This is a genomic window from Shewanella litoralis (genome assembly GCF_009828585.1).
Classification (GTDB): Bacteria; Pseudomonadota; Gammaproteobacteria; order Enterobacterales; family Shewanellaceae; genus Shewanella; species Shewanella litoralis.
Window position 1 is genome coordinate 57672 of the sequence record NZ_WSRZ01000015.1, and the last position, 57671, is coordinate 115342.

At 43.3% G+C, this 57671-nt stretch carries 41 protein-coding genes (2 of these 41 cut by a window edge); 19 read left to right on the top strand and 22 right to left on the bottom strand.

Features of this window, described 5'->3' with window-relative positions:
* Positions 1-1081: the 3' end of a TonB-dependent receptor gene (locus GQA99_RS13030; RefSeq protein WP_160054318.1), read on the top strand. It extends 1370 nt beyond the left edge of the window; the window shows 1081 of its 2451 coding nt (coding positions 1371-2451); its start codon lies off the left edge, out of view; its stop codon occupies positions 1079-1081.
* A gap of 162 nt (positions 1082-1243) precedes the next feature.
* Positions 1244-2482 carry an NADH:flavin oxidoreductase/NADH oxidase family protein gene (locus GQA99_RS13035; RefSeq protein ID WP_160054319.1) on the top strand — a complete coding sequence of 413 codons (1239 nt, stop codon included), beginning with the start codon at positions 1244-1246 and terminating at the stop codon, positions 2480-2482.
* Here the strand turns inward: GQA99_RS13035 and nrdG are convergent.
* The 3 genes from nrdG to rssA all read right to left on the bottom strand — a co-directional run bounded on the left by nrdG (position 2469) and on the right by rssA (position 6231).
* Positions 2469-2939, bottom strand: a complete 471-nt coding sequence (gene nrdG / locus GQA99_RS13040) for an anaerobic ribonucleoside-triphosphate reductase-activating protein (RefSeq protein WP_160054320.1) — start codon at positions 2937-2939, stop codon at positions 2469-2471. The two genes, GQA99_RS13035 and nrdG, sit on opposite strands and share 14 nt — an antisense overlap.
* The gene (gene nrdD / locus GQA99_RS13045) at positions 2939-5056 is read right to left on the bottom strand and encodes an anaerobic ribonucleoside-triphosphate reductase (protein WP_160054372.1); all 2118 of its coding nucleotides are present in this window, start codon (positions 5054-5056) and stop codon (positions 2939-2941) included. Before nrdD ends, nrdG begins: the two co-directional genes overlap by 1 nt.
* A 230-nt stretch (positions 5057-5286) precedes the next feature.
* Positions 5287-6231, bottom strand: coding sequence for a patatin-like phospholipase RssA (rssA, locus tag GQA99_RS13050; RefSeq protein ID WP_160054321.1), 945 nt, complete (start codon positions 6229-6231; stop codon positions 5287-5289).
* A 189-nt stretch (positions 6232-6420) separates the two neighbouring features.
* On the opposite strand from rssA, the gene GQA99_RS13055 reads away from it, so the two are divergent.
* The 3 genes from GQA99_RS13055 to GQA99_RS13065 all read left to right on the top strand — a co-directional run bounded on the left by GQA99_RS13055 (position 6421) and on the right by GQA99_RS13065 (position 9079).
* On the top strand, positions 6421-7776 hold the full coding sequence (locus GQA99_RS13055) for a DEAD/DEAH box helicase (protein WP_160054322.1): 1356 nt from the start codon (positions 6421-6423) through the stop codon (positions 7774-7776).
* A gap of 134 nt (positions 7777-7910) precedes the next feature.
* On the top strand, positions 7911-8348 hold the full coding sequence (locus GQA99_RS13060; protein WP_160054323.1) for a DUF3010 family protein: 438 nt from the start codon (positions 7911-7913) through the stop codon (positions 8346-8348).
* A 176-nt stretch (positions 8349-8524) separates the two neighbouring features.
* Positions 8525-9079 (top strand): M48 metallopeptidase family protein, encoded by a 555-nt coding sequence (locus tag GQA99_RS13065; protein ID WP_170293542.1) that lies wholly within the window; start codon positions 8525-8527, stop codon positions 9077-9079.
* 67 nt (positions 9080-9146) lie between these two features.
* Here GQA99_RS13065 and GQA99_RS13070 read toward each other — a convergent pair whose 3' ends face one another.
* The gene (locus GQA99_RS13070) at positions 9147-9521 is read right to left on the bottom strand and encodes a VOC family protein (protein ID WP_160054324.1); all 375 of its coding nucleotides are present in this window, start codon (positions 9519-9521) and stop codon (positions 9147-9149) included.
* 373 nt (positions 9522-9894) lie between these two features.
* On the opposite strand from GQA99_RS13070, the gene GQA99_RS13075 reads away from it, so the two are divergent.
* The gene (locus GQA99_RS13075) at positions 9895-11160 is read left to right on the top strand and encodes an MFS transporter (RefSeq protein WP_160054325.1); all 1266 of its coding nucleotides are present in this window, start codon (positions 9895-9897) and stop codon (positions 11158-11160) included.
* A gap of 95 nt (positions 11161-11255) precedes the next feature.
* Here the strand turns inward: GQA99_RS13075 and GQA99_RS13080 are convergent, their stop codons facing one another.
* The 5 genes from GQA99_RS13080 to GQA99_RS13100 all read right to left on the bottom strand — a co-directional run bounded on the left by GQA99_RS13080 (position 11256) and on the right by GQA99_RS13100 (position 19452).
* The gene (locus tag GQA99_RS13080) at positions 11256-11672 is read right to left on the bottom strand and encodes a VOC family protein (RefSeq protein WP_160054326.1); all 417 of its coding nucleotides are present in this window, start codon (positions 11670-11672) and stop codon (positions 11256-11258) included.
* 317 nt (positions 11673-11989) lie between these two features.
* Entirely contained in the window at positions 11990-13264 is a 1275-nt protein-coding gene (locus GQA99_RS13085; protein ID WP_160054327.1) for a peptidoglycan DD-metalloendopeptidase family protein, read from the bottom strand.
* 323 nt (positions 13265-13587) lie between these two features.
* Positions 13588-17286 carry an AAA family ATPase gene (locus GQA99_RS13090; protein ID WP_160054328.1) on the bottom strand — a complete coding sequence of 1233 codons (3699 nt, stop codon included), beginning with the start codon at positions 17284-17286 and terminating at the stop codon, positions 13588-13590.
* Positions 17283-18626 (bottom strand): exonuclease subunit SbcD, encoded by a 1344-nt coding sequence (gene sbcD / locus GQA99_RS13095; protein ID WP_160054329.1) that lies wholly within the window; start codon positions 18624-18626, stop codon positions 17283-17285. Before sbcD ends, GQA99_RS13090 begins: the two co-directional genes overlap by 4 nt.
* Before the next feature lie 64 nt (positions 18627-18690).
* Positions 18691-19452, bottom strand: a complete 762-nt coding sequence (locus GQA99_RS13100) for a TSUP family transporter (protein ID WP_160054330.1) — start codon at positions 19450-19452, stop codon at positions 18691-18693.
* Between the two features lie 183 nt (positions 19453-19635).
* On the opposite strand from GQA99_RS13100, the gene GQA99_RS13105 reads away from it, so the two are divergent.
* Positions 19636-20313: an SDR family NAD(P)-dependent oxidoreductase gene (locus GQA99_RS13105; RefSeq protein ID WP_160054331.1), complete on the top strand. Its 678-nt coding sequence runs from the start codon at positions 19636-19638 to the stop codon at positions 20311-20313.
* Between the two features lie 119 nt (positions 20314-20432).
* Here GQA99_RS13105 and GQA99_RS13110 read toward each other — a convergent pair whose 3' ends face one another.
* Entirely contained in the window at positions 20433-20639 is a 207-nt protein-coding gene (locus GQA99_RS13110) for a hypothetical protein (protein WP_160054332.1), read from the bottom strand.
* A gap of 94 nt (positions 20640-20733) precedes the next feature.
* On the opposite strand from GQA99_RS13110, the gene GQA99_RS13115 reads away from it, so the two are divergent.
* Positions 20734-20931, top strand: a complete 198-nt coding sequence (locus GQA99_RS13115) for a hypothetical protein (RefSeq protein WP_160054333.1) — start codon at positions 20734-20736, stop codon at positions 20929-20931.
* Positions 20932-21026: 95 nt separating this feature from the next.
* On the opposite strand, the gene GQA99_RS13120 is transcribed toward GQA99_RS13115, so the two are convergent.
* From GQA99_RS13120 to smc, 8 genes are all read right to left on the bottom strand, one after another.
* Positions 21027-21419 (bottom strand): ribonuclease E inhibitor RraB, encoded by a 393-nt coding sequence (locus tag GQA99_RS13120; RefSeq protein WP_160054334.1) that lies wholly within the window; start codon positions 21417-21419, stop codon positions 21027-21029.
* Between the two features lie 11 nt (positions 21420-21430).
* Positions 21431-21664 carry an RNA-binding S4 domain-containing protein gene (locus GQA99_RS13125; protein ID WP_160054335.1) on the bottom strand — a complete coding sequence of 78 codons (234 nt, stop codon included), beginning with the start codon at positions 21662-21664 and terminating at the stop codon, positions 21431-21433.
* A 50-nt stretch (positions 21665-21714) separates the two neighbouring features.
* Entirely contained in the window at positions 21715-22521 is an 807-nt protein-coding gene (locus GQA99_RS13130; protein WP_160054336.1) for a Rossmann-fold NAD(P)-binding domain-containing protein, read from the bottom strand.
* Positions 22522-22537: 16 nt separating this feature from the next.
* Positions 22538-23737, bottom strand: coding sequence for an HD-GYP domain-containing protein (locus GQA99_RS13135; protein ID WP_160054337.1), 1200 nt, complete (start codon positions 23735-23737; stop codon positions 22538-22540).
* Between the two features lie 139 nt (positions 23738-23876).
* Positions 23877-24395, bottom strand: coding sequence for a DUF2919 domain-containing protein (locus GQA99_RS13140; protein WP_160054338.1), 519 nt, complete (start codon positions 24393-24395; stop codon positions 23877-23879).
* A gap of 50 nt (positions 24396-24445) precedes the next feature.
* Complete coding sequence (gene ligA, locus GQA99_RS13145; RefSeq protein WP_373291434.1) at positions 24446-26461, bottom strand: NAD-dependent DNA ligase LigA; 2016 nt, start codon at positions 26459-26461, stop codon at positions 24446-24448.
* A gap of 137 nt (positions 26462-26598) precedes the next feature.
* Entirely contained in the window at positions 26599-27669 is a 1071-nt protein-coding gene (zipA, locus tag GQA99_RS13150; RefSeq protein ID WP_160054340.1) for a cell division protein ZipA, read from the bottom strand.
* 21 nt (positions 27670-27690) lie between these two features.
* Positions 27691-31113 carry a chromosome segregation protein SMC gene (gene smc, locus GQA99_RS13155; RefSeq protein ID WP_160054341.1) on the bottom strand — a complete coding sequence of 1141 codons (3423 nt, stop codon included), beginning with the start codon at positions 31111-31113 and terminating at the stop codon, positions 27691-27693.
* A gap of 160 nt (positions 31114-31273) precedes the next feature.
* Between smc and cysZ the strand changes: the two genes are divergently transcribed.
* Positions 31274-32047 carry a sulfate transporter CysZ gene (gene cysZ / locus GQA99_RS13160; RefSeq protein WP_160054342.1) on the top strand — a complete coding sequence of 258 codons (774 nt, stop codon included), beginning with the start codon at positions 31274-31276 and terminating at the stop codon, positions 32045-32047.
* 189 nt (positions 32048-32236) lie between these two features.
* Positions 32237-34582, top strand: coding sequence for a DUF5916 domain-containing protein (locus tag GQA99_RS13165; RefSeq protein ID WP_229785891.1), 2346 nt, complete (start codon positions 32237-32239; stop codon positions 34580-34582).
* 158 nt (positions 34583-34740) lie between these two features.
* Here GQA99_RS13165 and GQA99_RS13170 read toward each other — a convergent pair whose 3' ends face one another.
* On the bottom strand, positions 34741-35970 hold the full coding sequence (locus tag GQA99_RS13170) for a response regulator (protein ID WP_160054343.1): 1230 nt from the start codon (positions 35968-35970) through the stop codon (positions 34741-34743).
* A 36-nt stretch (positions 35971-36006) separates the two neighbouring features.
* On the bottom strand, positions 36007-37128 hold the full coding sequence (locus GQA99_RS13175) for a beta-ketoacyl-ACP synthase III (protein ID WP_160054344.1): 1122 nt from the start codon (positions 37126-37128) through the stop codon (positions 36007-36009).
* A gap of 388 nt (positions 37129-37516) precedes the next feature.
* Here GQA99_RS13175 and cysK point away from each other — a divergent pair, with 388 nt between their 5' ends.
* The 6 genes from cysK (at position 37517) to pflA (ending at position 49064) form a co-directional block, all read left to right on the top strand.
* Complete coding sequence (gene cysK / locus GQA99_RS13180; RefSeq protein ID WP_160054345.1) at positions 37517-38482, top strand: cysteine synthase A; 966 nt, start codon at positions 37517-37519, stop codon at positions 38480-38482.
* A gap of 671 nt (positions 38483-39153) precedes the next feature.
* A complete protein-coding gene (locus GQA99_RS13185) occupies positions 39154-41994 on the top strand; it encodes a TonB-dependent receptor domain-containing protein (RefSeq protein WP_160054346.1) in 2841 nt (946 codons plus the stop codon).
* 218 nt (positions 41995-42212) lie between these two features.
* Complete coding sequence (locus tag GQA99_RS13190) at positions 42213-43100, top strand: LysR substrate-binding domain-containing protein (protein ID WP_160054347.1); 888 nt, start codon at positions 42213-42215, stop codon at positions 43098-43100.
* A gap of 945 nt (positions 43101-44045) precedes the next feature.
* The gene (locus GQA99_RS13195) at positions 44046-45578 is read left to right on the top strand and encodes a DUF3360 family protein (protein WP_160054348.1); all 1533 of its coding nucleotides are present in this window, start codon (positions 44046-44048) and stop codon (positions 45576-45578) included.
* Positions 45579-45965: 387 nt separating this feature from the next.
* The gene (pflB, locus tag GQA99_RS13200) at positions 45966-48248 is read left to right on the top strand and encodes a formate C-acetyltransferase (protein ID WP_160054349.1); all 2283 of its coding nucleotides are present in this window, start codon (positions 45966-45968) and stop codon (positions 48246-48248) included.
* A gap of 78 nt (positions 48249-48326) precedes the next feature.
* Entirely contained in the window at positions 48327-49064 is a 738-nt protein-coding gene (gene pflA, locus GQA99_RS13205; protein WP_160054350.1) for a pyruvate formate lyase 1-activating protein, read from the top strand.
* A 53-nt stretch (positions 49065-49117) separates the two neighbouring features.
* Here the strand turns inward: pflA and yfbV are convergent, their stop codons facing one another.
* A complete protein-coding gene (yfbV, locus tag GQA99_RS13210) occupies positions 49118-49555 on the bottom strand; it encodes a terminus macrodomain insulation protein YfbV (protein ID WP_170293539.1) in 438 nt (145 codons plus the stop codon).
* A gap of 212 nt (positions 49556-49767) precedes the next feature.
* Here yfbV and ackA point away from each other — a divergent pair, with 212 nt between their 5' ends.
* The 3 genes from ackA to GQA99_RS13225 all read left to right on the top strand — a co-directional run bounded on the left by ackA (position 49768) and on the right by GQA99_RS13225 (position 54559).
* Entirely contained in the window at positions 49768-50970 is a 1203-nt protein-coding gene (gene ackA / locus GQA99_RS13215; protein WP_160054352.1) for an acetate kinase, read from the top strand.
* A gap of 44 nt (positions 50971-51014) precedes the next feature.
* The gene (gene pta / locus GQA99_RS13220) at positions 51015-53162 is read left to right on the top strand and encodes a phosphate acetyltransferase (protein ID WP_160054353.1); all 2148 of its coding nucleotides are present in this window, start codon (positions 51015-51017) and stop codon (positions 53160-53162) included.
* A 941-nt stretch (positions 53163-54103) separates the two neighbouring features.
* Positions 54104-54559, top strand: coding sequence for a hypothetical protein (locus GQA99_RS13225; protein WP_160054354.1), 456 nt, complete (start codon positions 54104-54106; stop codon positions 54557-54559).
* A 575-nt stretch (positions 54560-55134) separates the two neighbouring features.
* Here GQA99_RS13225 and hrpA read toward each other — a convergent pair.
* Positions 55135-57671 carry the 3' portion of an ATP-dependent RNA helicase HrpA gene (gene hrpA, locus GQA99_RS13235; protein WP_160054356.1) on the bottom strand. It continues 1339 nt past the right edge of the window, so only the last 2537 of its 3876 coding nucleotides appear in the window; its start codon lies beyond the right edge, outside the window — the gene reads right to left on this strand; it ends in the stop codon at positions 55135-55137.

Below are 57671 nucleotides of genomic sequence, written 5' to 3' on the forward strand. Positions count from 1 at the left end.
TTGGGATGCCGATTACGTATTAAAAGACAGCAATGGCGATGTATCTTACCAAGGTACCCTGCCGTACATTTACGATATTCGTAACCCCAACTGGGCCGAAGGCGAATTTGAAGATTACGATCCATTACTGACCAGTAATTACAATAAAACCGTCACCGCATGGGGGTTAGGCGTACAACATGTCGGATACCTTGGTGCTGGCTTTACCAGCCGTATTGGGGTGGCATTTAATGAAATTAAGCAAACCTATGAACATCTCGGTGTTGATTCCCGTTACAGCTCAAGCTTAGCTGAGCCACAACCAGAAGCGGACACAACAGATAACGGAATTACCTTCAATCTTGGCTTAACGTATATGCCAACGGATGATGTTTCAATTTTCGTTAATCACTCTAAAGGTCGTACAGCCTACAGTGTGTTGGGCGATGTTACCGGCAATGAAGCCGACCGCGAAGACTCAGAATCGGTCAGTAATGACTTAGGCGTGCGTTTCAAAGCGTTTGATGATCAACTATTAGCCTCATTAGTCTTTTTTAAATCATCACGAACCAATATTGCCTACAGTAACCCTGACTACGACAGCAGTGCGGTAACCTCTACAATAGACCCTTATTTTTACGACGGCAGTGAAGATACTAAAGGCGTCGAGCTCGATTTAAATGCCAATTTAAATGAACAGTGGAAAGTGAACGTTAATGGCGTTTACCAAGATGCTCGCGACAATCAAAATCCTAATAGCAGTGATTATGGTCAACACCAAAAAGGCGTGCCATACCTTACGGCAAGTGCCTGGGTGACTTATGCAGCAGAACTGAGTTTACCCGCGCCAGTATCGGTAAGCTTAGGGGCTGAATATGTCGGTGAACGCAGCACCAACTCAAGCTCATTTGGTATTCCAGACGGTTATGTGCCAAGTTACACCGTATTTGATACGGCCATCAGCTATGATGTTGAACAGTATAAAATTCAGCTAAATATTAATAACTTACTTAATAAGTCATACTACGATAAAGCCATGTTCCTAGGCGGTTTACCAGGCGAAGAACGTAACGCTAAGTTAACGGTAACCTACCGTATCTAATCAACACCACTTAACATAAAACACTGCCAAGCACGTGACCGTGCTTGGCAGTGTTTTTGTTTGCGGAGGTATTACTTTATGATGACAGGCATTAATCAACCTGAGCTCAGGTTAATCAATAAAGAGGGATAATCTACTCCCCTTCATTAAGGATAATATTTAATGGCCGACAGTTTAGTTAACTCATATACCTTGCCTAACGGTGGCATCATCCCTAATCGTGTAGCCAAAGCCGCCATGGAAGAAAATCTCGCCAATGCAAAACAACAACCTGATAGCGCGCTGTTTGCACTTTACGATGCGTGGGCAAAAGGGGGCGTAGGTTTAATGATTACCGGTAATGTCATGGTTGACCGTTATGCCATGACAGGTCCAGGTGGCGTCGCGTTAGAGGCCGATAGTGATATAGCGCCATTTAGACAATGGGCCAGCATTGCTAAGCAAAAACAGGCCCGAGTGTGGATGCAGATAAACCACCCTGGCAGACAAGTATTTAAAGCCATGGGCGGTAAAAATTTAGCGCCTTCGGCTATCGCACTTGATTTAGGCAAGCATTCGTCGATGTTTTCACAGCCTAAAGCCATGACTCATGAACAAATTATCGATGTCATTAACCGCTTTGTGACCACCGCAAGCTTAGCCCAGCAAGCCGGCTTTGATGGCGTGCAAATCCATGCTGCCCACGGATATCTATTAGCGCAATTTTTATCACCGCTCACTAACAAGCGCAGCGATGAATGGGGCGGCAGTCTTGAAAATAGATCAAAGTTACTGCTTGAAGTAGTTAAGCAAGTCAGGCTGCGCTGCGGAGATAAATTTGATATCGCAGTTAAGCTTAATTCAGCTGACTTTCAACGTGGCGGCTTTGATATTGACGATGCCGAAAAAGTCATTGCTATGCTGGCGCAACATCAAGTTGATATGGTCGAATTATCTGGCGGCAGTTACGAAGCACCGGCCATGCAAGGTCGCAGCGCCGATGAACGCACCCTCGCCCGCGAAGCTTATTTTCTCAGTTTAACCAGCCAATTAGTGGCAAGTTCGCCCATTCCATTAATGTTAACCGGGGGCATTCGGCGTAAAGCGGTTGCCGAGCAAGTGCTCGATGCAGGCTTTGCGATATGCGGCATTGCCAGTGCACTGGCATTTTACCCTAACTTAGTAAACACATGGCAAACTCAGCCCGACTTTACACCAGAGTTACCCAGAGTCGACTGGCAAAGTAAGCCGTTGGCGGGATTAGCGACGATGGCTATCATTAAACGTCAATTAAGACGTATGAGCCAGGGACACACACCACAAACAGATGATTCACCAATGTGGAGTTTATTGGTCGATCAATTTAAAACCAAACAACGGACAAAGCGTTATCGCAAGATGCTCGGGATCACTCACGGGTAAATCGATGAACAATCTGATTACTGCTTCCGCGCCACAATAGCGCGGGATCAGCTTTTTCTTGCTCAAACTTACCGTCAATCAATACATCAACCAGTGCAACCACAGCGTGTTGCGCCTCGCTTAACTCATTGAGCTGATAACCACTCCACAACCAAATGTCTTTGTCGGGACATTCATCCCTAACCCGTTTAACTAGTTGGAGTATGGTTTCAACATTAACAGGATGCAGTGGATCGCCACCGCTTAACGTTAAACCTCGACGCTTTATGCGCTTATCATTTAAGTCCGCAATGATTTGATCTTCAAGCGCTTGAATATATAGATGACCAGAATCAGCTCGCCAGGTGCTTTGGTTATAACACCCTTTACACGCATGCTCACACCCGCTGACAAATAACGTACAGCGGGTGCCCTCGCCATTGACTACATCAACACTATGATAAGCACTGTAATGCATTACAAATGTTTCACTCTGCGTTTAACTTCTTCTTGTTTACCAAAATTAAATGGTCTTGCATCTGGGCTGCCTAAATAGCCACATACTCGGCGAGTCACCGAGACACGGCTAGGCTCATGGTTGCCACATTTAGGGCACACAAAACCTTTGCTGGTACAATTAAACTCACCAATAAAGCCGCAATCATAACATTCATCAATGGGAGTATTGGTGCCGTAATAAGGCACTCGGCTGTAGCTGTAATCCCACACGTTTTCTAATGCTTCAATGTTATGTTGCATATTGGGGTATTCGCCGTAGCAAATAAATCCACCATTAGCGATAGCTGGATAAGGCTGTTCAAAATCAATTTTATCGAACGGGTTAACTTTTTTCTCAACATCTAAATGGAAGCTATTAGTGTAATAGCCTTTATCGGTCACGCCCGCAACGACGCCAAATTGAGCCGTATCAAGCTGACAAAAACGGCTGCATAGATTTTCGCTTGGGGTGCTGTATAGGCTAAAACCATAACCGGTTTCTTGTTTCCAGGATTCGGTAGCTTGCTTGAGCTTACTGATAATCGCCACCGCTTTATCGCGAAGTGCAGCATCATCAAACACATGTTTATCAGCACCATAAATGGCATTGATGGTTTCGTGCAAACCAATAAAGCCTAATGAAATCGACGCACGGCCATTTTTAAAGATTTCGCTGATATCATCATCCGCTTTTAAGCGCACGCCACACGCACCTTCCATATATAAAATCGGTGCAACACGGGCTTTAACGCCTTCTAAACGGGCAATGCGGGTATCGAGCGCTTTACGGGCAATTAATAAACGTTTTTCAAGTAACTGATAAAAACGTTGCTCATCGTTACCGGCCTCTAAGGCAATACGCGGTAAGTTTAAACTCACCACGCCTAAATTATTACGCCCTTCATGCACCAGCTGGCCGTTTTCTTCATAGGCGCCTAAAAATGAGCGACACCCCATTGGAGTTTTAAACGAACCAGTCACTTTGACCACTTGCTCATAATTTAAAATATCGGGGTACATGCGCATACTTGAACACGTTAACGCCATTTTTTTAATGTCGTAATTAATGTCAGTTGCTTTATGGTTAACGCCATCTTTAATCGCAAACACCAATTTAGGGAATACCGCAGTTTTGCGGTTTTTACCCAGGCCAGCCATGCGCACGGTAAGCATCGATTGTTGGATTAATCGTGACTCCCATGAGGTCCCTAGTCCAAAACCAAAGGTCACAAAGGGTGTTTGCCCGTTAGCGGTATGTAAGGTGTTGACCTCATACTCTAAAGACTGAAAGGCATCGTGACATTCTTTCTCGGTTTGCGTCATCGCAAACCCTTCTTCGTCGGCTACTTGCCACTTTTTCGCCACAGCAAGGTGTTTTTGATAACTTTTTTGCACAAACTCAGCTAACACTTCATCGATGCGATTAATGGTTGTGCCACCATAAATATGGCTCGCCACCTGGGCAATAATCTGGGCCGTAACTGCTGTTGCAGTCGAAATGGATTTAGGCGTGTCAATTTCAGCATTACCCATTTTAAAGCCATGAGTTAACATGCCTGCTAAATCAATCAACATGCAGTTAAACATCGGGAAAAATGGCGCGTAGTCTAAATCGTGGTAATGGATTTCGCCCTTTTCGTGGGCTGCGACCACATCTTTAGGTAATAAATGCGTTTTAGCATAGTGCTTAGCCACAATGCCGGCTAACAAGTCGCGTTGAGTGGGAATAACCTTGGCGTCTTTATTGGCATTTTCGTTTAAAATGGCACTGTCAGACTGTTCAACTAAGCCCCGAATAGCGCAATTTAATTTACTTTGTGCTTCACGGTGTTTGTCACGGTCGTGGCGGTATTCAATATAATGACGTGCGACTGATTTAAATGGACCCGACATTAACAAGACTTCAACGGCATCTTGTAAGTCATGAATATCTACCTGGGCTTTATCAGCCATTTGCGCTTGTACCGTTTGAGCCAATTCAAGTGCATATTGGTGATCTGCTTGCCCCGCAGAATCCATTGCAGCCACTACCGCATCTTTAATACGACTTGCGTCAAACGCAGTACGGCATCCGTCCCTTTTCACCACAACAAGCATACAATCCACCTTTTTCTGACTGCCGTATAAAACACCATATATCGGCGCAGCAGTATCAATTAACACTATATGCTGTGTATTAGGCGCTATATCGAGATAAGCTTCTTTGATCCAGATCATAAGAAAGCAGACTGGTGGGAATAACAGTAATGCTGCATTTAAGCGAAGTAGATAAACACTAAATTGGCGAGAGGCAGGCCACCTCGCTACCCGTGGCCTGCTATAAAAAATTAATGTCCTGCTAGCGTTGCTTTAAGTAAATGGGCAATGTCGTGTACCGCGGCCTCACCTGCTTTAATGGCTTCTTTAGCACGATGAAACTCCATCGTACCGATATCAAACACCTCAGGCACAATGCAAATATCAGGCGGCTCCCCCATTAAACGAGACCGTTTATGGCGCTGCTCTAAAATGTCCATTGATTGCGACATCACCGCGATCATTCCTGGATGAGACTTACTGCCGCCAAGTGAAAATTTATCGGTTAAACCGCTCATGTAATCTTTGCCTTTGCCCCACAAATCCATAAAGCCTGATTCTAACTGTTTTTTCTCGGCTATCGGCTCAGAAGGTTTAGGCACGCGGCTTTTTACCTGCTCAGGCAACATGTGCATATGGCCGCGGCGATGACCATTTAAGTCAACTGCAATAACAACATCGACCCCCATGGCGCGGCACAAAGACACCGGCACAGGATTAACCACTGCACCGTCGACTAACCAGCGGTTGTCTTGTTGTACTGGCGGTAAAAAACCCGGCATCGAGCACGATGCTCGCACGGCATGGCGTAAATCACCTTCTCTAAACCAAATTTCCTGGCCAGAATATAAATCAGTCGCCACCGCGGCAAAGGGCCGCTTGAGCTGTTCAATATTAAGATCGCCAATACGGCCAGCTAAAACATCAAACACTTTTTCGCCGCTAATTAAGCCGCCTTTACGCCAACCTAAATCCATTAAGCCGAGCACATCCCAGCTAGAAAAACCGCTCACCCAGGTTTCAAGTTCAGCTAAATGATCATTTGCATATGCCGCGCCCACTAATGCGCCCACAGAGCAACCGGCAATTTTATCAGGATAAATATCTAATGCGGCTAAGCCTTTTAAGACCCCAATATGCGCCCACCCTTTTGCGGCGCCGCTGCCTAATGCTAATCCTACAGTCAGCTTTGTCATCGTTAATCCTTTCAAGCGAGGAATTTATTCACACGTCATCATTCATTGAATCAGTTGTTGATGTTCAAAATCAAAGTTTCAACCTAAATGAATGATGTCAAAAAATAGCATAACTAAAGCGACTCTTGTTGGCTATAGCACAGTGAAACCGCTATAATCCGTGGCTATCATTTTTTAGGGGATTTACCTTTGCAATTTACCGATTTTCAATTGGACAAGCGCCTGCTTGACAGTTTAAAGCACCTTGGCATTACCACGCCGACCGATGTTCAAGCGCAAGCACTGCCCATTGCCTTATCTGGTAAAGATTTAATGGCCTCGTCTAAAACGGGTTCAGGTAAAACCTTAGCGTTTTTATTACCCGCTATGCAACGCGTTATTTCGACTCGCGCCTTGTCTAAAAAAGACCCACGCGTATTGGTATTGCTACCCACTCGCGAATTAGCTCAACAAGTATATGGTCAACTGCGTTTATTGGTGGCCAACACCCAATACAAAGCGATCAGTGTATTAGGCGGCGAAAACTTTAACGACCAAGCTAAAGCATTGGCTCGCGATCCGCATTTTATTGTCGCTACGCCAGGTCGTATTGCCGATCATTTACAGCAACGTCACCTCTTTTTAAATGGGCTTGAGCTGCTGGTACTTGATGAAGCAGACCGTATGCTCGACTTAGGGTTTGCCCCGCAATTAAAAGCCATTAACGATGCTGCCGATCATAAGCGTCGTCAAACGCTGATGTTCTCTGCCACGTTAGATCACGACAGCATTAACGAAATTGCAGCCACCTTGCTTAAAACCCCAAGCCATGTGGCCATTGGTGAGTCGTACTCTGAGCATAAAGATATTGTCCAGCGTATCATTCTTGCTGATCATTTAGATCACAAACAAGCGCTGTTGCAACACATTCTTAAGCAAGAACAGCACAAACAGGTCATCATCTTTACCGCTACACGCTCTGATACCGACCGTTTAGCGACATTATTAGCAGCTGAAGGTTTTGCCACCTCAGCATTGAGCGGCGACTTAAAACAATCTGCACGTAATCAAATTATGGACAAGTTTGCGCGGGGACAGTCGCAAATACTGGTTACCACCGATGTGGCATCCCGCGGTCTTGATTTAGTTAACGTGTCATTAGTGATTAACTTTGACATGCCAAAATTTGCTGAAGAATACGTACACCGTATCGGCCGTACTGGCCGTGCTGGCGCTAAAGGTGATGCTATCTCATTTGTTGGCCCTAAAGATTGGGACAGCTTTAAGAAAGTGCAGCTGTTTTTACGTAAAAACTTTGACCTCACAGTTATTGAGGGCATGAAAGCTAAATTCAGTGGCCTAAAAGATAAACCTACCACCGGTAAAGCGGGCAGCGCGCAGCCTCGTGACGCGGTGAGCGGTAAAGCAAAAGTGGCGAAAAAGGCCAAAGCGGCACCTAAACGTGATAAACGCTTTATTACCGGTGTTGACGTTGGTGACGCGCCAATGCGCCGTAAGGTCAAACCTATTCAGATTATTGAAGAAGACAACAGCTCAGAAGACTAACTATCTTAAACTTGGGATAATAAACGTCTTTTAAGTAAACAATATAAAGGGTTGTGCACCATCATTTGCGCAACTCAATGAATAACGACACGTCAGTAAAACTGATGTGCAGTAACAAAACAGTAAGGATTAACATGAAAATTTGTGGTGTAGAATTAAAAGGTGGCGAAGCCATTATCAGCATGCTGACTTATGAAGGCGAAACTTATAACGTACCAGCATGCCGTAAAGTGTCTTTTAGCATATCAAACTCAAATGAAACCGAGAGTATTCGTGAGTTTCACTTCGCCTTTCACAAACTGATGGAAGATTATAAAGTCGATCAAATTGTCATTATTGAACGTGAACAAAAAGGTAAATTAGCCGGCAGTGCCACCAGTTTTAAACTCGAAGCGGCGATTCAAATTACCGACCTTCCGGTCAATCTTATCTCACCTGTTGCAATCAAAGAGCAGTTAAAGCGTAACCCACCGCAGGTTGATTTTGAATCGTTAGATCTTAAGCGTGTGCAACAAAACGCATTTGATGTGGCCTATGTACAACATAACCGCATTATTTTTGGTAAAGCGTAAACTGCCACATTATGGCGTTACAGCAATAGTCAGTAACGCCGTTATCATGCCTTTATCACTCACTTCACATTTGCACGCAAGTTACCAACATGTCAGACAGTAAACCCAAAAGCCGCCAAGCTCCGCCCAAAATGCCACTTAAATCGGCAAGCCAGGCATTAAAACCCAAAACAGATATGAGTAAGCTCATTACCAGCGCCGACATTAAACAGCGTCAGAGTGAGCTCAGTGCATTACGTTATTTAAGCGGTTACCGACCTGAAGTTGTCGCGCAAATTGGTCAGCTTGTTGATAGCAACGCATTAGGTGCACACTTTTTAAGTCGCTACCCGCGCGTGCACGATATCCGTACTGACAAAGCCTTGTATGATATGACCATCGAATTGAAAAACACCTATATGCGCCAATCAGATCCATTAGCAAAAGTGATTTTTGATGAAAAAATTAATGTCAGCCACCACGCACTTGGGTTGCATTCTTATGTGAATCGTCGCCAGGGCAGCAAAGTGAAAGCTAAAAATGAAATTCGTATCTCTTCACGCTTAAAGCAAATCCCGTTTGAACTGCTACAAATGGTGGTGGTACATGAACTCGCCCACCTTCGTGAAAAAGACCACAACAAGGCCTTTTATCAATTGTGCACTTTTATGCTGCCAGATTATCACCAGTATGAGTTTGATATGCGAGTATGGCTGGTCGCCGAAGAAGTGGGACAATCGCCTTACGCTTAAGTTTTTTTAAATAACCACAAGTTAATTATTTACAAGAATGATTAAAAATATATTACAAATCATGAACTCAAGTTTTTATTCGCCAGGGTGGATTTAAGCGATTCTCCCCTGCCCAGTAAAGCTTTAGCTTATTACCACTCGGGTCAAATAATATCGCCTCACGCCATAAATAGGCTTCATCTGTGGGTAACTGAGCAAACTCAATCCCTTTTGTTAGCAAGTCATCTACCCAGCGGTCTAACTCAGCATGCTCAAAGTAAATCACCGCGCCATTCATTGTCGGCTCAGGCTCTAGTGATAACGAAAAAGTACTCTGGCCCATCGGGCATTCAAAGCGAGCATAATGTGGCGTATCAACGATTAAGGTAAACCCCAAAACTTGATAAAACGCCACCGCCTTATCCATATTCGACACAGGTAATGTCACTTGATTGAGATTCATCGCTTCCCCTAATTGTTTGGCACTTTGTGATATTCAAGTTTGTTCAATATAAGTGCAACATTGATTAAATGCCTACCGAGTTGGTGCTATTAAATTAACCTCATCGTAACACGCTAAAACTAATCATCTGATAATATTCAATAAAAAAACAATCCCAATAGTTGGCATAAATCTTCCAACCTTAATGATGCTGATAAGCTCATCTAACAGTAGCAGTCGCTTATTAGCACGCTAGTCATAGTCGAGTTGCACAACAATAGCATCAACATCGCAACCTACAGGATTAAAATCCGCTTAGAAAATCTGAATTTCATACTACAAATATTGGCTCACCATATACCTGTGTATATGCCATAGCAGCCTTTGGAGTAACATGTTAAACGCGTTAATCCCAATTTCAGCCTTACTTATATCGAATGCCTTCCTATTACTGGGCCATGGTTTATTACTTACTTTACTGCCCATTGCAGCGAGTGAATTAGGGTTCAGCGACACGCAAGTGGCATTAACTGGTTCAGCTTACTTTCTAGGTTTTGTCTCAGGTTGCTTAGCAACACCGTACATGCTGAAGCGAGTGGGCCATATACGTAGCTTTGCCGTGCTCGCAACGTGCTACTCCGTGGTCATATTAGTATTCCCTTTATTACCAGAGTTTTATAGTTGGATGTTGTTACGATTCCTGATTGGAGTGGTCATTTCAGGCTTGTATATGATTATCGAAAGTTGGTTAAACGGTACATCTACAGCAAGTAATCGAGGTTCAATACTGTCTATTTACACCACATTAAATTTAGTCATGGTGATGTGTGGTCAGCAGCTATTTAACTTAGGTAGCGCCCGTGAATCCATGCTGTTCGGTTTAGCGGCTATATTCATATCTATTGCGATCATCCCAGTGTCATTGACTCGTTCATCTGCGCCCGCAGTCGTTAAACAAGTGACATTAAATATGGCCAAAGTGTGGAAACACTCTCATGTCGCACTGATTGGCGCCGTAGTAGCGGGGTTTGTTACTGGTGCATTTTGGGCTTTGGCCCCTATTTATGCGAAAGATAATGGTTTTGATAGTATCCAATTAGGCGCATTTTTATCCGCTACCGTGCTTGGTGGAGCTTGTTTTCAGGTGCCTTTAGGTAAGTTTTCTGACCGTTTTGATCGACGAAGTGTGCTGATGTTTACCGCGCTAGCCGGTGCTTTGGTGTCAATGTTATTTATCGGTCTTCCCTATGTTGTCAGTACCTTTGGCGGTTGGCCGGCCGCTATTTCGGCCTTTTTTTGGGGAGGAACTTGTATGACGTTGTACGCGATATGCTTAGCTCACGCTAACGACAACGCGACCTCAGAAGACTTTGTTGAAATAAGCAGTGCCATGCTCATCACACTTGGCTTATCGTCTGCCATCGGGGCACCAATCGCATCACTTGCTATGGGGCTAATCGGTGCTCAAGGGTTATACGCCTTTACCAGTATATGCCTTGCCACCTTTTTTGTTATCGTTTTATTGAGACGCCGTAGTCACACCATCCCATCAACGCTCGAAACCAAAGAAAGCTTTCGCGCTGTGACAGATATGGCCAGCCCAACGGCTTATGAAATGGACCCCAGAACAGAAACGGATACCGATAATGTTAGGCAATAAATGCAGCGGATAAACCCGCAAGCTGAGTTAAATGACAATGTATGAATAGTATTGTAGCAAGAACAATAAATTAGCAGGTAGATATCAGCTAATATCTACCTTTTTGCCATTGGATGGTTGGGATTTAGCTGAAGTAAATCCCATAAGTTGCCGTATAAATCTTCAAATACAGCAACGGTGCCGTAGTCTTGTTCTTGTGGCTCACGTACAAAGTGAATACCTATCGATTTCATCCGCTTGTAATCGCGCCAAAAGTCATCGGTATTCAAAAAGATGAACACGCGCCCGCCCGTTTGATTACCTATAAAATCGTGCTGTTCAGGCTTGGAAGCCTTAGCCAGTAATACCGCCGTACCGTGTGAGTTTGGCGGCGCGACAACCACCCAACGTTTATCTTGTTCGGGCTGATAAGTGTCTTCGATAAGCTCAAAATTTAATTTTTTTACGTAAAAATCGATTGCGTCATCGTAATCTTTTACCACGAGGGCAATATGAACAATATTTTGCTTCATTGAATTGGTATTACCTAACGTTGCCCTTTAGGGACGAGTATTGAAATATTCACACTAGAACAGTTCTGCTAATGCGACAATTTTAGCCCACAAGGGTTACCGCTATATTTGGGGTCTGCTTTTGCTTTGTTCTTTGTTCTTTGTTCTTTGTTCTTTGTTCTTTGTGCACTAACATAAATCGCACTCTGGCTTTTGTCGATACCAATACCGAGCTGATGGCGGCAGTGTCACAAACAGTCATAAAAAATGCAGCACTTAGGCTGCATTTTTATATTATTTTCATCATGCTAATAAACAGCAGAGTTATTGAGAATTCATTAACCCAGGTCCATCATCATAGTTCGGCTACGCACTAGCGCCTGAAACTCTTGTAATTGCTTTTTAGGCAACACCTTAGCTTCGGCAATATTGGCTTTCATGGCATCAACTGGGCGACCGTTTACAATGAATTCATAATGTAAATGTGGTCCTGTCGATGCGCCGGTGTTACCCGACAAAGCAATCACTTGACCGCGAGTGACTCGCTGGCCTTTTTTGACTAAAAACTTCGACAAATGCAGGTAGCGAGTACGTACCTTGTTGTCATGTTCAATCACAATGTAGTTACCGGCGAACGCATGCTTGGTGACCATAGTGACAACACCCTCACCTGGTGCAACAACTTTGGTGCCTATCGGTGTCGCAAAGTCAGTACCATTATGAGGACGAATTCGGCCGGTAATAGGATGTTTACGTGTTGGATTAAAGCGCGAACTTAAGCGCACTTTGCGATCTAAAGGAATACGTTGGAATGCAGGGGCTAGGCTTTGGCCATTGATATCGTAAAAATTACCATCAATATTTTGAAACGCAGTAATGTCTCGACGGCCCGTATTGATGCGAATGCCTTCAATAGAGGTCACGCCCGTGGGTTCGCCTTCTACAAACTGATCATTAACCAGTACCGAAAACGTGTCACCAGCACGAAGCTCTCGAGAAAAATTCAACTTGGCTTTTAAGAGTGATTCGACCTTTTGGATTTCGCCGGCACTTAGGCCTGCATTTTTTGCCGAAACATAAAAAGAGCCGTTGATCTCACCACCGACGATACGATTTTGCCAAATGCCATCAATGTTGATGTCTTTAACTTCAAAGCTACCGTCGTCAAAACGGGTAAACACCACTTGATGAGCGGGGTTGAAATACAGCTCTAACTTTTCTAACTCGCCGTTGGCATTATCCCAAAACTGGATGCGGTTACCTGGCAATAATGTATCTAACGCTAATACTTCTAAATCGGCCTCAAGCACTTTATACATGGTGCGCTGGTCGATACCGGCAAGCTCAAACAAATGGCTTAGGGTGTCACCCGTTTCAATAACACGGTCTAAAATGGGAGTCACTTGATGTACAGTAACTGGGGTTTGGTCTTGTAGTGCGATGTGTGGCAATAACGAATCGATATCGATTGCCACTGGAATACGTTGTGATGAAAACTCTTGTTGGGTTGGCCATAATAATGCAGCACCAACAACAAACACACTTGCAAGCAATAGTTTCTTGTGCAAGTTAGGTAAGTTCAACGAACTTACATCGGGCCTTTGAAAGCCCATAATTTTACTCGTTAGCAATGTCTAATCCACCCTAAAAGATGACGCTTTATATTTATTGTTTTTCTTTTACTGCAAATTGTTATTGCGAGACATAGACAACAACAGGTTAACACTATGTCTTCACGTTATTTTTTATGGTTAATATGACCCAATATTTGATACTACGGCGTCCGGTAAAACTGCGTAAAACACGAACTTTTGCACTCAAATTGCATATCAACGCTCTTTTATATCAAAAAAAAATCATATTACAAATATAAAATGACATTTATTTAATAATTTGTTTGAACTCGATTGCAGTAATCACGGGAGCTTGAAGCAGATCAAACTCCAGTAACGGCAAATTCATTCGGTAATTTACTAATGCCGAGCCCGTTCATTTTATTCACTTTTATCTGCACGCTAATCCGCTCTTTCATCGCTTCGATATGGCTAATCACACCAATCATTTTGCCCGATGCATTTAAGTTATCGAGTGCATCTAATGCGGTATCTAACGTTTGGCTGTCCAAGGTACCAAAGCCTTCATCTAAAAACAGTGAGTCAATGCTCGTTTTATGACTAACAAGGTCAGACAGTGCCAAGGCAAGGGCTAGGCTGACTAAAAAGCTTTCGCCACCCGATAAGGTTCTGGTGTCGCGTACCGCATCGCCTTGCCATGTGTCGAGCACTTGTAGCTCTAATGCATCGGACTCTTTGCGCTCTAATAAATATCGGCCTTGTAACCTATCTAACTGGCGGTTGGCTAAAGCAACCAAATGGTCCAAAGTAAGCCCTTGGGCAAATTTGCGGAACTTATCGCCTTTTTGTGAACCAATTAACGAATGTAAGTAAGCTAAATCATCGTAATCTTGTTGCATTTTAGCCTGTTCAATCAGCAGTTGTTGCTGCCCTGCTCTTTTACTCTTATCTTGTTCGAGCTCGTGCGTTAAGCGCCACAGTGTTTGCTTGTGTTGTTGCATCTCAACGTCAAGCGTTTGGTGCTTGTTCGCAATAACCTCATGTTGACTCGCATCATAATCATGTTGCTCACCAATTTGAGTCAACTCAGTTTGCCTTGATAAAGCTTGCTCAACCAAGGTATTTGCTTTGACGATATCATTATCGAGTTGCTGCTTAAGCAGTTGTAGTTTTTCACGTTCTTGTGGTGTCAGTAACGCTGCATTAAATGCTGCCTCATCAAAAAATGGACTGTGTTGTAACGCATCTTGCCACTGTGTTTGCAGATGTTGTAACTCTTGCTCTGCATCTGCTTTTTGATTAGTCACACCTTGCTGCTGAACCTGGAGCGCAGCGCACTTTTTGTCTGCCGCTTGTAACTGCTGTAGTGCTAGTGCTAGTTGTTGTTGAGCTTGCTCTAAAGCGTGTAGGCTTAATTTTTTTTCATCGTCGACCACTTTGTCTGCAAACAGGCTTTGACGCCTAGCTTGCAAGCTTTCAAGTTGGCTTTGAACTTGCTCAACCTGTTGCTGCTGCGACGTTAACTGTTCATTAAGCTCGGTTAACTGCTGCTGGTTACTGGTGATTTTTTCGCGGGTTAAGGTTAATTGCTGTTGGTTGTCTATGGCCAGTTGTTGCGCGTTGGTCCAATCCGTTAACTGTTGTTGTAATGCCGCTAACCACTGCGGGGCTTCTTGAAGCGTTGGCACGTTCAACCCACTGGCGGTAATTTGCGTAGACAACAGATTAACCATGTCTGTTTGTTGCTGAGTTATGGTGTCAATTCGCTGCTGCTGTGCCACAGTACTGTGTTTGGCACTTTCAAGTTGCTGTGTTAGCAAACCTTGTTGATTAATTAGCTGACTCACCGCTTGCTCAGCTTGAATGCATTGCTGCTGATGTTGATGCAAGTTTTTTTGGCATTGGCTGAGCTGAGTGAGCGTGGTAGCTAATTGTTGCTGCTGAGCTTCTGCGGCGGCAATATACTCATCTAACGCTGCTTGCTGTTGAGTGTCTAGAGATAAACCCACCGACAAGGCATGAGTTTGCTGCTGCCATTGTTGCTCAATACTGTGCAATTCAGTTTGTGCTTGAGTGAGCTGTGCAGTGCTGTTATCCAATTTGACTTGCAGTGCAGTTTGCTGGTTTTTAAGCTGCTCACCCTGGTTTTTAATGGTGTCGAGTTCGGTTTGTAATTGCTGCACCCGTAGCTCTGTTGCAGATACATTAAGCGCCTCGTATCGCTCAACTAAAGGATGCTCTGTCGAACCACATAATGCACAAGGTTCGCCCGCTTTTAATTTAGCTCGCTCTAAGGTTAAGTTTGCGATTTGTTGCTCTTGCAGCAATAAGGTTTGCACATCTTTAACTTGCTGATTTTTATCACTCCACTGAGTACGAAACGCTGTTAATGATTGCGCGATAGCGTTTAACTCACTGCCAAACTGGGCCGACTGTTGACTCAGTTGCTGGCATTGCTGCTGCGAGCGGGCAAATTGAGTAAACAGTTGAGTCAGTTGATAACGCCCAGATTGTTGATCAACACACTGTTGATACTGCGCACTGATTTGCGCCTCATCTTCACCGGCTAATACATTATCCAGAGCTTGCTGACTGTTTGCTTGCTGCACGTTTGCTTGAGTTAATACCAATTGAGCTTGAGTGATTTGCGGGGTCAATTGGTTTAAAGAAGCCTGGGTTTGCTCAGTATTGAGTTTATCTTGCTTGCCTTGCTGTTCAAGCTGCGTCAGTTGCTCAGTTAATTGCTGCACCTGGGCATATTGCGATTGCCACGCGCCGAAGGCTTTAGCAACATCCTGACCTTGTGGCAGCGCATTAAGCTGTTGTTCAATCTTTTGTTTATCAGCACTAAACGATTGTTGTTGGGTTAATAATTGCTGCTGTTGTTGCTGCACTTTTTGTTGTTGCGACTGAGTTTGCTTAAAACTAGATGTCACTTGCGATAGCTGATAATTGACCTGATGGATCTGTTGCTCAAGTGGCAATACTTGTTGATCAATCAAGCTCAATAAGGCTTTGTGCGCTTGGCTAATGTGTTCAAGCTGTTGCTGATGTTGTTCATGTTGCTGCTGATGAGTTTGTAGCTCAGATTGGGTCAACTGCGCCTGTTCATCAAGCTGAGTGATTTGCATAGCCAAGGCCGTGACTTTTTGGTGTGCTTTTTGTTGTTGATCAAACAAGGGAGCAATAAGCTGAGCGGGCTCACTGTGCGCCAATTGTGTCAGTTCAGAGTGATGCTGTTGCTGGCGTTCAAGCGCTTGCTGTTGCTGCTCATTGGCGCTGCTTAACGCTGTTTGAGTTTGTTGGGCATTATCCGCCCAGGTTAAATACGCGGCTAATTGAGTTAATTGTTGTTGCTGCGCGTCTAATGCCTGATTAAGTTGTTGTATTTGCAGTTCCTGAGCCGCGCGTTGATTGTCATCTAATAGTTCAACGCTGCCTAATTTGACCTCTAACACTTTTAAGTTGGTTTTAGCCTCACTAAAGTGCTGGTGCACTCGCGCCGAAATTAAGCCATAAATTTCGGTGCCGGTCAGCTCTTCTAATAACTCGGCTCGATCATTGGCATCGGCATTTAAAAACGCCGCAAATTGCCCTTGAGAGAGCATCATTGATTTAGTAAAGCGGGCAAAATCAAGGCCAGTGATTTCTTCGACTAATTCGGTTTTACGTTTAATTTGGCTGGCGAGGATTTTACCGTCGCTTAATAATGCCAACTCAACTTGTGCATCTTGCAAATTACCGTCGGCTTTATCACGCGAGCGGCGTTGGCTCCAAAAAGCACGATAAGCCACACCTTTCACTTCAAACTCGACTTCAGCTAAACATTCTGCCGTGCCGCGTGTCATCAGCTCGTTGGTGGTTTTAGAGATATTATTTAATCTCGGTGTGCGATGATACAGCGCTAAACAAATGGCATCTAAAATGGTGGTTTTACCTGAACCTGTGGGGCCAGTAATCGCAAATAAGCCATTTTCAGCAAAAGGAGATTGGGTAAAATCAATTTTCCACTCATTTTTAAGCGAATTAATGTTTTTAAAACGAAGGCTTAAAATCTTCATGCTTGTTCACCATCTTGCGCGTTATCTATTGTCTTCTCAGTCAGTTTGGATGTGTGAGTAGACTCTTGCAGTACATGGCTTGCGGCGGTTTCCTGAGAATTACGATCTGACTCTACCTCGGCGACCACTTGCTCAAAACATTGCTTAATCCTACTGAGCTGAGCCTGTTGTGCGTCGGTTTCAAATTGTTCTTGAGCTAATCTACGGGCAAACACCTGGCTGACACTAAGCTCAGATAAGGTTTCATTATCAAGTTGTTTAATATGTTGCTGACGTTGGCTACGGGCACGTTTTAACTGCAATACCTCAACGGCTTTATCTTGAGTGAGTTCGGCAATGCGCGATTGCAGATCAGATAAATAGTCTTGCTGAGATATCTCAATGCTTAACCAGGTTGTTTGCTCGCCAGTAAGCTTGTCATCAAACACTGATAACTGCTGCTCAATACTAGCCAAATCACCTTTTAATACTTGCATGGGCTGAAACAGCGGCACCATTAGAGGCGTAACAGAATGGAGTTTGCCCTCAGTAAATTCGACTAAAAACACTGATTTATTGCCTTGATGTTGGCTTGATAACTCATCGAAACTCAAAGGGATGGGTGAACCGCTATAACGAATATGTTCAGACTTAGCCACCACTTGTGGGCGATGAATATGGCCAAGGGCAATATAATCCGCTGGCGGAAAGTGTGAGGCGTTAAAAGCGTCTAAACTGCCGATGTAAATGTCGCGTACCGACTCAGATGTACTGGCACCGACTGTGGTTAAGTGGCCAGTTGCCACTATCGCAACCGGCGCTGCTAACGTTGCATTTAATGCGCAGGCTTGCTCAAAACACTGCTGATATAAATCACTAATGGCGTCACCTAGCTTGCGCTGCTTATCAGTAGACGATTCTCCTGATTCACTGAGCACCATGTCGCGCGGCCTTAAAAAAGGCAGCCCACATAAGATAGCGCCCACTTCACCTTGACGGTTTTTAAGTGGAATTACATGCTCACTTATGCTGTCAAATGCTCCCGGGATAACGGTGGTGTTGAGGCAGGCTAACAGGTGCCTTGACTCATTGAGGGTCGACACTGAATCATGATTGCCCCCCAAAATAATCAGCTGACAACCGCTTTGTTGAATTTGCACAATAAATTGATTGTAGAGCGCACGGGCATAGCTTGGTGGTGTGCCAGTATCAAAAATATCACCCGCAATAATCAGCGCATCGACCTGATGCTGCTCAATTTGGCTAAGGAGCCAGTGCATAAATGCTTGATGCTCTGCAGCGCGGCTTTTGCCGTAAAAATATTGGCCTAGGTGCCAATCAGATGTGTGAATAATGCGCATAGCATCCCTTTAATTTGAAGTATTGCTTATGTTAAATAGATTGACGCTTACCGCTTACAACCGCTTACATATATTGCGTCCATAACAACTTGATGCTCATGCCCAATGACATAATCACTACCAGCGGCTTAATAATTTTAACACCTTTGGTGACCACTAAACGTGAGCCCAGTGTTGCGCCAATAGATTGCCCTACCAACATAATTAACCCTAAAACGATGACGACTTGGCCGCCAATTAAGAAGAAAATAAGTGAAGCAATATTGGTGGCAAAGTTTAATAGTTTGGCGTGAGCGGTTGCTTTAGCAAGTCCAAAACCGGCGAGTGATACAAAGGCTAAAGCAAAAAAACTGCCGGTACCTGGGCCAAAGAAACCATCATAAAAACCAACACCGAGTGCGGCGGTAAAAGCAAATAAAGTGGGCGTGAACACTTGCTGACGGTCATCTTCACTGATTTTTTTAGAAAATAAAAAGTAGCAGCCGATTGCTAAGATTAAAAATGGCAAGACTAACTCAAGGAGCTTTGCATCAATCATTTGCACAAGAATGGTACCAATGGCAGCCCCCACAAAAGCACATGCCAGCGACAACTTTATGCTGCGTAAATCAACCATGCCTTTACGGACAAAGTATAAACTGGCAAAAAAACTGCCACCACAGGCTTGTAATTTATTAGTACCTAACGCAGCTGCAGGAGGTAAGCCCGCCCACATTAAAGCGGGAATGGTAAGTAATCCGCCCCCACCTGCGATTGAATCAATAAATCCCGCAATTAAAGCAACAGCAAATAAAATAAGCGCAAGTTGGAGTGTGAGTTCAAACATTAAGATTCTCGATATTAGCGAGTCAAAAAGACAATGAGCGAGGCAGTATTAGACAATTTTTAACGTCAAAATACAAAGCGTTCCGGTAATTTATTCTCGTTGGCTTAACTCATTACATGATTGCGGTTTAGCACTGCATTGGTATAGTGACCAGCTTAGTGAATATTTGCCATAAGGTTTATTATGATTGTGATTACTGGCGCCAGCAGTGGCCTAGGTGCAGCCCTTACCCAACAATATGCAGCAGACGCATGCCAATTGCTCATTAGCGGTCGTAGCGAACAAAAGTTGGCTGCGGTTATGGCTAAGCTCAGCACGGCCGAACAAGCCAATATTTCGGTTCAAGCTGCTGATTTATGTGTTGCTGAAGAGGTTAGCCAATTGTTTTCTCAGTTATCTGCGCCGCCAACCACGGTGATTCATTGCGCGGGTAGTGGTTACTTTGGCCCGCTTGAGCAACAAAACCCGCAAGCAATTGAGCAACTCATTAGCAATAATCTAACCTCAAGTATTTTGGTTTTACGCGAACTGGTGAGCCGTTATCGTGATCATAAGGTTAATGTGGTTGTGGTCATGTCTACTGCAGCACAAGCGGGCAAAGCCAATGAGTCAACGTACTGCGCTGTAAAATGGGCTGTAAAAGGTTTAGTTGAATCATTGAGATTAGAGCTAAAAGGTAGCCCAATGAAGTTGATTGCGGTTTATCCTGGCGGCATGGCAACCGACTTTTGGTCGACTAGCGGCAAAGACATCGACACATCAAGTTTTATGACGGCCGATGAAGCAGCGATAATGCTGAAAAATGCTTTAGTCGCAACTCAGCACGGCTATGTATCTGATTTAACCATTAACCGTGGTTAACGACATTTATACCTAATCAACTTGGAGATTAGTGTTTCAGAGCATCTTCAGGTTATTTGGGTATCTATATTAACCTCATGCTGATATTGCACAATAATAGTTTGCGATATTGGCAGAAGTTACTTTTTAGGTAACTGTGGCTTTGTTGACCAGTACCAGCAATATATCCAACCTGCTGGCGCAAAAATAACATTGAGCAAAATGGCATAAAAACCAATCAAGGGTAAATTTGTCGTTTTACCTTTGGCAAATTTTAAGGTAAAAAACACCACTACTATTGTGAGTACAAAGATAATTTGGCCTATTTTTGTGGCATTAACATCCATAATATTCCCTTATTTGACTCGCTCATCATAGAGCGGCTTCTCTTTCAATAAGCTGATGATATGGTTAACATTCACTGATTAACAGGTTACTACAATGCAACAGAAAGTCATCTTAATATTGCCGTTGAGTATTATGTTGTGCTTATCAGCATGCGCGGAATTAAAACAAACGGGCAGAGAAATAGGTCACACAACAAAGAAAGTCACTACCGCCATTGGCCACGGCACACGCGACACGGTAAAAGCCATTGGCCGAGAAACCAAAGAAGTGGTTGAAGAAATCAAAGAATAGCGTGTTGAATTATTGCCAACCCTTACTTTTTTGGCAATAAAAAAGCCGAGAATGCTCAGCATTAACGGCTTAACTCACCATAAACTTAAACTGGTTTAGTGGTGGCAATGCTCACTACACTGGTGATCATCATCTTCGTCAGCAAACTCATCGTCGCCATGTTGATGTTGCATAACACCCCAACCGTCTGAAATACCATCAAACTCTTGTGCAAAGGTATTCAACTCAGTTTCTTTAGCAACAAGTGCATCATACTCTGGCACCATATGTAGGCAGACAATCACTTCCCACTTGGTACTTTCTTCGTCAAAGTTAAGTTCTAGCTCACCGTTCATGTCGGTTTGGCTTAATGCTTCGATAGCCGATTCAGCATCACGCTGATCGTCAAATACCAAGAAGAAGTCCACTTCAAGAGGCTGAGTTAAATCAATACCGGCGTCTGCCATCGCAGCCAGCATTTGGCCGTTATCATCATCTGGGAATTGCATAAATTTGTCCTTTATTGAGCCGCAACAATTTCAATGTTTGCACCGTTAAACGAAATAATATCGCCAACAACGCATTTTTTACGTTTACGCGTATCAACTTCACCGTTTACGGTCACCTGGCCTTCAGTAATAACGTGCTTTGCATCGCCGCCGCCATTCACTAAGCCTTGTACTTTTAATACTTTGTACAGTTCTACGAATTCATCACCTGGAAGTAATGCAAACGCTTGAGTTTGAGTCGTCACAATAATTGCCTTTTATTCAAAATATGCCGGCCATTATAGCCTAAGCTCGTTTAGCAAGCATCAAGCATTTTGAGCGGATTTGGATGACGATATACATAACCTAAATCACGACAAATTAACTGGCCATCTATCACTTTACTCGGTTGTGATTGATGATTAAATTCTGGCGCGGTTAGCCCAAGATGCTCAGCGGCTTTTACATAAAACTCACCACGAGTAGGATGAATTGGCGCCGCAAGATTATAAATCGGTAATGTATCCTGTTTTGATAAAATTAAGCTCACAGCAGCGATACAATCTTCAAGATGCACTAAATTAACCGCAACATTCGCACCACTGACATCAGATTTACCGGCAAAGAAACGTCCTGGGTGACGCTTAGGCCCAATCAGGCCAGAGAATCGAACAATACAACTGTTGGCCATGGAAGCAAACATTGTCTCTGCCTGTAATAAAGTCGCACTGGTGTCATTAAATGCGCAAGCATCGGCTTCAGTGGCTGTCTGGTCAAGCGATGGGTAAACTCCGGTAGTGCTAATAAAAATCACCTTTTGATACTGCCTCGTACCTATTAGCGATTTTAGCTCTGTTAAATAAGTAATGTAGTCTGATTCTCCACGGCGAAGCCCGGGAGGAATATTAATCACAATGGCGTCAGCATCAAATAATGACAAGGCTTTTACATCATGGGTGATATTGGCTAAATCGAGTTGGTAGGCTTCAATGCCAAATTGTGGCAACGAGACTAAATCATCAACATGACGTTTTGATGCTTTAACCTGAAACCCCTGCTGTATAAGGTGTTTTGCCAAAGGAAGTCCAAACCAGCCACATCCAATTAGGGTAATGGTATTCATTGTTTCTCGCGAGGTTTTAGTGATTAAAATGATTAAAATAAAAGCTAATTGAATTATTGGCTTGCAATGTTTTAACGGCGCCTTCCGATAATTCATCTAACTTAATGACTTCTTTAACCTGTACATCTTCGCTAATTAAAAATCGAAAACTGGGCTCGCCGCCACTGGTGTCACAAGACCATACATGCGGCTGTTTAACGTCAGCGGTGGTCATCATGACCTTGGCAATAGAATCATCCGTTAAACGCACAATGGTACCCGGTGGATAAATACCTAATATTTTAACCAATACAGAAATCAACTTATCACTGTGTTTACTGCTGTGATTTTTAAATAATATCCCCAGCGCGATTTGCGGAGTGTGGTATTTAGACAATAAGGTTTCATAATCATTGGCTAATGACACGACTTGAGTAGTGATTAGCAATTTGGCTTCGTTTAAGCCATCAGGAAAGCCGCTGCCATCAATAAACTCATGGTGGTGCAGCACAATATCGAGCATGGCATCAGGAAATAACCCGCTTCGCTTTAGCATATCAAAGCCAAAATTAGGGTGTTTTTTGAGAAAGTTAGCTTCGACATCCGTTAGCTCACCGCGCTTGCGTCTAATGTCTTCTGGCACTTTAAGCTTACCAATATCGTGAAATAAACTGCCTAATGCAATATCGCGCACTTCGGTTTTTGAGAGCTGCAGAGTATGGGCAATCATCATGGCAAGCACCGCCACAGAAATACCATGCTGTGTAACACTTTTATCGGCATCGCCACTGCCTACCAGAGTTAAGTGCGGGGTTTCACTCTCGTATAAATGCCCAACTAAGTCTTCAACTAAGGTGGCGGCTTCACGATAAGTGCCTTCAGGATCGCTCACCACTTTTCCAAACACTGTGCGACTGTCATTAACCGATTTAACAAAACGTTGTTGGCTTAGCCGCATACTTTTTTTAGCCAGTGGACGGTAATCCACTTCTTGAACGAGTTCTTCTTGCGGTTGTTCTATTTCGATAGGGGCTTCGATAACAGGTAATAAGTCATGGCCATCAATGACATAAACAAAATCTACATCAAGACCTTTTATCATCTCGATTTGCACTTGCTGTTCTAATTTTACTTTACTGCGGAAAAAAGGATGGCTGGTCCACGACAAAGGCAGCTTCACGGTTAAGCCAATAACCATTTGAGAAACAGGTATTTGTGTTAATTCTGCTTTAGCCAAAGTCGTGATCCTTTCACATTCGCCTATTCGGGCTTGAGTGATAATGTCATTATTACGCTAACATTGTCGTTTGATATCTCGTTATGTATTTCATTATTAAGCCGTTACAGCATTACTTCAGTCAATGTAACACGATCAATTACAGCGGTTTGTTTGCCTGAGTGTCTGTTTTCGATGCATTAGCCATATCACTATCTTCTAAGGTCCAATCTGCAAAGTAATAATGCAACCGCTTTGATTTTAGTACATAAATCACCGACCAAAATAAAAAAAGTGCATCAAGCGAGTAACCCACTTTAAATAAGTAATCGTCATGGACGATTCGTTGCAATAAAAACACCGCATCGAGAATGAGTAAAGCCCATAATAACCAAATACTTCGACTAAATAAGGGTCTTAACAGCAACCAACTACGCTTACGCTCAGCGATGACTAATCCATAGAGTAATACTGCACCGACACCGGCAATCAATGCCAAAATAAAATCGCTTTTTTCTGGGTAAAACAAGCGCACCAGGGCCGAACGGTCATTAAATTGAGTCAGTGACGCAACAAAGATACACCAACCTCGTGCTAAAAAGACCAAAATTAAATACAAAAATAATGGCGGCTTAATATGGCCGCGCTCATCGAGCCAGGTTATATGACTAAAATTCACAGTAGACTCTTATCGGCGGCCAAAGACATTAATACAGTGATCATTGTGCATCAACGAATTGCTGCGTTGAGCAAGTCTAATAAACCTTGCTCATCAATCACTTTAACACCTAGTTCCTGCGCTTTCGCCAATTTTGAACCTGCCGCCTCTCCTGCCACTACGCAATCGGTATTTTTAGACACACTGCCGGCCACTTTCGCTCCCAAAGCTTGTAGTTGTGCTTTAGCATCATTGCGGTTAAGTTGCGTTAGCGTGCCTGTTAATACCCACGTTTGACCTTTAAGGCTTAATTGCGACTCGTCAGCTTGTTTTATTGCTGGCCAGGTAATACCTGCGCCGAGCAGTTGTTCTATGACTTCAATGTTATGCGGTTGCGCAAAAAATTGGTTGATGTGTTTTGCCACGATAGCGCCAACATCGCTCACTTCTAGTAGCTGCTCGACACTCGCGCTGCGTATGCGTTCAAAGTCAGCAAAATGTTGCGCTAAGTTTGCCGCGGTGGCCTCACCAACCTCACGAATACCCAAACTGTATAAAAATCTCGCCAGTGTGGTGGTTTTGGCTTCTTTAATGGCGGCAACAATGTTAGTGGCCGATTTCATGGCCATGCGATCAAGCATGGTGATGGCCGATGCGGTGAGCGAAAATAAATCTGCAGGGGTTTTGACAAGTTCTTTATCAATCAGTTGCTCAACAATCTTATCGCCCATGCCATCAATATTAAGCGCTTTACGCGATGCAAAATGTTTGATGGCTTCTTTGCGCTGCGCTTCACAGAATAAACCGCCACTGCAACGCGCAACCGCTTCACCTTCTAAACGTTCAACCACACTCTGGCACACTGGGCAATGCAGCGGAAACACAATCTCTTTGGCATCATCGGGTCGCTGTTCTGCAACAATGGCGACAATTTGTGGGATAACATCACCCGCGCGGCGAATAATGACAGTGTCGCCAATTTTGACCCCAAGACGGGCAATTTCATCTGCGTTGTGTAATGTTGCATTTGACACGGTTACGCCACCGACAAACACCGGTTTTAACCGTGCAACCGGTGTCACAGCGCCTGTTCGACCTACTTGAAAATCAACTGATTCAAGCAAGGTCATTTCTTCTTGTGCAGGGAATTTATAGGCAATTGCCCAACGCGGTGCTTTAGCAACAAACCCTAATGACTGTTGCTTTGTGATGTCATTAACCTTAATGACGACGCCGTCGATTTCATAACCAAGCTGACTACGACGAGTCATAATATCCTGATAATAGACAAAGACTTTTTCAACACTGTCACAAACTTTCACTTCTGAGCTCATCGGTAAGCCCCACTGTTTAAGCTGGGTTAACTGGCCAAAGTGAGTCATTTGCATTTTCTGCGATTCACCTTCAACAACGCCCAGAGCATAAGCATAAAACCCTAGTGCTCGAGACGCGGTGATTTTACTGTCTAATTGGCGCAAACTGCCCGCAGCAGCATTGCGTGGATTAACAAACACTTTATCACCTTTGCTCATTTGGCGTTGATTGAGCGCCTCAAATGCAGCTTTTGGCATAAACACTTCGCCGCGCACTTCGACTAATTCAGGAAAGCCTTCGCCACGTAGTTTTAATGGGATAGAACGAATAGTACGCACGTTTTCGGTAATATCTTCACCAATTAAACCATCGCCTCGAGTAGCGGCACGTTCAAGCATACCGTTTCGATAGGTAATCGATACCGCTAAGCCATCTAGTTTAGGTTCGCAAACATAGTCAACCTGGTCGACTTTATCGGTAATACGTTTATTAAAAGCGTCGAAATCGCTTTGTTCAAAGGCATTATCTAAACTTAGCATGGGTTTTAAATGGGTGATTTGCGCAAATTTTTGCAGTGCTACACCGCCCACTCGTTGGCTAGGCGAGTCTGGCAAGGTTAATTGCGGATATTCACGTTCAAGCGTGATCAAACGTTGCATTAATCTGTCGTATTCAGCGTCGGGGATCGAGGGAGCATCATCAACGTAATAGCGAATATTGTGCTGATTGATGGTCTGAGTCAGTTGATCCATTTCGGTTTGAATTGCGTGCATTTGGGTATCCGTCATACAAGGGTTAACTTAAATTTTCATCAAATAACATAGACCGCTATTGCCGATGGGAATAAAACAATTAAGGCCGCTGCTGCGGCCTTAAAGCGGTAATGTTCAATACTATATTGAGTGTCTTCTTACGCAGCGTGAACACGTCTTATATAGTCTTTTTTAATCGCATCAGACCAGGGCTGACGTTGGCCATCAAGTAATTCTGCATCGAGATCAGCAGCTATTTGGTAAGCCGAGTTAAGCATAATGGTGAAGTTCATTAATGGGTCGCCAAAAGCGGGTAATGTCATAAATAACACCACTCCCTGGGTGACAAATTGCTCCATGTTGTCAGGGTCAAATACACCGGGCTTTAACATGTTGGCTAATGAAAATAACACCTTACCGGTACCTGCATTGTCGATATGACGATGGAAGATATCCATGTCGCCAAACTTAAAGTTAAGTGACAACAGACTAGGCAATAGTTCTGCACCGTGTATTTGCTCACCCGGCTTTGCCACAATGTGCAGCACTAATACATCGGTAGGTTCAATCGGCTCATCTGCTGCAACCGCTTTAGGCTGAGCTTTTATCTGTTCAGGCTGTGGCTCAACGCGAGGAGCTGGCGCTGCTTGCTGTACCTCAGGTTGAATAGACGGCTTAGTGGGCTCAGCTTGAATCGGAGCAGTTTTCAGCGGCTCAGTTTTTGTTGGTAATGGTTTACCCGTATAGCTTTCTAATTTTGCTGTACTGGTTGAGGTATTAAAAATCTTTTTCGGTAAGCTCATGGCTGAACTTACACTTTGTGCCAAGCTATGAGATGCTGGTGTTGGCGTATCATTTTCAACATTCAACGTTGGCTGAACGGGTTGTTTTACTACAGGCTCTGGTTGGCGTAACGCATCCTGTAATGGAGTGTTACTTTGAGTCATTTGTGATGAATTAAGCGGTTTTTGGCTCAAGTTAGTTTTAAGGATAGGCTTATTGACTATCTCTTCTACTTCATCAGCTTTGCGCACCCGCACTTTACCAATACCATCGGCATCGAAACCATCAGTGTCACGACGTTGAGCTTGGTTTTTGTAAAATCCGGCCATCGGACTTTGCTTCATTGATTTAGGTTGTTGTTTTCTAATTGACCAAAAACCGTGCGCTAACACCGCAATAATTGCGATTGCGCCTAATATAAAAAACACCAATTGCAGATCTTTCATTAGTATCCCTGTCTTTCAAATTTATACCGCGTCGGCTAAGGCAACTGCGGCTTCAATGTCCACTGCGACTATCCTTGAAACGCCTGGTTCATGCATAGTAACGCCAATGAGTTGATCAGCCATTTCCATCGTTATTTTATTGTGACTGATATAGATAAACTGCACACTTTGTGACATTTCTTGCAATAAGCGGCAAAAACGCTCGACGTTTGCGTCATCCAAAGGTGCATCAACTTCATCTAACATACAAAAAGGTGCTGGGTTTAGCCTAAAGATAGCAAAGACTAATGATAAAGCGGTTAAGGCTTTTTCTCCACCACTAAGTAAATGTATGGTGCTATTCTTCTTACCCGGTGGCTGGGCCATGATAGTGACTCCTGTTTCGAGTAAGTCATCATCAGTGAGCGCCAAATACGCTTTACCACCGCCAAACACTTTAGGGAACAATTGCCCTAAATCGTGATTGACCGCTTCAAATGTCGCCTTAAAGCGGGTTTTGGTTTCTTTGTCGATTTTTCTGATTGCATCTTCCAACGTAGACAATCCTTTATTTAGATCATCATCTTGACTGTCTAAATAAGCTTTGCGTTCACGCTGGGTTTCAAATTCTTCAATTGCCGCCAGGTTAATTGCCCCTAGGCGAATAATCTTTTGTTTTACTTTCTCTAGTTGCTCAGACCACACATTGGCAGAAGCTTGCAGGGGCATATCGGCAATCACTTGTTGCAACACAATTTGCTGCTCTTGCAGTAATTGTAGCTGCGCATTGGCCTGCCCTTTTAACCCCTCACGACGTAACTTTAACGCGCTTATCTTTTGAGTCAAGTCCTGTAACACTACAAGCTGTTGTTTTTGCATCAATACTGAGCTATCTAGACTAGTTTGCAGCTCGGCTTGTTGGGCACGATTTTGTTGCAGTTGTTGCTGCAGGGCTTGCTGTTGCTCAAGCGCGTCAGTAAGTTGGGCAGATAATTGTGCTAATTGATGCTCACCACGCTGATGTTGATTGTCTTGCAACATTTGTTGTAATTGAGCGTACTGATTTGATAATTCAGTCTGTTTTTCAGTTTGTTGTTGTAATTGTTGCAAGCTAAGCGCTTGTTGAGTGGCATGTTGTTGGCGCAGAGATTGTTGCTGCGTAAGCTTATTAAGGGCTTCAGCACGCTTGCTTTTGGTTTCTCTGAGCTTTGCCTGGTTACTTTGCCATGCATGCTGCGCGACTTCATGTTGATTAATGGCAGTCGACAAGTCCTCTTCTTGAGCGAAAACTTGCGCTTCGTATGCTTCTGCCTGCATTTGTTTGTCACGATAAGCTTGTTCAAGTTTAACCAGCGAATCATGACACTGTTGCAGCTTTTGTTGTTTATCGGATTGTTGTTGCTGCAAACTTGCCACGGTCGATTGCAACTTAGTTTGGCTAATTTGCAGTTGATGAGTGCGCTGTTGCACCTGGCTAAATTGTATTTGCTGCTCAGCGGCTTGCTGGGTGTATTCCGTTAGCGTTTGTTGTGCAATATCCCATTGTGTTTCCAGCGCGAGTATTTGCTCAATCAAAACTGCACGCTCCTGACTAAGCACGATAGCAGACTGCCCAGCCTGGGTATGATTTAATACAAAACCGTGGCCCACTAGGTAGCCTTCTTGAGTGGCAATGTATTGATCATGATTAATGGTCGGTAACAGACGCGTCGCTTCATCAAGATTTTGCGCCCAAATGACCGACGAAAGCCATGGCGCTAAATTGACCTCAGTGGAGAATGCACTATTGCTCATGGTGGTTTGCTGGGCAAAGCCAATCAATGACTGACTAGGCGCTTCGCCGGCGGTTACCACCGGAAGTTGGCTGAGACCTTGTAAAACCATATCAACGGCTTTTTCCCAACCCGCTCTGACTTCTATCACTTGCCATAATTGCTGGCCTGTCGATTGTGTATGCCCTGCAAGTAACTCATCGATAAGTTGCAAACGGGCATGACGATGAGTCATGGTTTGCTTAAGCGTTTGGTATGTTTCTCGCTGCTGCTCTAGCGCATGTTGAGCGTTGCTAAGCTGCTGCTCACTTTGCTGTAACTGTGAAAGTGTGTCAGCCAACTGCGAATCAACACGATCTAGTTGTGTTTGGGTATCGTTTAGCTGCGCTTGATTATCTTGTTGCTCCAACGCAGCTAACTCTTGAGTTAATTGCAATTTTTGGCGCTCGTCTTGCTGCACGCTTTGTTGGTGATGATTTAAGCTTGATTGTGACAACGCCAATTGCATTTTAGTCGTCGCCAGCGTTTCAGCGTATTGAGTCAGCTGCAATTGTTGATCATCGCAAGCCTCTTCAACCACAGACAATTGTTCATCAATCAACGCAAGTGCGTCTTGGGCTTGTTCGCATTGCGGAGTTAAAGCATCAGCCTGTGCCACTAACGCCTGATAGCTGTCGCTCAAACTTGCAATAGCTAACTCACCTGCGTCTAATTGATGTTGTAACGCGCTGATTTGCTGTTGCAGCTGTGAGTCTTGTTGTTGCTGATGTTTAAGTTGTTGCTCGAGCTTAGTAATGTTATTGCCGGTTAAATAGTAATGTTCAACTAATTTATGCTCAGCATCGCTTAACTCAGCCAATTGCTGTTTCAGCTGCGTAACACTGGTGTCACCTTGTTGGGCAGTGCTTTGCAGTTGCTCTGATTGAACTTCTAATCCGCTTAATTCAGCTTCAAGTTTATCGGTTTGAGCGAGTTGCTCTTGATAACGAATAACCAGTAATTGGCTGTGCAGTTGACGTTCGCTATTTTTAAGCTCGCGGTATTGTAATGCGGCTTTGGCTTGTTGTGATAACTTGTCCAGTTGCGCGCCAAGTTCAACTCTAATGTCGTTTAAACGGGTTAGGTTTTCACGCGTATGGCGAATGCGATTTTCGGTTTCGCGGCGGCGTTCTTTATAACGAGAAATACCCGCAGCCTCTTCGATAAATATCCGCAGCTCTTGCGGCTTAGATTCGATTAAACGAGAAATGGTGCCCTGTTCAATAATCGCATAGCTTCGCGGTCCAAGGCCGGTGCCCATGAATAAATCGGTGATGTCTTTGCGCCGACACTTTTGACCGTTTAAAAAGTACGTTGATTCGCTGTCGCGGTTAACCTGGCGTTTCACTGAGATTTCTTGATAACTCGCATATTGCCCAGCTAAACGCCCTTGAGTGTTTTCAAAGACTAATTCAACTCCGGCTACAGAAATCGGTTTGCGTGAAGATGAGCCGTTAAAAATAACATCTGTCATCGAATCGCCACGAAGATTTTTAGCGCTACTTTCGCCCAGCACCCAGCGCACAGCATCAATCACGTTGGATTTGCCGCAGCCATTTGGGCCAATAATTGCTGATAACGCGTTATCAAATGGGATTTTAGTTGGGTCTACAAACGACTTAAATCCAGCAAGTTTTATTTGTTTTAATCTCATGTTGCCAGTTCAGGTACGCATTAAAAGGAAAAAGCAGCTCACTTTAGCAATTGAGGTGCATTTTGTAACGATTTTTATCCTTTTGAAACAGTTTATCGCTTGTTTTATTGTCTTTGGCTGGTCAAACTCAACGTTATGAGTCACAAAATAGGCGAGTTAAATGGTAAACAATACTCAGACCGTTAAAAAGAGCGGTGTAAATTATTTTATGCAAGGCTTTCAATTAATTAAACAGCCAGGGTTACGCTCATTTGTATTTATCCCGCTGATGATCAATTTAGTGCTGTTTGCAGGGGCGATGTATTTTGCGGTTGGTCAGTTGACCCTGCTTTTTGACTGGATGAACGGCCAACTGCCCGACTATTTAAGTTGGTTGCATTTCTTTTTATGGCCACTGGCTGTTCTGACCATGTTAGTGGTGATGTCGTTTATTTTCAGCTCGGTAATGAACTGGCTAGCCGCCCCTTTTAATGGCTTGCTCGCTGAAAAAGTGGAACAACATCTTACCGGCAAAAACCTAAACACTGGCACATCTATCGACATGGTTAAAGATTTGCCGCGAGTGCTCGGACGTGAGTGGACTAAGCTTAAATACTATTTACCAAGAGCACTGCTATTTTTGGTGTTATTTTGGGTCCCCGTCGTCGGCCAAACTGCAGCGCCAGTATTGTGGTTTTTATTTACCGCATGGATGATGGCAATTCAATATTGTGATTACCCATTTGATAACCATAAAGTCAGCTTTGATGACATGAAGTTTGCTCTTAAAAACACCAAGGGTTCGAGCTACAGTTTTGGCGCCTCGGTCACCTTGTTTTCAATGATCCCCATTGTGAACTTTATTGTGATGCCGGTGGCCATTTGCGGTGCAACCTCAATGTGGGTCGACAAATACCGCGAAGTTTACAAAAACCCAATGGTTGCACCAGACTAGCTTTTTAAACGCTTCATTTTCGTTAGTATGATGCAATGCTCTACACTAGCCCGTTCTGTTGAATGGGCTTTTTTATGCCTGCTCAACATTCTGTAACAATTCATTGATATTTTAGTCACAAGTCAGACCTGCCATAAGCACACTTTTTTGCGACAATAGTTAAAATAACAATAAAGAGAAACACTGGTTGTGATTAATTTTTTTCGTGCTGTATTCATTACAAGTATTGTGTCTGCTGTGGTGTCGCAAAACTGTTTTGCAGGTTCTAGCCAACAATTTCATTTAGATATTCCGACTATCAATCAAGAAGTTGAAATCGATGGCGACTTCAACGAGCCTGTTTGGCAGCAAGCTGCGCAGGTAATGTTAAAATACGAAACCTCTCCTGGTGAAAACATTGCCGCCCCAGTCAATACCTACGCCAAAGTCTTTGCCTCTAAAAGCAGTTTATATTTTGCGTTTATCGCTCACGATCCATCGCCAGAGAATATCAGGGTCAACCTAAGAGATCGTGATAAGTCCTGGGGTGACGATATGGTCGGTATCAAGCTCGACACGTTTAATAATGCTCGCCTAGCCTATCAATTTTTTATTAATGCCTATGGGGTGCAAAGTGATTCAATCGAAAACGAACTCACAGGCCAGGAAAGTGATGCCTGGGATGGTATTTGGTACAGTAAAGGTAAATTGACCGAGCAAGGCTATCAAGTTGAAATACAACTGCCACTGCGCTTATTTAACTTTGATGACAGCCACCCTTTACAAACATGGGGACTAGAATTAATCCGTTTTTATCCTCGTAATGAAACCCATCGATTATCGACTCATCAAATTGACCGTAATGTAGCATGCCAGCTTTGCCAATTAGGTACCGTCTCTGGCCTTGCAGGGGCGACACAAGGTAAAGACCTCCAAATAACGCCATCTTTTGTGGCAGATCAGAGTGAGCAGCGAGAGCTTGCGCAAACGGGCCCATGGCAAGATAATACCAACGTAGAAGCGGGTGTTGACCTACGTTGGGGGATCACCCCTACGACGTTACTTAATGCCACCATTAACCCCGATTTCTCGCAAGTTGAAGCCGACGCAGGGCAATTAGATGTTAACAATACCTTTGCGCTATTTTTCCCAGAGAAACGCGCATTCTTTTTAGACAATAAAGACTATTTTGATACCCAGTTAGATTTACTGCATACCCGTAATATTGGCTCGCCTGACTATGGGGTAAAACTTACTAGTAAAACTGACGATCATACCTTTGCCATGTTGGCGGCCAATGACATTCAAAGCCAATTTTTGGTGCCAGGTAATTTAAGCTCCGACATTGCGGTCATTAATGAGCAAAGCCATAACGTTGCAACCCGCTACCGATTTGACCCAAGTAAGCAATTTTCGGTTGGTGGTTTAGTCACCTTAAAGCAAGCGGATGATTACCATAACTATTTAGCTAGCGTTGATGTTAAATACCAACCCACAAAACAAGACACATTTACCGCGCAATATGCCCATTCGCAAACACAATACCCTGATGATTTTTTCAATCAGTTTTGCGGCAGAGACGATTGCAACTACACTTTTGATGATTGTGAAATCGGTGATTGTGCCATTAACGAGCGGGTATTGCGCACCGATAAAGACGGTGAGTTTGATGATGCTATGTACAACATCGCCTACCAACACGAACGTCGAAACTGGTATGTATCGACTAATTACGAATCGATTGGCAGCGATTTTAGAGCCGATTTAGGCTTTATTGATAAAGTTGATTTAACTAAGTATGTGTTTGGTGGTGGGTATATTTGGTATCCGGATAACCACTTTTTTAGCCGGATCGAATTAGGCGGTGATTGGGATATTACTCATAGCCAGAATGACGAGCGACTTGAACAAGAAACCGAAATGTTTATTGAGTTTGAAGGTGGTTTACAAAGTTATATTGCCACAGGGATGATTCAGCGCGAACGAGTGGGCAGACGTCATAATCCGAGCATCATAGATATTGACGGTAACACCACCTTGTTTGAAGAAACCTTAGGCTGGTTATACACCAATTTCACTCCAGTAGGCTCACTCAAGCTCGAACTGGATATGTACTTGGGTGATGATATCGATTTTGCCAATAACCGCCCTGCTACGGTACACATGTATAATCCGGGTATTGAATGGAAGATAACTGAATCGTTAGTACTCGATTTTTCACACCGATACCAAACCTTAGATGTTGACGATGGCCGTTTATTTACCGCCAACCTCAGTGACGTACGCTTAAACTGGCAATTAACCCTCAATAGCTTTATTCGTTTAAGCAGTGTGTATACTCGCATTGAACGCGACCCTAATTTATATCTGTACCAAAATCCGGATAAGCGTTATCAAGACTTAGGCAATGAATTGCTATACGGTTATAAGTTAAATCCGCAGAGTGTGTTTTATGTGGGATATTCAGACGCATTTGTGGCAAACGATGACATAGATTCGTTAACGCAACAAGAGAAAACCTACTTCATGAAGATGAGTTACGCCTGGTTGTTATAATGCCATTGCGCGTTAATAACCGATGCTCAGCGAGAGTTTACAAAGGGCTTAAAGGCGCATAACTGATGAATATAAAACTGATCTGCCAATAAATTAGCCACAAAAAAACGCCGTTGATTGATAACATCAACGGCGTTTTTTATGTGCGCTATTACTTATTACTGACTCATCACCTGGTTACGCCCAGCGGCCTTAGCCTGGTAAAGTAATTCGTCTGCACGGTGTAATGCATGATCGAGCGATTCATTGGCTTTGGTCGCCACACCACAGCTAAACGACACCGGTAAATCACCCGCGGTGGTGCTGATTGGATTGGCTTGACATTGCTCACGAAACTTATTCATTAAGGTGCTGGTTTTCGTGCTGTCTAATCCTTTAAAAGCCACAACAAACTCTTCGCCGCCAAAGCGTGCCACTGTAAAATTAGCACCAAATGCATGTTCGAGCCGCTGAGCAAACTCAACTAACACTTGATCTCCTACATCATGGCCATGGGTATCATTAATTTTTTTGAAAAAATCCAAATCAATTAATGCCACTGACAAGGTGCCCACCTCACTCTCTTTACCGTTATGCTCAGTAAAAAAATAGCGCCGTGTGTAAGCTTTCGTTAAATAGTCTCGGTTAGCTTTAGTCCATAAATTACGCATCATATCGAGCGAGTCTAATGTGTTAAGCACCCGGCAATGAAACTCTTCGTGCACAAACGGTTTTTGCAAAAAGTCATTTGCACCATTTTTAATAAATTTAGCCGACAAGCTTTCATCATTATCATTAGATAAACCAATAATGGCGATATCTTCGCGGTTGTATTTTTCACGTACGCGTAATATGAGCTCAACACCGTCAATTTTTGGCATATTGTAATCGGTGATCAGCAGTTGAATATCAGGCTCACGCTCTAGCACCGCTAATGCTTCTTCACCGTCATTGGCTTCAAGTACCTGAAACAAATGATGCTCTAATAACATGCGTACAAACTTACGACTCACAACAGAATCGTCGGCAACCAATACTTTCACCTGTTGATTGCGATACAGTCTATCAATCAGCTTAACCACATATTGATAGCTGTACCGATTGTCTTTCGGGATGTAATCAACAATACCCAGCTTAAGAATGTCGCGACGTTGATGCGCATCTAAGTTACTGGTTAGCACAATGCAAGGCGTTTTATAAGACGATAACACCAGACGGACAATGTCACCATTGGACGCATCAGGTAAATTTAAATCGGCCACCACCACAAAGTATTTGTGTTGCTCCAACAACGCCAAAGCACTGGACATATCAGGCGCAACGTCTACAGAGTAGCCGAGCTCTTGCATAATCAAATGTGTTAAGATTTTAGATACGGTTGTACTGTCTTCAACAATCAATATACGCAATATATTCACCTTAATTATTATCGGTGCACTAATAAATTAGCACTTTTCGAGCACAATACTGCCTATCGAATAACCGGCACCGAATGAACACAGTAAACCTAAATCTCCGGTTTTGAAGTCTTGGTTGAATTTATGAAAAGCAATCACTGACCCTGCAGATGCCGTATTAGCATATTCATCAAGTACGATAGGTGCTTGTGATGGTTCAACATTATCACCAAGAAGCTTCTTCACTACAAATAAATTCATGTTTATGTTGGCTTGATGCAGCCATAAACGCTTAAACTCTTCTGGCTTGATTTGTTCATCAGAAAATTGCGAATCCAGGTGCTGATAAATCATCGGCAGCAACTCTTTAAACACTTTGCGCCCTTGTTGGTGAAATAGTTTATCTGCGCTGTTGGCCTGCGCAGGATCGCAGCGGTTAACAAAACCAAAGTTGCTGCGAATATTGCTTGAGTAATCAGTGACACACCGCGTCGATAACACACTAAAGGCATGCTCTGAGGTTGAAAGCTCAGCACACTCAACCACCACGGCCGTCGCCACATCACCAAAGATAAAATGACTGTCGCGATCGCGGAAATTAATTTGTGGTGAAGTCAGCTCTGGGTTTATCACTAACACACGATTAGCTGTACCGCCACGGATGGCATTGACCGCATTTACAATCGCAAACGTCGCAGACGAACACGCCACTAACATGTCATAGGCAAAGCCTTTGGTGCCCATGGCTTGTTGTATTTCAATGGCAATGGCCGGGTAAGCCCTTTGGGTATAAGCACAGGCGACAATGACTAAATCAATATCTTCTGCGGTTAAATTTGCTTGCGCTAACGCTTGCGTTGCCGCTGCAATGCCCATTTCTGCTTGCATTGATAACGCATCAGAAGGCTTGTCGGCAATTAATGGCATCATGATATCGGTGTCTAAAATGCCGTCTTTGACCATCACATAACGACTTTTAATGCCTGAGGCTTTTTCAATAAACTCACTCGATGAGTAAGCCAATGCCACTGTGGTGCCAGCTTCAATGTCTGCTGCATGTTGTTGGTTAAATTGGTCAACGTAACTGTTATAACAGGTCACCAATTCATCATTAGATACACTATAAGGAGGGGTGTATAAACCACTACCAGAAATCACAACTTTATTCATTTTGCTCTACCATTATGAGTGAGTAAGTGAGTTAATGCTCATCAGCAACCAGACATTCCCATGATGCGAGTGAAGTATGATGATGCTATCGCAATAACCATTCTCGTCATCTGCCTCGTTACATTTCAACTGAGCTGAATTAACTTATTGCAGCTATTCTAGTATTTTATATTTTGTTTTCGTCATACTAAATTAAATTTGCATAATGGTCAGACCATCAAGTGGTGTTTATTTACCCTAAAAGCCGAATAACTCACCAAAAACTGCCTTTTTAGTATAACAGCATTATCGCTAATAACTAAATGGAATAAAGAAGAACAAACTTTCACTTCTAAATCCTGACCAGCAGATTATGATTAGACGATGCAACCATAGGAGCAAATAATCCATGAGCAAAATTTTCGAAGATAATTCATACACTTTAGGTAATACCCCGTTAGTTCGTTTAAACCGTGTCAGCAATGGCAGAGTGTTAGCAAAAGTTGAAGCACGCAACCCAAGCTTCAGTGTTAAGTGCCGTATTGGCGCAAACATGATTTGGGATGCTGAAAAGAAAGGCCTGCTAACTAAAGATATCGAGTTAATTGAACCGACTTCGGGTAACACAGGTATTGCACTTGCTTATGTTGCTGCTGCACGTGGTTACAAGCTCACTTTAACCATGCCTAACACCATGAGTTTAGAGCGTCGTAAACTGCTTAAAGCGTTAGGTGCAAACCTAGTGCTAACAGAAGGCGCTAAAGGCATGAAAGGTGCTATTGATAAGGCTGAAGAAATTCGTCAGTCTGCACCAGAAAAGTATTTAGTGCTTGGACAATTTAGTAACCCAGCTAACCCTGAAATACACGAAAAAACCACTGGTCCAGAAATCTGGAACGATACCGATGGTGAAGTTGATGTGTTTGTTGCCGGTGTAGGTACAGGTGGCACGTTAACAGGTGTGAGCCGTTACTTAAAAGCGCAAGGTAAAACCATTACTTCTGTTGCTGTTGAGCCTGTTGACTCACCAGTTATTGCCCAAGCGTTAGCAGGACAACCGATTCAACCAGGTCCACATAAAATTCAAGGTATTGGTGCTGGCTTTATTCCCGGTAACTTAGATTTGTCGATTATCGACCGTGTTGAAGCGGTGAGTAACGAAGATTCAATTGAAATGGCACGCCGTTTAATGAAAGAAGAAGGTATCTTAGTGGGTATTTCTTCTGGGGCTGCTGTTGTTGCCGCTAACCGTATCGCTGCATTACCTGAATTTGCAGACAAAACGATTGTGGTTATTTTACCTTCTGCTGCAGAGCGTTATTTATCGTCTGTACTATTTGCTGGCGAATTTAGCGATAGCGAAAACGTCCAATAAATAACAATCGCCTGATGTAAGCCAAAATCAGGTTGACCACAAAACAAAATGCCAGCAACCTTGCTGGCATTTTTTATCCAAGGCATTACACCCATTCTGTTTATTACCACTCTATATATTGCCACTCAGTTTTAATTTTTTCTTACCGTAAAACGAGCTGGCCCGACAAACTAACTAGTCACTCATCCTGAATAAATATTCATATTAACATAATTGTAAATATACTTTACTGTCCGTTATGTTGATTGCCTTAAAATAATGAATCTCATTTAAATAAATAACAAATGATGATTTATATCAAAATAAACCACATCTTTACTTTTTTTCATCATAAAAAAGACCCTATAAAAACACAATAAAATAACATTGTATATTTAATACAATGCCAATAACTTGCTCACTTATCGTTATTTTAAACACTCAGTTAACAAATTCAGCTTTTGTAAATTTGACCACTGACAAATTTGCATTAAAGCCGTACAGTTGTGTTTGATTTGTTAATCCAAATAACAACTTACGTTAATACTTAATTAGTTACAAATAAAAAAAACCCCTGTTGTATTTTATGCACTTTCTGGTTATACACATGCTTGCGTAATGTTACGTCAATACGGCACGCTAAATATTGACGACATATACGCCATAATAAAAAACATTTCTGGGAGTGATAAATGCAAGTTAATTCAAAATTAGCCAATGCGGTGCGCATTGCGTTAATGAGTGGTGTAGCCTTATCGGCCATCACATCAATCAATGCTGTTGCTGAAGAAGCCGTTGAATCAAATGTTGAACGTATTTCAGTTACGGGCTCACGTATTATTCGTGAAGGTGCCATTGCACCTACCCCAGTGACTGTGATTAGCGGTGATGAATTATTGTCTACAGGTGTGACTAACATTGGTGAAGCGCTAAACCAATTACCCGCCTTAGGCAGTACTTTCTCGCTCGCTAACTCAGGTAACTCAATTGGTACTTCTGGCCTTAACTTACTTGATTTAAGAAGTATGGGTACAGCCAGAACCTTGGTATTAGTTAACGGCAAACGCCATGTATCAAGCTCTGCAGGTACATCGTCTGTTGATGTCAATACAATTCCAAGTGTGTGGATTGACAAAGTTGAAGTGATAACGGGTGGTGCGTCTGCTATTTACGGTGCTGATGCGGTAACCGGTGTTGTTAACTTTATCTTAAAGAAAAACGTGACCGGCTTAGATGTTTCAGCCACCAAAGGCTGGGCTGACGATAGCGACTTTAACAAAGACCGTTTCTCTATTTCTTACGGTAAAGATTTTGCCCAAGGTGACGGTAATATCGCTTTTGCAGTTGAATACAGCTCACAAGAGCAGCTTAATGCATTTGATAGAGAGCAAACCTCCACATCTTTTGCAAGCCTAGCTAACACAAACCGAACTGCTGATAATAACGACCCTGCCGATCCGGATAAAATATTAACCCCAAATGCAGGCCATTACAGTATTAGCAATGCGGGTACCATGTATTTAGACGGATGGAAAACCTTTAACGCAGACGGCTCACTAAAAGATGTTTATTTAGGTGAAAATGTTGATGGTATTCGTTGTGCTGATTGTGATTTCACCAACCTAAACCAGTTTGTGACTTTACAGCCAGAATTTGAACGCTATAACGTTAACTTCAAAACAAACTACCAATTGAACGATGACCACAATGTGTATTTTGAAGCTAAATACGCTAATAGTCAGTCTAAAGACGAAGGTCAACCAGCATTTTTCTTTGCTGACCCAACGAATACCGTTAGCATCGATAACGCGTTTATCAGCCCAGAACTTGCGTCACTAATGCAAGAAAATGATGTTGATAGCGTCAATATCCGCCGCTTTATGACCGATTTAGGTGTGCGTATTGAAGATGATACTCGCGAAACCCAACGATATGTATTGGGCCTTGAAGGTATTGTTTTTGAAGATTGGGATTACGACTTGTATGCCGTTTATGGCCAAACTGATCTTGAACGCATTAACAGTAATAACCTTGTTATCAGTAACTATGAAAATGCACTAGATTCAATTTTAGTGGATGGTGAAGCGGTTTGTCGTGACGAAGCAGCAAGAGCTGCGGGTTGTGTTGCGGTTGATATTTTTGGTTATGGCGCACCAAGCCAGGAAGCCATTGATTATATCAATACCACATCAACAGGTACCTCGGTTATTAAACAAACTGTGCTCGGCGGCACCATGACAAACTCAGGTTTGTTTGAACTGCCAGCGGGTTATGTTGGTTTCTCTACCGGTGTTGAATACCGTAAAGAAGAAAGTGAAATCTTTGAACCTAACAATGCTGAAGGCACGTTCTTCAACGTATTAGGCGAAGACAAAGGCGAATTTGACGTTAGCGAAATTTTTGCTGAAATGACACTACCGTTACTTGCCGATTTACCTATGGTTCGTCAGTTAGATCTTGATTTAGCAGTGCGTTTTGCCGACTACAGCACCATTGGTAATGCAACCACCTGGAAAACCGGTTTAAGCTGGGAAGTCGATGACGAAATTCGTGTTCGTACCACTTACTCAGAAGCGATTAGAGCCCCTAACATCAGTGAGCTTTATGGCGCTGCAAGTCAAACCTTCTTTAGCGTTAACGACCCATGCCGTACTTCTAACCTAAGCGATTTAAGTGACTCATCAATTCGCGAAGCTAACTGTTCAGCGTTAGGTGTTTCAAGCAGCTTTGACTCAGATTACGACGATAAAACCCTAGAAGGTTTAAGCGGCGGCAATGAAGAGTTAAAAGAAGAAGAATCAAAAAGTTACACTTTCGGTGTGGTGTATCAGCCAAGTTATATTGATGGCTTATCAATCACAACTGACTACTGGAACATTGAAATCGAGAACGCCATTAGCGCTGTAGGTGCTCAGGATATTCTTGACCGCTGTGTTGATTCAACAAATGGCGTCAATAACCAGTACTGTAGCTTAATTACTCGTGATTCAGCCACGGGCGAAGTCACTCAAATTAGACAGTTTGCATTAAACATTGCAGCGCTTGAAGCCGCTGGTATCGACTTTGATATCAGCTATACCTTCGAAGCATTTGAGGGCGATGTTCGTACCAACTTAATTGCCACTCATTTGTTAAAACGTGATGACTACTCTTTCCAGGATGAGCCAGACACATATGAAGAGTTAGCAGGTACTGCAGGCTATGCTGAATGGCAAGTTAACTGGAGTATTAGTTATGCTATCGATAACTGGGATTACTCATGGAGAACGCGTTACATTCAGGCGGTAGATTTATACACAAACTACACCCTGGACAACAACGCGAATCCAAGCAGCGCGATGGCATATGGTGATTACTACATCAGCGATGCTTCTGTGTCTTACAGCTTCGACTCTGGTATTTCATTAAAATTTGGTATTGATAACTTGTTTAACCGTGATTTACCTTATGGTACAACAGGTACAGAAGCTGCCAGTTCAGCGTATGACAACGTAGGTCGTTATTTCCACACAACGGCAACATACAAGTTCTAAATATGGATAGCTAATCCGTATCATTGATCGATATTCAAACGGCATCTTAGGATGCCGTTTTTTATATATCATTTTTGTTACGCTGTAACGTGTGTCCATATCCTGAGTGAACGTAAATTACTGCTAACCTCGCCACAAAATCAGCAATTGCGACTATACCTCATCGCAAAAATAGCCGAACATACTCACTTAAAAATAGATTTATCAATAGGTAACTTATGCACTATACACTGAAACAAATCGCTGTTTTTGATGCTGTCGCCAGTTTCGAAAGTGTCAGTGCTGCGGCCAAAAAATTATCAATGAGTCAATCTGCGGTCAGCATGTCATTAAGCCAACTTGAACATTTGTTAGGACGGCCGCTATTTATTCGCCAGGGAAATCGCTTAATCATGAGCCACTGGGGGCAATGGCTGCGTCCAAGAGCGCAAAAGTTATTGCAAGATGCGCAGCAAATTGCCTTAGGCCTGCATGACCAACATATTATTAGCGGCACAGTTAAACTGTGTTCAAGCCAGACTGCGGCAGAACACTTATTGCCTAAGCTTATCAGTAAAATTGATAATGACTTTCCTGAGTTAAGGATTGAAATAGCCGTTGAAAATAGTGATCACGTTGCCAAAGAAGTACTTGATTACCAATTTGATATCGGGGTTATTGAAGGGCGCATCGATGACAGTCGATTATACCAAGAGCCCTGGATTGACGATCACCTTGTGGTCGTTGCCTCACCGCATCATCCATTTGCTAAACACAAACAAACCAGCGTCTCGCAGCTAGAACAAGCTAAATGGGTACTAAGGGAGCCTGGAGCTGGTACGAGGCGTATTTTTGATGCCGCTATTCACGGATTAATTGTCCAATTAAATGTTTGGAAAGAATACGAACAAGTCGGCTTATTAAAAGCATTAGTTAAAAATGGCGTGTATTTAAGTTGCCTACCCTATTTAGATGTTGAAAAAGACGTCGCCAAAGGGGAGTTAGTGGTATTAAGTACGCCGGAACTAAACTTAAAGCGCCATTTATCATTTATTTGGCGTCAAGACACGGGTGATAACCCATTACGCAATTGCCTCATTGCCGAGGCCAAACGGATAACGCGATAACAGAATAAACCACAATGATTAGGGTCTGTTGATCTTTGCTGGTTGAATTTTGTTCGAGTTAAAAACGTTTTAATCGAGGCGAATGGATTGATGCCTAGTCATCTAAGCAAAATCCATTCAACAAAGAGTAAAACGTTTTTAGCCGAACCCTTCGGGCAGCGTTTGTTGGCCATTTTTACTGCGTTATCGACTTTTTATGTAGAATAACTACACCTCTAAGTCTTTGCCGCGCAGTTATAAATGTGAATAATGGCCAACAATTCGCTGCAAAAACAACCTTGAAAGATCAACAGACCCTAATTGCGAATGTCAGTTAACGCCGACTTATCGCTAAGTAAACTGACTCCCTCATCAATTATGAGCTAACCTCTCATCAGCTGCCTAATCTCATATTGCTAATCTCATCGCTATTTCACAAAACCTTTATCTCCTGCAACCCAATACTGACGGTATTTAAGCAATGCGCCTCAAACTGAACAATCTGAGTGACTCTGATTGGTCACATAATTAATGGAATTGGTAGAACAAAGCATCAGCGAAACTGATACTGAGCATCAAGCTGTACATTTTTTGACTTTTTAACGCGATTTAGGTGTCATTTATTGATCTAATTTTGCCATCAACTTGTTAACCAGCTCCCACTTCGAGTAAACAAAACATCAACTTTATTGATAGCAAGTGATGGTCTTGTGAGCCTATGCTAAAATCACTAGGTAAATTGGTCTTACCAAGATATGTAAGACCACAAAAGCATTAACTAAGCCGTAAATAAGGACATCACTGTCATGCTATTTAATAACAATGCATCACAGTCGAGTAAAGTGATTCGAGCTGATTTAGCTCACTGGCAAGCTGACCAAATGGGCACCCGCCATCACTTCAATGGAACACACTCAACTTCATCAATTGATGAAATAACCTGTTCTTTTCGGAGAATGAGAAATTATGTCAGATAAAGCCAGTCAATCAGTCACACCTGATACAGAAGCGAGTTACCGCGAACTTCATCGCCCAGCCAGTGAATTCGCCACTCGTGATGCCTATTTAGAAAACGAATTAAAAATAATGAAACCAAGGCGCTGGGGACTTAACCTGCCTGGGCGTGATTTTCGCTTTGAATGGGAAGACTTAGTCCCTGCCATCGCCGGCACCATTGGTATTACTGTAATGTACTCGGCAGTGATGGCGGCATGGGCTTCTGGCTTAAGCGAAAAGTGGGATCATGTCAGCCTAGGTGCCGAATTTGCTATTCAAATTGTGCGCGTAGAAATGCTCATTCCAGCCTTACTCTTTTGCATTATTAGTTCGGGGTTAATTAATCCACGCGCCAACCTTGGTGGTAACCACGGCCCCATGATCCCCCTCATTGGCACTATCGCCCTTGCGGGTGCGCATCCTCTAGCACTTGCCATATTAATCGGTATATTTGGGTTAATACTCAGTTACTTTAAAGGCGGCTCAAAACTGGTCAATCTCACCAGTAGCGGGGTTGCTGGCGGCTTATTAGTGTTCCTGGGCTTTATGGGCGCAAAAAGCCAAATTAGCTCATTGTTTGACTGGGCTGGCGGACTGCAAGCTAAGCACGCCTTAGATTACTCTTTAGGTTATGTCGCCTTTATTATTTTAGTGATTAACGTGGTGATTTACGCTGCGCTGGCTAAGTTTGGTAAACGCTGGTTGGCCATTCCGTTATGTTCAATTGCCGCCATTGCGTTGGCTTTTGGTTTAGGAGCAGGGCTTGACCTGCAGTTCACTACCGCCCCTGGCATTCCTAATCTAAACCCTGTGTATTGGTGGGGCTCTACCGAACACGGTTGGATGTTGGGTTTACCGAATATGGCGCACTTTATTGCCTCGTTACCGTTTGCTATTTTAGCGGTTGCCATGTGGTCACCCGACTTTTTAGGTCACCGTATTTTCCAGGAGCTGAACTACCCTAAAGGCGCTGAAAAAGTCTTAATGGATGTGGATGACACTATGACCACATGTTCAATCAGGCAGATGGTAGGTACTGCTGTGGGCGGGGGTAACATCACCTCATCTTGGGGAACGTATATGATCCCTGCGGCCATCGCTAAGCGCCCTATTCCTGCAGGTGCAATTTTGCTCGGTAGTTTATGTATTATTGTAGCTATTGTGGGTTACCCAATGGATATCACCGTATGGCGCCCTGTGATGTCTATCGCGTTACTAGTAGGAGTATTTTTACCATTACTTGAAGCTGGCTTGCAGATGGTAAAAGACACCACGAGCAGCCAATCTGCAGGCATTTGTATTTTTGCCGCCTTTGTTGCTAACCCCGTTTTAGCCTGGGCACTGACCATGCTATTAGATAACAACGGCTTAATTGGTGATAAAGAGCGTCCTAAAACATTGTCATTTGCTGACCGTATCGTGATCCCTGGACTTGCATTTGTGATTTGTTTAGCCGCAATGCTTGCTGTTGGCATGATTGAAGGCATCCCTGCGCTATTATAATTTTAACCAGCGCATACAACCATCAAAAAAGCGAAGCCGATCAGGTTTCGCTTTTTATTTGCCCAACTCGCACCCAATAATAAACGGGATTGTTACCCAGTTAACACTTTTACCAATCCATTAACGAATTCTACCGAAAATACTGACGTCTTGTGCTATTATTAACACATGGATAAATGGTCTTACCAATTTAAACCATTAGCCGGTTATTACATCTGAAGCGTCATTAATTGAGTTAGGCACACAGGTTGCCAAGAATGTCGCAGAAGCGGTAAACGACTCAGTCTAGCGAATGTTCCTAGACATTGAATGTACATACTCAACGGATAACAACGCCAGTTTCACTTGCAATCGTATCCGTAGTTAAACAACCAGAGGGTTAAGTAAATGACAGATAAAACCGAACTATTTGCCAACGCGTGGGAAGGTTTCGTAGCAGGCGATTGGAAAACTGAAGTTAACGTGCGTGACTTTATCCAGAAAAACTATACTCCTTATGAGGGTGACGAGTCATTCTTAGAAGGTGCAACTGATGCGACTTTATCTTTATGGGATAAAGTGATGGAAGGCATCAAGTTAGAAAACCAAACTCACGCCCCTGTCGATTTCGATACAGACATGGTGTCGACGATTACGTCGCACGATGCGGGTTACATCAACAAAGATCTTGAAACTATCGTCGGTTTACAAACAGAAGCGCCATTAAAACGCGCTATGTTACCTAACGGTGGTATTCGCATGGTTGAAGGTTCTTGCCAGGCTTATGGCCGTGAACTGAACGCTGACGTGCAATATACTTATTCAGAATTACGTAAAACCCACAACCAGGGTGTGTTTGATGTCTATACGCCTGAAATCATGGCATGCCGTAAATCAGGTATCTTAACCGGTTTACCTGACGCATACGGCCGTGGTCGCATTATTGGTGATTACCGTCGTATCGCGTTATACGGTATCGACTACCTAATGAAAGACAAATTCAACCAATTTGCGTCATTACAAGCGCAAATGGAAGCGGGTGAAGACTTACAAAGTGTTATCCAGCTTCGTGAAGAAATTTCAGAGCAACATCGTGCATTAGGTCAAATGAAAACCATGGCCGCTAAGTACGGTTGTGATATTTCTGTTCCTGCTAAAAATGCCAAAGAAGCCATTCAATGGACCTACTTTGGTTACCTTGCTGCCGTTAAAAGCCAAAACGGCGCAGCTATGTCATTAGGTCGCACATCGACGTTCCTTGATATCTTCATTGAACGTGACTTAAAAAGTGGTGTATTAACAGAACAACAAGCGCAAGAAATGGTTGACCATTTCGTGATGAAACTCCGTATGGTGCGTTTCTTACGTACTCCTGAATACGATGAATTGTTCTCAGGCGACCCTATTTGGGCAACCGAATCAATTGCAGGTATGGGCATTGATGGTCGTACATTAGTGACTAAATCTAGCTTCCGTTTCTTGCACACCTTATACAACATGGGTGCAAGTCCAGAGCCAAACATCACCGTATTGTGGTCAACTAAATTACCACAAGGTTTTAAAAGCTACTGTGCCAAAGTGTCTATTGACACCAGCTCTATTCAATATGAAAACGATGACCTAATGCGTCCTGACTTTGAGTCTGACGATTACGCTATCGCCTGTTGTGTGAGCCCTATGATTGTCGGTAAACACATGCAGTTCTTTGGTGCGCGTGCCAACCTAGCCAAAACCATGCTTTATGCCATCAACGGCGGCGTTGACGAAAAACTAAAACTGCAAATTGCACCAAAAGCAGATGCTATCACCTCTGACGTACTTGAGTTTGATGATGTCATGTCTCGCTTAGACGGCTTAATGGATTGGTTAGCCACTCACTATGTGACAGCGCTAAACGCCATTCACTTTATGCACGATAAATACTCTTATGAATCTGCATTAATGGCCCTGCATGACCGCGATGTTCGCCGTACTATGGCCTGTGGTATTGCCGGTTTATCAATTGCAGCAGACTCATTGTCTGCGATTAAATACGCCAAAGTTAAGCCAATTCGTGACGAAGACGGTATTGCCGTTGATTTTGATATCGAAGGTGACTATCCAAAATTTGGTAACAACGACCCACGAGTCGATGACATTGCTTGCGACCTAGTTGAGCGCTTTATGGCTAAAATTCGCGATAAGAAAATGTATCGCAATGCCATTCCAACACAGTCAATCTTAACCATTACCTCTAACGTGGTTTATGGCAAGAAAACCGGTAACACCCCAGATGGTCGCCGCGCTGGTGCACCATTTGCTCCAGGGGCTAACCCAATGCATGGCCGTGATGAAAATGGCGCGATAGCTTCATTAACATCGGTTGCTAAACTGCCATTTGCCCACGCTCAAGACGGTATCTCTTATACCTTCTCTATCGTGCCAAATGCACTAGGTAAAGACGACACGGGTCGCCGTACAAACTTAGCCTCATTAATGGATGGTTATTTTGTTAGCAAACCAAATCGTGAAGGTGGCCAACACTTAAATGTTAACGTGATGAACCGTGAAATGCTTGAAGATGCCATTGTGAACCCTGATAAATACCCACAATTGACCATCCGTGTGTCAGGCTACGCAGTGCGCTTTAATGCACTGACGCCTGAACAACAGCAAGACGTTATCACGCGTACTTTCACTAAAGGTCTGTAGTCTCTGCTAAAATTGGCTGTATCGAAGAATCAACACTCTCGATACAGCCTTTTTTTTATCGACATTTAAGGAACAACCATGACGTTAGGTCGCATACATTCAGTGGAGTCTTTCGGTACAGTTGATGGACCGGGTATCCGCTATATCGCGTTTATGCAAGGTTGCCTAATGCGCTGCCAGTATTGTCATAATCGTGATACATGGGATCTAGATGGCGGAAAACTCATCTCTGTTGATGACATTATGAGCCAGCTGGTTGATTACCAACCTTTCTTAGACGCCAGTGGCGGCGGTATTACAGCCAGTGGTGGTGAAGCCATACTCCAGGCGCAATTTGTCAGCGAGCTGTTTCAAGCCTGCAAAGCCCAGGGCATTCATACTTGTTTAGACACCAATGGGTTTGTGCGTAAATACGAACCTGTTATAGACGAATTGCTCGACAATACCGATTTAGTCCTGCTTGATATTAAACAAATGAATGATGCCAAGCACATCGATTTAACCAAAGTCAGTAATCATCGCACCTTACAATTTGCTCAATACCTTGCCAAACGCAACATTAAAACCTGGATACGCTATGTGGTAGTGGCTGGATTTACTGAAGATGTTGAGTCTGCGATCGAACTAGCCGAATTTATTAAGCCAATGCAAAACGTTGAGAAAGTAGAATTACTGCCTTATCACGCATTAGGTGAACACAAGTGGCAGTCATTTGGTGAAGATTACACGTTAGCCAATGTCAGTGCCCCAAGCGCACAAACAATGCAACAAATCCAGCAGGTATTTTTAGACCGAGGCATAAAAGCGACATATTAAGCAAGATTGTGGCCAACAGCACTAAATTAGCGACCACTTAAGTATAAGATGACTTATAATTCATCCCAATATTGTCGGTCTAGGCGTTCAAAGGCCAGTTTTAAAATGGTCGCCATGTCTAGGTAACAGGCCTTGGCACCAAGAGGTTGGCAAGCAATCCCCATCTCAGTCAATGTTGAACTGAGTTGATTGCCCCAATCAAATAAAGATAACGGTAATGGGTGGCGCGCTCGCCAACCAAGCCACAGCAAACCTTGTATAGGCAAGCTAATAAAAAACAATAATACAGTGATAGCTTGCGGTAAAAAGTGCCAGCCTAAAACATACAGCTGGCTAGCCGCAGCAATAATGCCAAGCACAGGCATGGCTATCATGGCTAGTTGGGTAGCTTTGACGACTCGATATTCAGGGAAATACAGCCCCAGTTGTCGCACCATAGGCCAGGTCTTCATATAACGACGACCGTCAGTCAATAACGTAAGCAAATTCATGTTCAATATGGGTACCTAAACGGCCTAGTACATGGGTTTAACAGTAACATAATACAGCGTATTGGCAAAAATACACTGTTGGATTGAACGCGCTTTGCAGCTGCAATCAATTCGGTAAGAACACTCAGAGTGATGTTTATGAATAGTCATAAACCTTAACCAAAATGGATTTTATTATTTCATTTAGTTTCATTGACTTAAAAGGCGTTAACATGTCAGACAAATTAGTACTCGTGCTCAACTGCGGTAGTTCATCATTAAAATTTGCCATCATTGATGCTCAATCAGGCGATGAACAAATTTCTGGTCTTGCTGAATGTTTTGGTTTAGAAGATTCACGCATTAAGTGGAAATTCAATGGCGGCAAAAACGAAGCCAAACTTGGTGCATTTACCGCTCACCGTGAAGCGGTTGAATTTATCGTCAATAAAATTTTAGCCGAACAGCCACAATTGGCCGCACAAATTAAAGCCATTGGCCACCGTATCGTTCACGGCGGCGAAAAGTTCACTCGTTCAGTCATCATTACCCCAGAAGTCATTCAAGGTATTGAAGATTGCGCTTCACTTGCTCCTTTGCACAACCCGGCTCACTTAATTGGTATTCGCGCCGCTATCGCCTCGTTTCCAACGCTTCCACAAGTTGCCGTTTTCGATACCGCATTTCACCAATCAATGCCAGAAAAAGCCTATGTGTATGCCCTTCCTTACAAATTGTATCGTGAGCATGGCATTCGCCGCTATGGCATGCATGGTACCAGCCACTTATTTGTGAGTCGCGAAGCAGCCAAAGTACTAGGTAAAGACATTAAAGATACCAATGTCATTTGTGCTCATTTGGGTAACGGCGCCTCAGTGACGGCCATCAAAGGCGGCAAAAGCGTTGACACATCGATGGGCTTAACCCCATTAGAAGGCCTAGTGATGGGCACACGTTGTGGTGACTTAGATCCGTCAATCATTTTCCACTTGGTGAAACAACTGGGCTACACCCTTGACGAAGTAAATAACTTACTTAACAAACAAAGTGGTTTATTAGGTATTTCAGAGCTCACCAATGATTGTCGAGGTATTGAAGAAGGTTACCAAGATGGGCATAAAGGCGCGACATTAGCATTAGAAATCTTCTGCTACCGCTTAGCCAAATACATTGCTTCATATACAGTTCCGTTAGGCCGTTTAGACGCCATCATCTTTACTGGCGGCATCGGTGAGAACTCAAACCTTATCCGCGAAAAAGTGCTAAATCTACTTGAAATCTTTAACTTTAGCGTAGACGACACACTAAACAAAGCCGCCCGTTTTGGTCAGCAAGGTGTGATTACCAAGACAGGTAGTACGATTGCAATGGTGATCCCAACCAATGAAGAATGGGTTATCGCTGAAGATGCAATCAAGTTAATTGCAGCTAAATAACCAAGATAGTATTTTTTTGATTAATACCTAGTTAAGAGGTTTTCATGTCTCGTAATATTATGCTTATTCCCATTGGTATTGGCGTTGGTTTAACCTCGCTAAGCTTAGGAATGGTTCGCGCCTTAGAACGCAAAGGCGTTAAAGTGCAATTCTTTAAGCCGATTGCGCAAATTCGCTCTGGCGATTCAGGCCCAGAACGCTCAACCACTATTTTGAGCACATCACCTACAGTCAACCCGCTAGAGCCATATAGCATGGACCACGCTGAAGCCCTGATCCGCTCTGAACAGCAAGATGTGCTAATGGAGCAAATTATTGCTCGCGCGGCTGAATGTGCTAGCAATACCGAAACCTTAATTATTGAAGGTTTAGTACCAACACGCAGCCACCCTTTTGCTGACGACATCAACTATGAAATCGCTAAAGCACTTGATGCTGACGTGATCTTTATTGCAACGCCAGGCGTTGATACGCCAAATGGGTTAATGAACCGCCTTGAAATTGCCTATAACTCCTGGGGTGGGCAAAAAAATAAACGTCTTATCGGAGCCATCATCAACAAAATTGGTGCGCCAGTGGATGATGAAGGCCGAACACGTCCTGATTTATCTGAAGTGTTTGACGATAAACAAGTTCATGCCACTGACAGCTCTGGTATGTTCCAATTACCGGGTAAAAGTCCGCTGCGTATTTTAGGCAGTGTGCCATACAATTTAGAGCTCATTTCACCTAGAGCCTCAGATTTAGCCAAGCATTTAAATGCCAAAATTATCAACGCAGGCGAAATGCACACACGTCGTATGCGACGAGTGACATTCTGTGCTCGTAGCATTCCAAATATGTTGATGCATTTTAAAGCCAACTCGTTACTGGTGACTTCTGGCGATCGTTCTGACGTGATTGTGTCTGCCTGTTTAGCCGCGATGAACGGCGTTAAAATTGGTGCCCTTTTACTTACCGGAGGATACCAGCCAGAGCCAGAAGTGATGAAGCTTTGTGAACAAGCCTTTGAAACCGGCTTACCTGTATTTTTGATTGACTCAAACACCTGGCAAACATCACTTAATATTCAGCGCTTTGACCATGAAGTGCCTGTTGATGATGCAGTGCGTATTGAACGTGTTCAAGAATACGTTGCAAGCCATATTGACCAAACATGGATTGAAAGCGTAACTCAAGATTCGCCACGTGAGCACCGTTTATCGCCACCGGCCTTCCGTTATAAACTGACAGAGCTTGCACGTGCTGCACGAAAAACCATCGTGCTACCAGAAGGTGAAGAACCAAGAACCATTAAAGCGGCTTCAATTTGTGCAGAACGCGGTATTGCTCGTTGTGTATTAATTGGTAACCGTGAAGAAATTTTGCGTATTGCTTCACAACAAGATGTTGTTTTAGGTGATGGCATTGAAATTATTGAGCCAGAAAATGTTCGCGAAAAATACGTAGAACCTATGCTGGAGTTACGTCGCAGTAAAGGCTTAACCGAAGTCGTTGCACGCGAACAGCTTGAAGACAACATGGTATTAGGCACCATGATGTTAGCCGAAAATGAAGTAGACGGAATTGTATCGGGTGCAGTCAATACAACGGCTCACACTATTCGTCCACCATTACAGTTAATTAAAACTGCGCCAGGTTCAAGCCTAGTATCGTCAATCTTCTTCATGTTGATGCCCGATCAAGTATTGGTTTACGGTGACTGTGCAATTAATCCCGATCCAAACGCTGAACAACTTGCTGATATCGCTATTCAGTCAGCAGAATCTGCAAAAGCATTTGGTATTGAGCCACGCGTAGCAATGATCAGTTACTCTACTGGTACCTCTGGTACGGGGTCTGATGTCGATAAAGTGCGTGAAGCGACTCGAATCGCAAAAGAAAAGCGCCCTGATTTAATCATCGACGGACCACTTCAATATGACGCAGCTGTCATGCCAAACGTGGCACAATCTAAAGCGCCTAACAGCCCAGTGGCAGGTAAAGCGACCGTGTTTGTATTCCCAGATTTAAACACAGGTAATACAACGTATAAAGCGGTACAGCGTAGTGCTGATTTGATCAGTATTGGCCCAATGTTGCAAGGCATGGCCAAACCAGTCAATGACTTGTCTCGTGGCGCATTAGTTGACGATATTGTTTACACCATTGCGTTAACGGCCATTCAAGCATCGCAAAATAGCCAAAAATAGCGGTACGTTAACATCGACCAACAAAAAAGCACTGATGATGATCAGTGCTTTTTTTATTGCGACTTTTATTGCGACACTAAACGAAAACTAAGGCTGAAATTGACACAGAAGTACAGAAGCGGCATTTTTTAACCGCAAAAAAAATAACATACTTTACAGTAGGTTATAAATACAAGTCACAGTCATCAACAAACTTGTCCACAGATTCTGTGGATAACATTAACTTTTTTGACGCCTGTATTCGTTATAAAACTACAACGACAAGCATCACAAACAATACGTGACTTCTACAGTATTGATACAGCGATCAAATATGATCTAATTAACTAATATCATATATGACACGCGTTGTTTGAATCGTCAAGCAAATGTGGCGCTAAGCCACAGAAATAGTGACTAACTGCGCAAAATATCGCTAGTCGGTGTTTAATTACCATAAAGCTAATATTCGATTTATGCTCAAAGCGCTACATTTTTGCTAAAACGCCTTAAAAAACTCATTTACCCGTTTGCCAAGTCGATACTTCACCCGCGCTTCGTCAGAGTTAAATGTCGCGTTAGCCAACTAAAGGACGCGCGAATAAAAAGCATTATCTAATAAACCTGAGCTCGGGATAAGGGATGAACTTATGCTATTTAAAATCAACATGTTACCCCTTCTCACTTTTAAGCTTGTCATTTGTTCAGCTAACAAGGCGAATTGACGCGTCAATAGCTAGCCTATTGTAAGTCGATTCAACGCTGTTAGCAGGGCAAAGGACTGTTTGAAAGGCGTTTATTATCCCGAGCTCAGGTTAATAACTAAATTTCACTTTTTCTGTCCACTGTGGTTACGTTTTCAACACTCACACCATTAAATTGCCTCTATGCTTGTCAGCCCAGTCATAAACCGAGATACTGAGTTAACATAATAAGTCTAAATATTGAGTCGTCATTTGCCTATGCTAAACATAAAACCAATTTCGTTAGTCACCCTATTATTGCTGTTCTTTATCAGTGCATGTGAGCAGTCACCGGAAGATGGATCTAAGCCTAAACTAAGTCCAGAGCAAGTGTCACTCGGCTTTTTTCAAGCAATTTATATCGATAAAGATGTACAGAAAGCGAAGCAGTTTGTCGCTGCTGACATTCAAGAAGTCATGGACCATTACCACATTGCCTCAGCAGTTCAACGCCATGTACTGGGTTTATCAATGAGCCAGGTCACTATGTCTATTGATGAAATTGATATCGACTTTTTCCGAAAATTCACCGACGATGTTACTGTTGTGGTTAAAATGGAAGGATTGAAAGGCGGCAGAAAATGGATAGATGACCGCACGATCCGATTGCATAAAAGAGGCAGTTCCTGGGTTATTGTTGAAATTTTACCGGAAAAAGGCAGAATTGAAGGTTAATAAACCTGGGCTCTGGATAATAAATTAGTCAATAAAAATAGCAGCCTAGGCTGCTATTTTTATTTTCGGTGTCGGAGTATTTAATGTGGAGACGCAAAGGTCAGTACATTCATATGCTCGTTCAATCGTCTTATTCTTCGTCTGAAGGTAAAGACTCTAACACGTCATCTTTTACTTGATAGTAAGCATTTTCGTATTCATGAACTTCCATAATAACTCCAGTATTTCTAGGTCGTAGGGGGAGAAGGCCTGTCTTATTTTGTTCACTGATTTGTGTACCTCTCAATACACAATATCGATGTGAGGGATGACATTTACCTTACACAGAGAAGAGTTCCAATCACGTTCTTCTGCTGGCGAGTATAGCAATACTCCATTCGGTTTCAAACAGGGAATTACAGAAAACTTTCAGTTTTGTACGCTTTTTGAGTCAATTTTAGTAGAAAACACTGTTTTACGATAAAAATAATGAAAGACTTTCAAAAAAAATAACACACCCATGCGAACATCGGTGTGTTATCGAGAGTACAGAAACAGAAGTGTCTACTTACTAATTGAGTGAAAACCGCAGTGACTTATACCTGGTTAATGTGATTTAAAATCCGCTTTTCTGAAATTGGATACGCAGTACCCAGCACCTGTGCAAAACACGAAACACGATATTCTTCAATCATCCAACGTGCCTCTATTAATGCTTGTGGCATGGGCTGTGATTTAGGCACCTTAGCCGATTGTGCTGTTAATGCATCTTGTACTTTACTGATACTGTGCATATGCAGGCGGTCACGGGTGGGATCAACCGGCAATTTCTCTAAGCGGTTTTCAATCGCTTTGAGATAACGCGCCACATCTGCCAGACGTTGCCAACCACAATCCTCGACAAATCCTTTATACACTAGGCTGTCTAGTTGCGTTTGAATGTCACTCATGGCAAAAGCAATATCTAAACTAATTTTGCCTTTTAAGCGTTTTTTAATTCGCTGGTATATGGTTAGCACTTGTTCAACGTTTAAGGCGATTTGCTCAGCGGTAGGGTTCAGTTCCTGACGCACCCACTCTTTAGCTTGCTCAAACTGCGCCTCATTACGGATATCTAACTGCTTTTGATCGAGTAACTGCTGCACTGCCGCATTAATGATATCTTCAATCAGTATTTGCACCTGGCCAAACGGATTAAAGTACATCGCAAGTTTAGCTTTATTAGGTAACGCTTGCTGCAAGTGCTTAACGGGCGACGGAATATTGATTAGCAATAACCGGCGTAAGCCCACTCGATGGTGACGTTTAGCCTCATGCTCATCATCAAACAGCTTAATTGACACGTCGGTTTTGTTGTCGATAAGGGCCGGATACGCTTTAACCTCGTAGTTGCCTTTTCGTTGCTGATACTGCACAGGCAAGTCACCAAATGTCCAGCTAGTAATCGCTTGCTGTTCAATGCCTTTATCTGCCACCTTACGGATAGCTTTAGCCACTACGCCTTGCAACTGACCTTTAAGCGTTTCTAAATCCCGACCTTGCGCCACCAGGCGACCTTGATCATCTTCAATCTTAAAATTCATTTTAAGATGTTCAGTGATCTGGGTTAAATCAAAATCGTCCGCTGAAATCCGCACGCCACTCATGCGCAGTAATTGCTTGCACATCGATTCGAGCATCGGCAGTTCAAATGGCTTCATTGCTTGATAACAGGCACGGGCATAATCAGGCGCTGGCACAAAATTACGCCGTAAATTTTTTGGTAGCGACTTAATCAGTGCCACCAGCTTTTCTTCACGCAGCCCTGGCACAAGCCAATCAAAATCACTGTCATCAATTTGATTTATGAGTGCCACAGGAATATGCACAGAGACGCCATCATCAACATTACCGGGCTCAAAGTGATAGCTCACCGTTAAGCCTAGGTTGGCTTTATGCCACACTTCAGGAAAGTCTAACGCCGAAATATGATCGGCACTGCGCTGCATTAATAATGCTTGGCTGTAATCAAGTAAATCAGGGGTTTGTTGACGGGCTTTTTTCCACCAGGCAAAAAACAACGGCGCGTTATAAATGCCTGCAGGAATAAGGGGTTCATAAAAATCTACCAGCACTTGCTCGTCGACCAAAATGTCACGGCGACGCGACTTATGCTCAAGTGATTCGATGTCGTTAAGTAGTTTTTGGTTATTAACAAAAAACGCTTCTTTGGTTTGTAACTGCCCTTCTGCTAATGCGCTGCGCACAAAAATCTCACGCGCCTCAACAGCATCAATTGGGCCATATTGCACCCGGCGGCGATTCACAATCGTTAAGCCATATAGTACCTGGTTTTCAAGTGCGACAACACTGCCCGCTTTGGCTTCAAAATGCGGCTCTAGGTAGTTCTTTTTCACTAAATGACTGGCTAAAGACTCGGCCCATTCAGGTTCAATTTTGGCACAGCAACGAGCAAACAAACGCGATGTTTCAGTAAGCTCTGCGGCCATTATCCACTTAGGGCCTTTTTTAGCTAAAGGCGAGCCCGGGAACACAAAGAACTTACGGTTACGGGCACCTAAATATTCGTTGTTTTCCCCTTTAAAACCAATATGACTTAACAAGCCAGACAATATGGCTTTGTGTAATTGCTCATAACTGGCGGCATTGTCGCTTACTCGCCATTTTAGCTCGTGTACCGCTTGTTTGACCTGTGTGTATAAATCTTGCCACTCACGTACACGCAAATAAGCGAGGTATTCATCGCGACATTGCTTTCTAAATTGGCTGGCCGACAACTCGTGTTTTTGATCTTTAACGTGATCCCACAGTTTTACCCAGCTGACAAAATCTGAGTCTTTATCGGCATAGCGGCGATGACACTCATCTGCCGCTTGTTTTTTGTCAATGGGACGCTCACGTGGATCTTGAATCGACAAACCTGAGGTAATCACTAATGCTTCATGCAAACAGCCCAATTTGTTGGCTTCGATAACCATTCGAGCTAAGCGTGGATCAAGTGGGATTTTGGCTAAGTCTTTACCCAATGGAGTCAGTACTAATTCGCTACGCTGTTTTTTAACGGCTTGTAATTCTTCGAGCAGTAAAAAACCATCACGAATGTGTTTTTGGTCTGGCGGCTGAATAAACGGAA

What these genes read in the sequence shown, in the direction of transcription:
- GQA99_RS13035 (WP_160054319.1), top strand. Translation starts at nt 1,244, where the DNA reads ATGGCCGACAGTTTAGTTAACTCATATACCTTGCCTAACGGTGGCATC.
- nrdG (WP_160054320.1), bottom strand. Translation starts at nt 2,939, where the DNA reads ATGCATTACAGTGCTTATCATAGTGTTGATGTAGTCAATGGCGAGGGC.
- nrdD (WP_160054372.1), bottom strand. Translation starts at nt 5,056, where the DNA reads ATGCTTGTTGTGGTGAAAAGGGACGGATGCCGTACTGCGTTTGACGCA.
- rssA (WP_160054321.1), bottom strand. Translation starts at nt 6,231, where the DNA reads ATGACAAAGCTGACTGTAGGATTAGCATTAGGCAGCGGCGCCGCAAAA.
- GQA99_RS13060 (WP_160054323.1), top strand. Translation starts at nt 7,911, where the DNA reads ATGAAAATTTGTGGTGTAGAATTAAAAGGTGGCGAAGCCATTATCAGC.
- GQA99_RS13065 (WP_170293542.1), top strand. Translation starts at nt 8,525, where the DNA reads ATGAGTAAGCTCATTACCAGCGCCGACATTAAACAGCGTCAGAGTGAG.
- GQA99_RS13070 (WP_160054324.1), bottom strand. Translation starts at nt 9,521, where the DNA reads ATGAATCTCAATCAAGTGACATTACCTGTGTCGAATATGGATAAGGCG.
- GQA99_RS13075 (WP_160054325.1), top strand. Translation starts at nt 9,895, where the DNA reads ATGTTAAACGCGTTAATCCCAATTTCAGCCTTACTTATATCGAATGCC.
- GQA99_RS13080 (WP_160054326.1), bottom strand. Translation starts at nt 11,672, where the DNA reads ATGAAGCAAAATATTGTTCATATTGCCCTCGTGGTAAAAGATTACGAT.
- GQA99_RS13085 (WP_160054327.1), bottom strand. Translation starts at nt 13,264, where the DNA reads ATGGGCTTTCAAAGGCCCGATGTAAGTTCGTTGAACTTACCTAACTTG.
- GQA99_RS13090 (WP_160054328.1), bottom strand. Translation starts at nt 17,286, where the DNA reads ATGAAGATTTTAAGCCTTCGTTTTAAAAACATTAATTCGCTTAAAAAT.
- sbcD (WP_160054329.1), bottom strand. Translation starts at nt 18,626, where the DNA reads ATGCGCATTATTCACACATCTGATTGGCACCTAGGCCAATATTTTTAC.
- GQA99_RS13100 (WP_160054330.1), bottom strand. Translation starts at nt 19,452, where the DNA reads ATGTTTGAACTCACACTCCAACTTGCGCTTATTTTATTTGCTGTTGCT.
- GQA99_RS13105 (WP_160054331.1), top strand. Translation starts at nt 19,636, where the DNA reads ATGATTGTGATTACTGGCGCCAGCAGTGGCCTAGGTGCAGCCCTTACC.
- GQA99_RS13110 (WP_160054332.1), bottom strand. Translation starts at nt 20,639, where the DNA reads ATGGATGTTAATGCCACAAAAATAGGCCAAATTATCTTTGTACTCACA.
- GQA99_RS13115 (WP_160054333.1), top strand. Translation starts at nt 20,734, where the DNA reads ATGCAACAGAAAGTCATCTTAATATTGCCGTTGAGTATTATGTTGTGC.
- GQA99_RS13120 (WP_160054334.1), bottom strand. Translation starts at nt 21,419, where the DNA reads ATGCAATTCCCAGATGATGATAACGGCCAAATGCTGGCTGCGATGGCA.
- GQA99_RS13130 (WP_160054336.1), bottom strand. Translation starts at nt 22,521, where the DNA reads ATGAATACCATTACCCTAATTGGATGTGGCTGGTTTGGACTTCCTTTG.
- ligA (WP_373291434.1), bottom strand. Translation starts at nt 26,461, where the DNA reads ATGCACGCAATTCAAACCGAAATGGATCAACTGACTCAGACCATCAAT.
- zipA (WP_160054340.1), bottom strand. Translation starts at nt 27,669, where the DNA reads ATGAAAGATCTGCAATTGGTGTTTTTTATATTAGGCGCAATCGCAATT.
- smc (WP_160054341.1), bottom strand. Translation starts at nt 31,113, where the DNA reads ATGAGATTAAAACAAATAAAACTTGCTGGATTTAAGTCGTTTGTAGAC.
- cysZ (WP_160054342.1), top strand. Translation starts at nt 31,274, where the DNA reads ATGGTAAACAATACTCAGACCGTTAAAAAGAGCGGTGTAAATTATTTT.
- GQA99_RS13175 (WP_160054344.1), bottom strand. Translation starts at nt 37,128, where the DNA reads ATGAATAAAGTTGTGATTTCTGGTAGTGGTTTATACACCCCTCCTTAT.
- cysK (WP_160054345.1), top strand. Translation starts at nt 37,517, where the DNA reads ATGAGCAAAATTTTCGAAGATAATTCATACACTTTAGGTAATACCCCG.
- GQA99_RS13185 (WP_160054346.1), top strand. Translation starts at nt 39,154, where the DNA reads ATGCAAGTTAATTCAAAATTAGCCAATGCGGTGCGCATTGCGTTAATG.
- GQA99_RS13190 (WP_160054347.1), top strand. Translation starts at nt 42,213, where the DNA reads ATGCACTATACACTGAAACAAATCGCTGTTTTTGATGCTGTCGCCAGT.
- GQA99_RS13195 (WP_160054348.1), top strand. Translation starts at nt 44,046, where the DNA reads ATGTCAGATAAAGCCAGTCAATCAGTCACACCTGATACAGAAGCGAGT.
- pflB (WP_160054349.1), top strand. Translation starts at nt 45,966, where the DNA reads ATGACAGATAAAACCGAACTATTTGCCAACGCGTGGGAAGGTTTCGTA.
- pflA (WP_160054350.1), top strand. Translation starts at nt 48,327, where the DNA reads ATGACGTTAGGTCGCATACATTCAGTGGAGTCTTTCGGTACAGTTGAT.
- yfbV (WP_170293539.1), bottom strand. Translation starts at nt 49,555, where the DNA reads ATGAATTTGCTTACGTTATTGACTGACGGTCGTCGTTATATGAAGACC.
- ackA (WP_160054352.1), top strand. Translation starts at nt 49,768, where the DNA reads ATGTCAGACAAATTAGTACTCGTGCTCAACTGCGGTAGTTCATCATTA.
- pta (WP_160054353.1), top strand. Translation starts at nt 51,015, where the DNA reads ATGTCTCGTAATATTATGCTTATTCCCATTGGTATTGGCGTTGGTTTA.
- GQA99_RS13225 (WP_160054354.1), top strand. Translation starts at nt 54,104, where the DNA reads ATGCTAAACATAAAACCAATTTCGTTAGTCACCCTATTATTGCTGTTC.